The organism is Anaeromassilibacillus sp. An172 (assembly GCF_002160515.1).
GTDB classification, from domain to species: Bacteria; Bacillota; Clostridia; order Oscillospirales; family Acutalibacteraceae; genus Limousia; species Limousia pullorum.
In genome coordinates this window covers 1-57,671 of the sequence record NZ_NFKS01000001.1, presented here as the reverse complement: position 1 = coordinate 57,671, position 57,671 = coordinate 1, and the positions used below count along the sequence as shown (strand labels likewise).

Genomic DNA, 57,671 nt, shown 5'->3' with positions numbered 1-57,671 from the left:
ACAACTTCACCGTCAAGTTCAAATGTCAATTTTCCATACTGACCGCTGGTTGATGTATCTCCCATTGGAGTAATTCCGCCGTAGAGCTGAACGCCGGTTCCCTTGAAATGAATTGTGTAGCTTGCGCCGTCTGCCTTTGTTCTTGCAAATCCCAGATTCTGATACATTGCATTCTGTATATGCTCAACCCAGTTGCTGTTCTCATCAGCGTCAGCATTAAATCCAGAATTATCTGTTCCTATCTGCTTGCTTATTGTCAAAGCAGGAGTGTATTCAAATCTGTTTTCTTCATTTTCGTCTGTTACATTCTGATTGATATAAATCTGAACAGCCTTAGTTCCTGCATTGTATTCATTGAGGATATCTTCCGGAACCTCTCCTTTATATGTTACAGTTGCTCCGTCAATACCTGCCTGATTATTGTTAAGCTTTTCAATTTCAAGAGTATATACTCCCTGCTCCAAGCCGTCAAATATAAGGCTTGCACCTGAGCCGGTTTTCCATGTAATAACTTCACCGTTTTCATCTACAACTCTCGCTCTGATGTTGCTTGCCTGATCACTTCTGAGCTTGAGCTCTACTTTTGTTCCATAGAATTTGAATGTTGCCTTTGCGCCTGTCCAGTTGGAGAAGTGACCGTCATTTTCCAAAGGATAATATGTAACGGCTGACTTATTGGACTCTGTTTCACGGTAAGACCACAAAGAGTCATAATCAAAACAGAACAAACCGTCACCCATTGTGTTGTCGTTTACGGTAACTACATTCACCTTATTAGGGTCAACGATTTCCAAATTGCTGTCAACGCCATAAATTGCCGGTAAACCATTTGATGTAACCTCAAACTTTAAGGCTGTTGTCTTAACGAGTTCTTCTGAGTTAAATGTCCATGCACTATCTGCATGTGCCATATCTCCCAGAGATACCCACTGATTGTCACTATTTTTATAGTATACAGCGATTGATGTGATATTATTTCCCTTTTCAGTTATTGTAACCTCATAAAAACGGCTTTCATCGAAGCTGTTTTCAAGGCTGTATGTTTCAGCCTCTGCTGATGGCTGCCAATATGTTTCATTGTGATTATCAAATGCAAATGAAGCGTACATGCCTTCAGCTGCTGCCGGTGTTGATGTAGCTTTAGCGTCAAGCTTCCAGAAATAGAGATTTGCTTCGCCGCCGCCCAATACTATTGTAAACTGTCCGTTTTCATCAACAGCTACCTTTTTAAGTTCTCCGTTATTGTCCTTATCAACCTCATACAAGTCATAACCCATAAAGGACGGGTCAACTGTAATTGTGATTTCCTGACGGGTATTATCGGAAGAACCTGCCTCACGTGCTGTAATATTAAACTGATTGTAGCGTTCAGCCTGTCCTGCTACCAATCCATTCATTACCATAAATGCTTTTGGAGCTGTTGCACCTGCAAAGTACTCCGCTATCTCGCTTTCATAAAGACCTGGCAGTGTGTCAAAGTATCCCAAAAGAACATCTCCGGTCAAACCGTCATGTGTATCGGAAAGGCTTACCATTGACACATCCTTAAGACCATATTCCTTGTTTTTAAGCTGGCTTTCCTCTGCGTCAAAATTGCTGCGGTTAAAGCCGTCTGTTGATGCAGAATCATCTGCTCCCAGTTCTCCAACTTTTACCATAATCCAGTCACTGTTCAAACGTGTGAGCTGGTCATCTATGGCATGTACTCTGTCAATAATTTCTCCCCATTCCAAAAGTCCACGGGTAGGTGTTCCGTCTTCATCCCAGAAATATGAACGGTCAAACTGATATTCAACACGGAAGAAATTGAGCCATTTCATACCTGAAATCAAAGATGTATTTACAACCAAATTCTTATTTGACTGTGAATGGTTAAATGCAAATGCATCAAGATACTGACCAAACATTATAGGCTTGCTTCCTGTGCCGTCATTTCCGCCTGATGCAAGCTTGCGATAAAGATTCCATGTTGGAAGGTTCAGCAATTTGCGGGCTGCAGCTTTCTGAACATTCTCAGCAGAAAGGTTTATACTTGAAGGATTAGCCCAAGAACTGTCACCGTAATAGTCGTCCCATGTGAGCATGTCAGGTTCTGCTATTTCCATATATTCTCGGAGATTTGACTCATTCCACTGATTCGGGAACTGGTTTGTATGGAGAATAACTCCCGGATAATTTTCACGTGTCCAATCAAACCATTTTCCGAAAGCTTCAGCTTCACTTCTGCTGTAGTATCCCTCGTCACCGAAACAGAAGCTGATTGCATTATAAATATAATCCTTCATGGATTCCGGAATAAAGTCAGTAGGCTCACCGGCACTTGACATATTGTTGCCGCCAAAAGGAGCCTTTGCAATACCCCAAAGTGAATCAGGATTATAAAGCATATAATCTGAATTTCCAAAATCAGGGTCATAGAAAAGCGGACCGTCATAACCAAACTGCTCTGACTCTTCTACTGTAGGTGTTCCACGTCCGTATCCCTCACTTGGAGTCCAGCCAAGCATAGGTAAACCACGTTCTATAACTGTTGCCTGACCGCTTGCTATATACTGATGCTGTTCCTCATGCTCATAAGGGACATCTCCGCCCTCTGGTGCCGGCTGCTTTTCCGGAACATCAGCTGAATCTGTATATATCATAAACTGATACATACGGAGATTTTTGTTGGAATACTGCCAGTTTGTAACTTCAAATTTTATGTATCGGGTATCATAAGATACACCGAGTTCATATCTTACAACATTCTGATGATACTGTACACCTGTGCACATATTTCCCTTTGTTACAGGAGTTTCCCATTTCTGACCATCTGCGCTGACAGATATTTTGACTTTATTCTGTCCCAAGCCAAGATTTGAAGGACCGAAAGCTGCACGTATACGGCTTATACTGTACACATCACCGAGATCAACTGTGAAAAGAGTTGTTGGGGCTTTTGTTCCCTGTCCGTCAGGCAGCTTAGAAGCCTCTACTTCCCAGTAAGACTCACTTGTGTCTACATATGAACCATCAGCTTTACTGCTTTCTGGCAAAATAACAAGATAATCCTTTTTCAGAATTTCCATAAGCTTTGCCTGGTCGCCTACAGCTGTTTCAACTGAAAGATCATTCATTATCTTTTCATTGTTTACAATAGCTGTACGTCCACGATAGTCAGAATTAACCTTTATTACATTAACTGTGTAGGTCTTAGATTTGTCTCCCTGTGACACATTAACAACTATGTTATGTTCGCCAAGATCAGATACATCCATCTGTACATAGCCACTGCTGTTCAAGGATTCGCCATTAACAGTTACCTTAGCATCTTCAGATGATGCAAATGGATAAACCTGTATGGAGTTTACCGAATTATACGCTGTTCCTGTGTAACTTGTTACCTCTGGAGCAAATCCCGTGTCGTTTGGCTTAACACCGTCAGGATAAGCTTCTGTGGGAGTGAGCTCGTAAACCTTATCAATTATAAGGTTTTTAAGATACGGTTCTTCTCCGTTCGGTGTTTCAACTGCGGAAACCGCAACAGACGTTGCCGCCGTAACCAACAGCATCCACGCACACAACAGACTTATAATGCGTTTGCTAAATCCTTTAAAACACACTTTCTCCGTTGCTTTTCTTTGTATTTTCTTCATTTTGTGTCCTCCTTTTATTTGTTTTTTCACGCATACAAGCATATTAGCCAGATTTCCTTTTTTATTATAGTTTTTTGTAATTTTAAAAAACAAAAATATAATCAAAAAAATTCCAAATAATTGTACTTGTACCTTAAAAATATTATAACATTCTAATTTTTACAATTCAACATGAAAAACATTATATATGCAATACGCCAATCCAAAATATAAGTAATTTTTTTGTGTAATATGCAATACAATAATTTAATTATGTAAATTAAAAAAGCAGATACATGAACAATATCCATGTATCTGCTTTTATGTAGCTTATAAAAGTATCTTAATTTTCACTTTTTAATTTTTTAGGTTTATCTGTATTCTTTCTTCTTTTGGACAATTCCGCAACCGCTGTGTAAAGAACATCTGTTGAAGAATTCAAAGCTGTTTCGCAGGAGTCCTGAATTACTCCAACTACAAAGCCTGCTCCAACAACCTGCATTGCAATATCGTTTGGTATTCCGAAAAGACTGCATGCAAGGGGAACCAGCAGCAGTGAACCTCCGGCAACTCCGGAAGCTCCGCAGGCGCTTACAGCTGAAAGAATACTGAGTATAATCGCAGAGCCTATATCAACGTTTATTCCTAATGTATTTGCTGCAGCAAGTGTCAAAACTGAAATTGTAACAGCTGCGCCGCCCATATTTATTGTGGCGCCAAGTGGGATTGATACAGCGTATGTATCCTCGTCAAGTTCAAGCTCCTCGCACAGCTTCATATTTACAGGAATGTTTGCAGCAGAGCTTCTTGTAAAGAACGCTGTAATTCCGCTGTCCTTAAGACATTTGAAAACCAACGGATAAGGATTTTTTCTTATTCCTATAAATACAATTATGGGGTTTACCACCAAAGCGATAAAAGCCATAACACCAACCAACAAAGCTATGAGCTTTCCGTAATCTACAAGAGAACCTATTCCCTGAGTTGAAATGGTATTAAAAACCAGTCCCATAACACCGAAAGGAGCCAAACTGATTACCCATTTTACTATCTGTGAAAGGGCGTCGGCTATGTTCTCGATGGCATTCTTTGTACCCTGAGAAGCTTTCTTCAAAGCAATTCCCAAAAGCACTGCCCATGTCAGTATTCCAATGTAGTTTGCATTTACCAAGGCGTCAACGGGGTTTGATACTATGTTCATAAGCAAAGTCTTCAAAACCTCGTTAATTCCCCCCGGCGGAGCGACACTTGAGGCTGTTTCCCCAAGTTTTAGCTGTATCGGGAAAATAAAGCTTGCTATAACTGCGATGCTTCCCGCTATGAGGGTTCCAAGAATATAAAGGAAAATAATTCTCTTCATATTTGTCTTTTTGCCCTGCTTGTTTCTGGAAAGCGCACTCATAACCAAGAAAAGCACCAGAAGCGGCGCTACAGCTTTCAGTGCACCTACAAATAAATCTCCGAGAGTGGATAAAAAAGTAAGCTGAGGGAAAAACAGTCCTAAAAGTATACCGATAATCAAACCGACTATTATCCTCTTTACAAGACTTACTCTGTTCCACAAACCAATAATTTTTCTCATAAAGTTCCTCATTTCTATCAGTCGTAATTATTATTATACCATATTACAGACATATTTGAAACAGGTTTTTCGAGAAAATTTATACCATTTACTGTTTTTCTACAAATTATTTTATATTTTCCCTTTTAAGTCTTTCCAATATCTCCTTATCCGCCGGACAAAAATCATATTTTGACGCTTCCCATGGATAAACCCATTTTATATCATTGTGTTCCAGCTTTTTAGGCTCTCCGGAAACTATTACCGCCTTAAACAGTGTAAGCTCAATCTTTATATCCGGGTAATCGTGTACTAAGGAAGCATAAATTTCCTTAGGAAGAATTTCAACTGAAAGTTCCTCTAAACACTCTCTAATTAAGGCTTGTTCCTTGCTTTCACCTTTTTCTACTTTTCCTCCGGGAAACTCCCATAAAAGTCCTCTGTCTTTATTTTCAGGTCTTTGGCAAATCATGATTTTCTCAGTGCTCGGATCATATATCAATGCCGCCACAACCTGTATTGTTTTTCTTTCTGTCATTTCATCTCTTCCTTTATGGTTTTATCGCCACTTTCATAACTCCGTCTTTTTTATTCTCAAACAGCTCGTAGGCTTTTTCAATATCTTTTAAGCTGTAAGTGTGTGTAATAAGGGGTGTTGTGTCTATTTTACCCTGTTCTATTAAACTGAGTATTTCTTCACAGTCGCATCCGTCCACTCCGCCTGTTTTAAATGTAAGATTTTTACCGTACATATCAGGAAGCGGCAACACTTGAGGTTCATCATACAAAGCCACAATAATAACATTAGCGTTAGGTCTTGCACATTCCCATGCCATTTTAAATGTATCCTTTATTCCTGCAACCTCGAAAACCACATCAGCTCCTCCATGACTGCTGTTTTCAATAACTGTATCTTTAAGCTTGTCAGGAGTTACTGTTATAACCTGTGGATAGTTCTTTTTCATAAATTCTATTCTGCCGCTGTCATTTTCGCAAACAATGATTTTACCGGGATTTTTTAGCATTGCGCACAGCATAGTGCAAATTCCTGTAGGGCCTGCTCCGATAATCAGAACTGTGTCCTGAGGCTTAATATCCGCAATTCTTACCGCCCAAAATCCTGTAGCTAAAATATCTCCTGTAAAAAGTGCTTGCTCATCTGTTACATTATCGGGAATTTTTGTAAGGCCGGTATCGGCAAAAGGAACTCTCACATATTCTGCCTGTCCTCCGTCGATTCTACAGCCCAACGCCCATCCGCCGTTTTTATCGGTGCAATTGTTTACAAAACCGTTTTTACAGAAAAAACAATCTCCGCAGAATGTTTCAACATTCACAGCCACTCGGTCGCCTATTTTTAAGTTTTTAACCTGCGAGCCTAATTCCTCCACTATTCCAACCATTTCATGTCCCACGGTTATTCCTTTAACCGCTTTCGGAACAGAACCGTGTTTTATATGTATATCGCTGGAACAGATACTGCCCAATGTGACCTTTACTATTGCGTCACGGTCATTTAAAATTTTCGGAACCTGTTTTTCCTTTAATACAAATTTTCCGCTGTCTTCATATGTATAGGCAAGCATTGAAATCCTCTTTTCCATATAATAATTTTTTAACAAAATACCTTTGCGTTCCACCGTATTTTCTCTGATAACTCTGTATCCTTGCTTTTCAAAAAACGGCTTTGCAGTTATTGAGGCGTACACACTGATTTTTTCAGATTTTACAAATCCCTCTAAGGTTTTGCAAATCTTTTCTCCTATTCCTTTTCCCTGATAATCCTTATGAACATAAAGCCTGTCAAGATAACCGGTTTCATCAATATTTCCAAAACCTGCAATTATATTTTCACACACAGCAACTATAGATAAGCTATCCAAAAACACCTTATTCCATTTTTCAAAGTCAATATCCTTAGACGCCCATACGTCCAGCTGCTCTTCTGTGTAATCCCTTGCATTTACACTGTGAACCGTTTCATAAAAAAGCTTTGCAGTTTTCTCACAGTCTGTTGTCTTGTACCTTCTTATTTCTATATTCATAGCTTTCACCTATGTTATTTAAGCATAAAATCTGCCCATTTGCCTTTATATGAAGGCTCCTGCTGACTCCAGTATATAAGTCTTTCCACATAGTACATTATTCTGTTTTCCACAGCTTCTTTTGCGGTTTCTATTCCGTACTTTCTCACTATTGCGGTAAGCTCATACATAGGAAAACCCATAGCATGACCGGCTGTATGGACGACTGCGCATCCCTGTCCTACCGCATGACAAAGTGCTATATCTTCTAAAGAGTCTATTTCTTTAGCAAAACCATGGCAGTCAAGGATTTTTCTCTGAGCCTCTCTCATGCGTATTTCTCCAAAAGCCCAAAGTTTTGAGGCATTTAGTGCTTCTCTCGGCCTTGTTTCATCCGGATACTTTTCTTCCAAAACTCTTACGGCTTCTTCGGAAAGCTCAAGCGCCCACAAAGCCATTGTTCTGTGGTTTTGCTGTTCTATTAAAAATTTTAGTTCACTAAAACATTCGCTGTCCTTTGAAAACAAAATCTGATTTTTCCTTTTAAGCTTATTTTTTACTTCTTCCGTCCACTCCATATAATTCACCTTTAAAATAATATCACATAAATATAAAAAGTACAACTTATCAGTTTAAATGAACACCTGCTTTGTTGATATACTGTCATAAAATTCCTTGTCGTGCTCTACAAAAATAATCGTGGGTTTAAAATTTAAAAGTAAATTTTCTATTTGTATTCTTGATATAACATCAATATAATTCAGCGGTTCATCCCATACAAGAAAATGGGCTTTTTCACACAAGCTCTTGGCTATTAAAACTTTTTTCTTTTGACCTTGGCTAAAGCTCTCCAGATTTTTATTAAACTGTTCCCTTGAAAAATCAAGTTTTCTCAAAATCGCCATAAACAAACTTTCATCTATATTATTTTCAAAAGCAAAGTTTTTCAAATTTCCTCGTAAAAATGAAGTGTCCTGCGATACATACGATATTTTCAGTTGACTTCCCTTTATAAATGTGCCTTTATAAGAAATATTTCCAAAAGCTATAAGCTTTAAAAGAGTTGATTTACCGCTTCCGTTTTTTCCTAAAACAGCTACCCTGTCGCCTTTTTCCACGTTGAAAGTAATATTCCCGCACACTTTTGTATCTCCGTAATAAAGGCTTACATCTTTTAATGTCAATAGATTTTTGCTGTGGTATTCAAGCTGTTCTATTTTCAAATCCTCACTTTTTTCTATATTTTTCAAAAGCTTGGATTTTTCTTCAATAGCGTTTTCCATGTTCCTTTTTACAGCTTTTGAGCGCTTAGCCATTTTAGCGGCTTTATGACCAATAAATCCTCGATCAGGCCGCAGTCCGGAATTTTTGGTGCCGTATTTTGTATTTTCAACTTTATTTGACCAGGCTGATTTTTCTGCGGCACTTTCCGAAAAGCTTTTTATCTGTTTTTTCAGCCTATCATTTTCCGCAAGCTCCTTTAAATCACGTTTCTCCTTGTATTCATACCAGGAAGAAAAATTTCCCTTAAATATTTCGATATCACTTCTGTTAATCGAAAGAATATGGTCAACGCATCCGTCAAGAAATTTTCTGTCATGGGATACAAGTATAAATCCTTTCTTTCCTTTTAAATATCTGCTCACAGATTCTCTGCCTTTTAAGTCCAAGTGATTTGTAGGCTCATCAATAAGAAGAAAACTGTTTTCCTTAATAAACAAAACCGCAAGCATAAGCTTTGTCTGCTCTCCTTTTGAAAGCGTAGAGAAAGGTCGGTACAATATTTCACTGTCTGTTTCCAGCTTATTAAGCTCGTATTCAAGCTCCCAAAGCATGAAATCCGAGTATAAGCTTTCGGCAATCTCTATTCCATTAAGAGCTGTGTTTTCCACCTCAAAAGGAAAATATTCAAAATTCACAGAAGAATTTATTGTACCGGTATATTCATAGCTGCCCATCAAAAGTTTTAAGAAGGTAGTTTTTCCCCTTCCGTTTCTTCCCGTAAATCCTATTTTCCAATCAGTGTCTATTTGAAAACTAACATTTTCAAAAACATTATCAAAACTTCCGTCATAGGAAAAAGTGAGATTTTTTACATCAATCAGCGACATTCTTTGTCCTCCTTTAAAATAAAAATGGCTGCAAGGAAAAATAACCCTTGCAACCATAGAAAAACAAAGTATCCGAAGACTTTATTTAAAACAAAAAGTTGAAAAGGCATAATTTTCCTGCATAATAGATATTACAAAACAGCGGCTAAACCGCTTAAATCTGACATACCAAAAATCAGCAAGAAAAATTACGCATCTTTTCAACTCCAATCATCAATTTATGTATCGATTATACTACATACAAATTTAAAAATCAACTACGGCAACTATTCTATTTCAAAAGTAACCGTTGGATTTCCGGTGCCCACCGCTTCTTTTAAGCCTGTGGTGTCTGTTATATAACCAATTCTTGTATATGTATATGAGGTATTGTGTGATTCATAAAACAGAACCAAATAGTCCGACTGATACAGCATAATGTCGCCGGTGTTTATACTTCCCACGTTTTCCGGATTTGACTGAAAGCTTTCAGAAAATCTGTAATACTTTTCGTTTCCATTAAGCTCACTCATAGTGACTGTAAGAGGGAATTTACTTAACAACTGCTGTGCACAGGGAGAGTCATTGTATATTTTAGCGTTAAAAACACTTCCGTTAACTGTAACTTTAATATCAGTCATTGTTTCTTCATCCCCCTGTGTTTCAGTCTGTGTTGTTTCGAAGGTTTCATTTCCTGTTGGTTCCGTCATTTCTTCAGACTGAATTTCAGTCGTATGTTCTTCTGTCAAAACAATATCCGTTGTTAAAGATTCTTCCGTAAGATTATTATCGGAAACTGAGCAAGCTGACAAAATAACAATTAACAGGCTTAACAGCAAAATAAAAATCTTTTTCATATCAAACGCTCTTACCCATTTCATAGGCTTTTTTAAGAATTTCTTCATCTTTTTTGGCTTCTCCGGTTTCTGTAAGTCCTGTTCCTCTGATTACCCCGGCAAGGGTTGCTTTTTCAAAGCAGTCAACCCAACCCTGCACTCCTTTTACAGCTCCGTCCATTGCGCTTTCTTCATCCTCGGCAGAAGCCGCCAAAAGGTAAACATCACGGAATTTATAATCGCTTGGAAAAAGACAGTTCATTCTGTCAATAAGAGTTTTCATCTGTCCTGACATTTCATAATAATAAACCGGTGTTGCATAAACAACCACGTCTGCATTTTTTACCTTTTCAGCAATCTCATTTGCGTCATCTTTTATTACACACTCCTGTGTTAATTGGCAGGAAAGACAGCCAATACAAAAATCAATTTTCTTTCCTATTAAAGAAATAAATTCAACCTCATTGCCTGCATCCTTTGCACCTCTTTCAAACTCTCTGGCTATATAATCGGAATTGCTGTTTCTTCTCAAGCTTGTAGAAATAATAAGTACCTTTTTCATTTGTATCAACCTTTCTTAAAAAATCATTCGTCACACTTTTTTATAAACTTAGCAGGAACTCCGCCTACCACAGTATTTTTTTCAACATCCTTCGTCACCACTGCTCCGGCGGCTACTATTGCTCCGTCGCCTATTGTAACGCCGGACAAAATGGTGGAATTTGAACCTATCCAAACATTTTTTCCTATATGAATAGGCTTTGGTATCATATCATGCCTGGTCTCCGGATTCATATCGTGATTTAAGGTGGCAAGCACCACATTGTGCCCTATCAACGCTCCGTCGTCTATAAAAATGCCGCCCTGGTCTTGGAATTTACATCCCATATTTATAAACACATTTTTTCCTATTGTAATATTCTTTCCGCAGTCAGTATAAAAAGGCGGAAACATTGCAAAAGTTTCATCAACCGGTTTTCCTATAATCTCAGAAAAGATTTCTCTTATCTCCTGCGGATCATGGTAGCCGCTGTTAAGCTTTGCTGTAAGCTTTAAAGCCTCCTGAGATACACCGTGCATAAACTGATGTACAGGAGAACCGGCTTTAATATATTCTCCTGAATTTAATCTTGACAAATATTCCTTTAAATCCATATATCCCACCAAGCTTCCATAAATTATTTCTATAATATAATTATATTATGATTTTCAAAAATAGCAAATACTTATAAATTATACTTTACCATAGTTGACAGTTATGATAATAAAAAGTTATAATTTCCTCATAGAGGTGATAATATGGAACTTAGAGTGCTTAAATATTTTCTCGCTGTTGCAAGAGAAGAAAATATAACCGCCGCCGCAGAAAAGCTTCACATTACACAGCCCACACTTTCAAAACAGCTTATGGATTTAGAAGATGAGCTGGGCAAAAAGCTTTTTATTCGTGGTAAAAGAAAAATAACCCTCACCGAAGAAGGAGTATTTCTTAAAAAGCGTGCCGCTGAAATAGTAGAACTTGCAAATAAAACCGAGTCCGAAATAAAAATGCAGGATGATATTGTGGGCGGCGAAATCTACATAGGCGGAGGAGAAACCCAGTCTATGCATTTTATCGCCCAAACAATCAAAAGCCTCTCTATTAAATATCCTCAAATCAGATTTCACATGTTCAGCGGCAACGGAGAGGATATTGAGGAACGCCTTGATAAGGGTTTAATAGATTTCGGAGTATTTGTCGGCCTTACAGATTTAAAAAAATATAACTATTTAAAGCTTAAATCCTTCGATACATGGGGCTTACTTATGAGAAAGGACTGTCCTCTTGCCCAAAATAAAACTATCTCTCCCAAAGACATAGCTAAAATTCCTATACTTTGTTCAAGACAAGCTCTCATACAAAATGAACTTGCCGGCTGGCTGGGCTATTCTTTTGATAAACTCAATATAATCGGCACATATAATTTGATATACAACGCATCTGTAATGGTTGATGAAGGAATAGGCTGCGCTTTAGCCATAGATGGACTTATAAACACCACCGGAAACAGCCGACTGTGTTTCAGACCTTTGGAGCCTGAAATAAAAGCTGACACAATTATTGCCTGGAAAAAACACAAAGCCTTCTCAAAATCAGCAGAAAAATTTCTTGAGTATTTACAGGATGGACTCTCCGCAAAATAAAATAACGCCGAAATCACATTCTAACAAAGCTGTGATTTCGGCGTATTTAATTATTTTTTAGTCACTGCAATCCAGATTTCGCAGGTGTATTGGGGATTTTTTACGTCCGCTGACGGGTAAGCTTCTATTTCTATGCCGCAGGGCTGGTATTCACTTGCCGGAAAGAATTCTGTACAGATATATTTATATACCTTTTTAAATGCCTCCGGCATCACTCCAACGCACTGGAATACCACAAAGGTGTTTTCCGGAATTGTTACCACTTCAAAGCCTTCCTCTTTTGCGTCCGGCTCACAGTGGGTTCCTATTCCATAGGGGAAATCATATTTGCTGTTATCGTCAAAGCTTATTCCCAAAATGCAGTTTTTAAAAATGTTATTCTTGGAGATATGACCGCAGATTTTTTCTATTGTACCATCCTGAGTACACTCTTTCCAAAAATCCGCAATCTTCTCCGTTGTCATTTCCTCCTGCTTTTCAAAACGCTTTTTCTTTAAAAGTACATTAAAAGCCTCTTTTTTCTCAATTCTGTAATTCATAATAGAACCTCCGCTCAATGTTAGTTTTACGGAAAGGCGTGAAAAGGATTTTAGCGTTGCACCGCTTTTTACCTGATTGGGCATAACTCCGTGAAACTTGGTAAATGCACGGGAAAAGCTCTCGGGTGTGCTGTAGCCGTATTTCAGCGCAACATCAATTATCTTTGATTTTTGATTTGCAAGTTCCTCCCCTGCCAAAGACAAACGGCGGTTTCTCACATATTCCCCTACTGTATATCCGCATATAACAGAAAAAACTCTCTGAAAATGAAAACTTGATGAGTATGCGCACTTCCCAACCTCTTCATAGTCGATTTTGTCGGTTATATGTTCTTCGATGTAGTCAATAGCTCGCTGAATACCTGTAATCCAATCCATCTTTTCACTTCCTCTCCTGTGAGCCTATTATATATGTATAAGAAAAAAGTATCTTGACTTTCAATGCTGAGGTATGAAGGTATTACAGTTTGCCGTGGGTCTTTTTATAATAGAAAATGTAGGAGTAAACCGAGGGTATTCCAATCCATAAAGCTACAATTATACCTGTAAGGATTTCAAAATCTTCTACAATAAACATTCCTGCGAGATAAAGCAAAACCAACGGAAAAGCTAAGTACCCGATAATTCTGTGAGCCACTATCCAGGTTTCCTCGTCCATAACTGTCCATGGAAGCCTGAGTCCCGTATGTCTGCTGAAAGGCAGCTTAGGAGACATATTTCCGGTAAAAACTATTACAACTATAATGATGAAAGCCGCAAGATATTTTTGGTTTTCAACGGGAATTGATATTATTTCTGTATAGTCCAGCAATACGGCAGCTCCGCAGGCAATCAGCAGTCCTGTATTGAACAAGGTGACCTTTTTCAATGTTTTCATTTTGGGATTGCTTTCGGAAATGGACGGCGTCAGCTTACCCAGATTAAAATACAATATTAACATGCATGACACTGTGCATATAGCCAGAAGAACCATTGACAAAATGGTATTTCTAAATGCCAGTGATGCGAAAAGTCCTGCAAATTCGAGAGATACTATAATCAATCTTATTTTATTTTGTTTCATTGACTTTTTCATCTCCTCCGAAACTTAAAAGCTCCGATAACTTTATATACATTTCCTGCATTACAGACAGATTGAGAGAATAAATAATCTGATTTCCCTTTCGTTCTGAAGTGACAATCTCTGCGTGTTTTAGAACATCCAAATGTCTTGAAATTGATGGCTGAGATATATCAAAATGTTCAGCAATTTCTCCGGCATTCATGTTTTTCCATTTTAAAAGCTTTATTATCTCACGTCTGTATGGACTTGCCAAAGCATGAAAAAAATCTTCGCTCATGCTATCACCTCTCTTCTATTTTCTATTATAGCTAAATAGCTAATTACTGTCAATGCTAAATTCACAAAAAAAATACACCCCGAGAAAGTTTTCACTCTCTCGGGGTACGATTATACAAAATAATTCTTATTTGCTAATTACATATTAGTTTTCGATTGGCTCAAAATCTGCTGCGCCGTGTTTGCAAAGCGGGCAAATGAAATCCTCTGGAAGCTCGTCTCCCTCATATACATATCCGCAGATTTTGCATACAAAGCCTTTTTTGCCCTCTGTTTCTGGCTTTGGCTTAACGTTCTCAAGGTAATATGTATATGTCATTGTTTCCTTATCATTGATAACACGAGCCTCTGTTACACGGCAGATGAACATTCCGTGTGAGTCAAGGTCAATGTACTGCTCAACTTCCAAAGACATGAAAGCATTGATATAGTGAGGCAGGAAAACAAGGCCGTTATCTGAACGGTATGACTCCCAGTTTTCAAACTTATCTACGCTTCTGCCGCTGTGGAAGCCAAAGTTTTCAAATACCTTGAAAGGTGCTTCAACAGAAAGGCAGTTGAGGTTCATTTTACCTGTCTGCTTAATAACATGGTGTGAATAGTTAGCCTTATTTATTGTAACAGCTACACGGTTAGGAGAATCTGTAACCTGTGAAACAGCATTAACGATAAGTCCATTGTCCTTTCTGCCGTCATTTGATGTAACAACATAAAGACCGTAACCAATTTTGAAAAGTGCTGTCATGTCGTTCTTATTGGCTTTATCGTCTGATCTTGCGATATAGTCTTTGCAAAGCTCTTCTGCCATTGCTTCGAGCTGGTCAAGATTTTCCTTATTAACAGCAGACTTAATCTTAACTGTTGTATCAAGCCATGTGATGTCCTTGCTCTTCTCAAACTTGCCCTTCATAATCTTAGCGGCAAGAGGTGCCCATGAACCGTTTTCGATAAGACCGATTGTGCGCTTCTGGAAATTGCGCTCTGTAAGGTGGTCAATATACTCTCTCATGAACGGGAAGATTTCTGCGTTATATGTTGTTGTAGCCAAAACAAGTTTTCCGTATCTGAAAGCGTCTGCAACTGCAAGTGACATATCTGTTCTTGCCAAGTCGTGAACAACAACATTTGGACAGCCCTTTGTTCTGAGTTTTTCTGTAAGAATCTCAACAGCTTTCTTTGTATGACCATAAACAGATGTATAAGCGATTACTATACCGTCAGTTTCAACACTGTAAGATGACCATGTATCATAAAGTTTGAGGTAATGTCCAAGATTTTCTGTGAGAACCGGGCCGTGCAGCGGGCAGATTGTGGAAATCTCAAGACCTGCAGCCTTTTTAAGGAGAGCCTGTACCTGTGCGCCGTATTTGCCTACGATACCGATAAAGTAACGGCGTGACTCATCGTCCCAAGGCTCGTTAGTGTCCAAAGCACCGAATTTTCCGAAGCCGTCTGCTGAGAACAGTACTTTTTCTGTTACATCATATGTAACCATAACCTCTGGCCAGTGTACCATTGGAGCAAAAACAAAAGTGAGCACGTGTTTTCCAAGGGAAAGTGTGTCGCCCTCTTTTGCAATAATTCTCTCACCAGTGAGATTTTCAAAGAAGCAGTCCATCATTGCAAATGCTTTCTGAGTTGCAACAATAGTAGCCTCTGGATATGTTTCCATAAAGTTCATAATGTTAGCGGAATGGTCAGGCTCCATATGCTGAATAATAAGGTAATCAGGCTTGCGGCCTTCAAGTGCATCAGCAATGTTATCAAGCCATTCATGGGTAAAGCTCGCATCAACTGTATCCATTACTGCGATCTTATCGTCTTTAATAAGATAAGAATTGTACGACATACCGTTAGGCACTACATACTGACCCTCAAACAGGTCCACATCGTGGTCATTAACACCCACATACAAAATTTCATTAGTTATTTTCATAATCTTCTCTCCTGCCTTTTTATGATGTAATTCATAACGCCGTCAGTATTAAAACAGCACAGCGATTAAAAGAGTCCATTAAAATTGATCACACGAGAAACAGGATGTTTATTTCTCGCAATAATACAATTATAAATATACTATTTTAAAGCATAGTTGTCAACAGCCGTCCGCTAATTAAACTCAATTTAATCTTTTCTTTTTATTTTTTAATTTATTTTCTTTATTGCAGTAATTTCTGCCAGATTTGTATTATTGCTTTGTTATAAACACTTTTATGATTATTAAACATGAGCTTAAATTGTTTTATCGATATTGCTGTTATTTCCTTTTAATATAAATAAAATAAAAAAGAATAAATCTTGTAAATCTGAATAAAAAGTGACAAATTTCAAAAAAAAGTATGGAATAATGGCTGAAAATATGATATAATCTTTTTGATTAGACAGTAATTTCTGTTAATTATACTAAAAAACGATTGGAGGAGAACAGATGAAGAAAATACTGGCTTTATCGCTGTCGGTTTCTATGATAGTTTCTATGGCTGCAATTTCCGCATCCGCAGAAACCTATGACAGCAAACCACAAACAGCTGCCTCAGTAAGAATGAGTGCTGAACCTACAGAAAGAAGCACTAATTTTAATGAAGGCTGGCAATTTGCACTGGGTGAAAATACCGGAGCAGAAAAAATCGACTACGACGATTCCACATGGAGAACACTTGACCTTCCCCACGACTGGAGTATCGAATTTGATTTTGATTACGGCTCCCCTGCAACTTCCGAGTGCGGTTATCTTGACGGAGGTACCGGTTGGTACAGAAAAACTTTTGTTTTACCTGAGTCCATGGCAGGAAAACAAATTTCAATTGATTTCGGCGGAATTTATATGGACAGCACAGTCTATGTAAACGGCGCCTATGTTGGCAACTATCCTTACGGATATATGCCATTTAGCTATGACATTACAGACAAAGTAGTATGCGATGGAAAAACAGAAAACGTTATTGCTGTAAAAGTTGTGAACCAGCTTCAGTCAAGCCGTTGGTATTCCGGCAGCGGTATATACAGAGATGTACATTTGACAGTAACTGACAAGGTTCACGTTGACAGATACGGCACATACATTACAACACCAAATATTGAAACTGAGTATCAGAACGGCACAGGTACAGCTCATGTTGTTACTGACATAGTAAACGACACTGCTGATGCTGCAACAGTATCCGTTCGTTCCACGGTTGTAGATATGGACGGCAACGCAGTAAACGAACCGGCTACAACAGAAGCTATGGAAATAGCTGCCGGAAAAACCTCTTCTTTCACTCAGGACCTCACTGTTTCATCACCTAAGCTTTGGTCAGTTGACTCTCCAAACCTTTACCAGGTTAAAACAGAAGTTCTTGTAGGAGAAGATGTTGTCGATACATATTTCAGCCGTTTTGGTTTCAGATGGATAAAATTCACAACTGACAATGGATTCTATCTCAACGGAGAGTGGATTAAACTCAACGGTGTCTGCATGCACCATGACCAGGGCGCTTTGGGCGCAGTTGCAAACTATACTGCAATTGAACGTCAAATGCAGATAATGAAGGATATGGGTGTAAATGCAATCCGTGTAACCCACAATCCGGCAGATGACAAGCTTTTGGAAATCTGCGATAAGATGGGACTTATGGTAATCGAAGAAGCTTTCGACACATGGACAGGAAAGAAAACTTACGATTACGGTCGTTTCTTTAATCAGAAAGCTACACACCCTGACGCAGGAGCAAATATGACTTGGGCAGAATTTGACCTCAAGCAGATGATAAAGAGAGGAAGAAACTTCCCTTCAATCATTATGTGGTCACTTGGTAACGAAATCGGAAACACTACTTCCCAGTCCGGCTTGACAACTGCTCAAAATCTCCAGAAATGGGCTAAAGAGATGGACGACACCAGATATACAACTATCGGTGAGGACAAACTCAGAAGCAACATGAGTGACACAAGCAACAATCTCCAGCAGGGTTCATACATCCAGCAGGTATTCGATACCATTGATACAATGGGTCTTAACTACAGTGAGCACAGATACGATGCTTTCCACGAAGCATATCCTGACTATCTCATTTACGGTTCTGAAGTTGCATCAGCTACAAGCAGCCGTGGAGAGTACGCTCATCCTGATGTAATTCAGAAAGGTGACTCCGGTTCTCACCCTGAATACCAGCAGTCCTCCTATGATAACGACTGTGTTCCTTGGGGCAGAACAGCTCACGAAAGCCTTGTTTATCATCAGGACAGAAAATTCGTTGCCGGTGAATTCGTATGGACAGGTTTTGACTACATAGGCGAGCCTACTCCTTGGAACCAGAGCACAACAACACCGCCTAAGAGCTCTTATTTTGGTATTGTTGATACAGCTGGTTTTGCAAAAGACTCATATTATCTCTATCAGAGCCAGTGGACTTCTGTAGAGGATAATCCAATGGTTCATATTCTTCCTCACTGGAATTGGGAGGATGAAGCAAAACGTGCAAAGGTAACAGGCTCTGACGGAAAAATTCCTGTAAGAGTTTATACAAATGCAAGGTCCGTTGAACTTTACTTCAAGGAAGCAGGAAGCACAGAGGAAGGTTACGGCACACTGGTTGGCGAGAAGCAGTCATTTATAGCTGTTACACCTCATAAGGATGATCCTGACGCTATAGACAATAAGGATTACGAGTATCAGCGCACAGCTGACGGTGACCTCTGGCTTGAGTGGAGAATGGACTACAAGCCCGGCACACTTACAGCTGTTGCTTACGACAAAAACGGAGAACAGGTTGCTGTTGAAACAATAACAACCGCCTCTTCCCCAGCTTCTGTAAAACTTACAGCAGAAGATAAGGTTATCGCTGCTGACGGCACAGAGCTTTCTTACATTCAGGTTGACGTTGTTGACGAAAACGGAAACTTCGTTCCTACAGCCGACAACAACATTACATTCACAATCAGCGGCAACGGTAAAATCGTTGGTGTTGACAACGGAAACGCTGCAAGCCACGAGCGTTACAAGGATACAAACGGAACATGGCAGAGACAGGCTTTCAACGGCAAGGCTCTTGTTATCGTTCAGTCCACAAAGGATGCAGGTTCATTCACAATCAACGCAGCTTCTTCAGGTCTTAACGGCGATTCCACAACTGTATACACAACAGCTGAGGGCGTTAAACCTACAGATATCCTCGGTTACAACGTAAAGAACATTACAGCTATAGTTGGTGAAGAGATTGTTCTTCCTTCACAGGTTGAGGCTGTTTATGCTGACGGCGTAACAACAAAGATGATGGATGTTACTTGGGATGAAATTCCTGAAATTTCTGAAACAGGCATCACAGTTGTAAAGGGTACAGTTACAGAAACAGGCGCTGAAATTACAATTGAAATTACAGCTATAGGCGCTATTGGCATTTTGAACAGCACAATTGCAACAGCTGTAGGCGTAATTCCGGAAATGCCAAAAACTGTACAGGTTATTTTCTCAGACGGAAGCACAAAGTCTGCAAACGTAACATGGGATAAGGAAATCACAGCAGAAGACGTAGCTCAGACAGGTACTATTGAAATAAACGGTAAAGTTGCGGGCTATGAGGGACTTACTGCAAAGCTTACATTGAGAGTCAGCGACCAGTTTGTATTTGATACAAACGTTGCAAGAGGCGTTAATGTAGAATATTCTTACCAGCAGGGAACCGACCTTGCAAGCAAAACTGTTGACGGAAGCTATGACCTTAGCAGCAGATGGACAACATGGACAAGCAGCGGCTTCGGCAACAGCAACCCAAGTCATTACCTTATTTTCAACTTCAGTGAGAGCAAGTACATCGGTGCAGCAGGTGTATATTTCTACACAGACAGTGCTACTAAGCTCCCAAGCGAAGCTATAATCTACTATAAAGATGCAAACGGAGATTGGACTCCTGTAGAAAATCAGTCTATCGGTAAACTGGCTGATTTTAAAGCTTCAGCAATCAACAGATTTGAATTCACCCCTGTTAATACAACAGCATTGAAACTTGAACTTTATCCACAGAAGAGCGGAAACAATAACTATCCTGTTGGTGTTATTGAGTTTGAAGCATATGCAGCCGGAACTCAGGTTGACGTTGGAACAACTGCAAAGCTCACTTCCCTTTCTGTAAACGGTCAGGCTCTTGAGGGCTTCAATCCTGATACATATTCTTACACAATTCCGGTTGCTTATCCTTATGATATTCCGGAAATAACAGCAGAAGCCGGCGACAATGCAAATGTATTTGTTGTACCTGCAATGTCCATTGACAGAAACACAATCGTAAGAGTAGTTTCTGAGGACGGAAAAACAGAAAACAATTACACAATCGCATTCGAGAAAGAACCTATCAAACTTACAGGACTTACTCTTACTGTAGATCCAACAACCGCACCTGAAAATGCAACTCTTAAATATGAAATTAAGGCTGTATATGAGGATGGTTCACAGGCTGACGGAAACACAGTAAACGCAACAATCAATCAGGTATCTGCTGAAGGCGGCGAGATTTCTATAAACAATGCAGACAAAGAAATCTATGCAGTCAAGAAGGGTACAGTTACATTAGAAGCACAGTGTGAGTATCAGGGCAGCACATTCAAATCAGAACCTGTTACTATTACAATTACTGACAGCGAAATTGAAGTAGTTGTTGAATCTTACGAACCTGTAAACGTAACAACAAAGCTTAACCAGGCTCCTGTTCTTCCTGAGTATGTTGTTGCAAACGTAAAAGACAGCTTCCCAAGAAATGTAAAGGTTACATGGGATGAAATTGACCCGTCACTCTACGCTGATTACGGCACATTTAAGGTTCAGGGTACAGTTGAAGGTCAGACACTCCGTCCTGAGGCTGTTGTAACTGTAAAAGACATCACAACCTTTGACACATTGACACTCGCTACACAGAAGGGCGTAGTTCCTGCATTGCCTGCTACTGTAAACGCTTACTACAGCGACGGTACAAGCGTTAAGGCAAATGTTACTTGGAACTCCTATACATCTGAAGACTTCAACGTTGAGGACAATACAATTGTAACAGTTGAAGGTAAAGCAACAGTAAACGAGTCTGAATACACTGTTACAGCAAAGGTAAGAGTTACTGAAACAGACCTTACTCAGAGTGCTAACTACTATCAGACAAGAAACGGTTACGAACTCCCATTCGCAGTTGCTTCATTTACAAACGATGAAGCCGGTTCAACTGACAGAGTTGAAAAACTCAACGACGGAAGTATTTCCTTCGCTACATCAGATAACGAGGGCAAGAACATCTGGTGTAACTGGCAGAGAACTGCAAGAAGCGGTGACTGGGTCGGCGTTATCATGGCTCATGAAGGCGATGTTAAAGAGAACTATGTTGACACAATGAAGGTAGGCTTCTTTACAGAAGGCGACAGCGGAGCAACTCAGCTTCCAGAGTCTTACAAGATTGAGTACTACACAGGTCCTCTTGATTTCGAACTTCCAAGCAAATCTGCTAACGGCGTTAACAACCCAAGAGGTCACATTGCAAACATTGCTGACCATCCATTCAATGACGACGCTAACTGGACAGAAGTAACTTATGTAGGCGGAAAACCAGAAGCTAAGTCAGGTGAAATGACAACAATCACCTTTGAACCTGTTGAAACCTGCATCGTAAGAGTAAACATGAAGTGCAGAACAAATAAGTCAATCGGTGTTACTGAAATCGAGCTTTACGGTAAGGAAGTTGTAGAGAAGTCTACATATGAAATTACCAACGTAAAAGTTGGCGGAGCTGATTTCGCAGAGTTTGACCCATCAGTTACAGAATACAATATTTCTGTATCAGGAAAGGCTCCTGAGGTTACATTCGAGGCTACAAACAACGCTTCCGTAACAGTTGTTCCTGCAACTTCTGTTCCAGGAAAGACAGTTGTAAAGGTAGTAGCTGAGGACGGTTCAGTTGCATCTGAGAAGACATATACCTTCAACTTCACTTCCGACGGCGGTCAGGAATATGAAATCGGAGATGTAAACTGCGACCACAGAATTGATATCAACGACGCTACAATGATTCAGAACTATGTTTCAAGAAGATATGAGCAGACAGCAGGCTTCCATAAAGAGTATGCTGATGTAAGCAAAGACGGTAAAATCACTGTTATTGACGCAACTCTTATTCAGATTAAACTTATTAAAGGCTGATAATCGTTTTAAGTTGTTTGTTAACTAATTAAAATGACCCTTCCAACTGAACAATTAAATTCGGTTGGAAGGGTTTTATTTTCTGTATTTAAATTTTCATATTACAAAAGGCGCATGGTAAAAACCATACGCCTTTGTTTATTATAAAGTAATCTTAAGATAAATTACTTTGAAAGTCTTTCTTTCAAGCTGTTAAGCTGATCCTTGAGCTCTGCTGGGAGCTTGTCGCCAAACTTCTTGTAGAATTCCTCGATACCCTCAGCCTCTTTGAGCCACTTTGCGTTGTCAACATAGAGGATGTCTTCGAGAGTTTTCTTGTCCATATCAAGACCATCAAGGTTGATATCGTCTGCATGTGGAACATAACCGATTGCAGTTTCAACTGCATCTGCCTTGCCCTCGCAACGGTCGATAATCCACTCGAGTACACGGAAGTTATCGCCGAATCCTGGCCAGAGGAAGTTGCCCTCGTCGTCAAGACGGAACCAGTTTACGTTGAAGATCTTTGGAGCCTTATCGCCGAGGATTTCGCCCATCTCGATCCAGTGCTTGAAGTAGTCGCCCATGTGATAACCGCAGAATGGGAGCATAGCCATTGGGTCACGACGAACAACACCTACTGCGCCTGTTGCAGCTGCTGTTGTCTCGGAAGCCATGATTGAACCTACGAATACACCGTTGTTCCAGTCTCTTGACTGATATACGAGCGGAGTTGTCTGAGCACGTCTGCCGCCGAAGATGATAGCAGAAATCGGAACGCCTGCTGTTGAGTCAAACTCTGGGCTGATGCATGGGCAGTTCTTTGCAGGTGCTGTGAAACGGCTGTTTGGATGTGCGCCCTTCTCTGTAGCGGTCTTGCCGTTCCATGGCTCGCCCTTCCAGTTTACAGCGTTCTCTGGTGGATTCTTGTCAAGGCCTTCCCACCAAACTGTATTGTCATCAAGGTTATGAACAACGTTTGTAAAGATTGTGCCCTTCTGAGTTGAAGCAAGAGCATTTGGGTTTGACTTTTTGTTTGTACCAGGAGCAACGCCGAAGAAGCCGTTTTCTGGGTTGATTGCATAAAGTCTGCCGTCTGGGCCCTTTCTCATCCATGCAATATCGTCGCCAACTGTCCATACCTTGTAGCCTCTTGAAGTATAGCCCTCTGGTGGAATGAGCATAGCCAGGTTGGTCTTACCGCAAGCTGATGGGAATGCAGCGGATACATACTTAACTTCGCCCTGTGGGTTCTCAATTCCGAGGATGAGCATGTGCTCTGCCATCCACTGATTGTTCTTACCGAGGTAAGAAGCAATTCTCAAAGCGAAGCACTTCTTGCCGAGGAGAACGTTTCCGCCGTAACCTGAGTTAACGCTGATGATGTAGTTGTCCTCTGGGAAGTGGCAGATATATCTCTTCTCTGCGTCGATGTCGCAGCGTGAGTGAAGTCCTTTAACCCAGTCTTCGCTGTCGCCGAGAACGTCAAGAACAGCCTGACCAACACGGGTCATGATAGCCATGTTGAGTACAACATAGATAGAATCTGTTACTTCAATACCGATCTGTGCGAGAGGTGAACCGATTGGGCCCATTGAATAAGGGATGATGTACATTGTTCTGCCCTTATAGCTGCCTCTTGCGATATCAAAAAGCATTTTGTATGCTTCCTGAGGGTCTTTCCAGTTGTTTGTAGGACCTGCATCCTCTTCTTTTCTTGAGCAGATGAATGTTCTGTCCTCAACACGAGCTACGTCGTTCACAGCAGTTCTGTGAAGGTAGCAGCCTGGAAGTTTCTCCTCGTTAAGTTTAATAAGCTCGCCTGTTGAACAAGCCTGTGCACGGAGTGACTCGAGCTGCTCTTCGCTGCCGTCAATCCATACTACCTCATCAGGTGTCAAGAGGGCTTTCATTTCATCAAGCCAAGCCAAAACTGATTTGTTGTTTGTCATTGTTTTGTTTCCCCTTTCGAGAGTTTACCTTTAAATGGTAAAAAGTATATATAAATTTTGTTTTTATACCTTAAACATTATATCACATTGTCAAATCTTTATCAATCAATATAATGGTCGAATTATGCTGACTTTACTTCCGTTTTTTTAGTAGCAATAGATAAAAATCATTAAAAATATGTGAAATTCGCCTTATCACAAAAGACAAAATGCACGTTTTAATTTTAAATCCTGCATTTTCAAGGGTTGAACCTTTGTAAATATTTCCTTTTCATATCATCTTTACAAATGGTTATTTTTGATAATAGAAAAGAAATATTAGTTACAATTATCAGTATCTACCGAAACATTAACCCTATTAACGTGTGTATTAAACAAAATATTATCTGTAATCTATAGGAAGTGTAGCCACTGCGTTAAGACTTAGATTTGCAATATTTTTATCTAAATATTCATAATATCCCTGAGAGCCAACCATTGCCCCGTTATCTCCGCAGAGCTTTTTATCGGGCATATAAAGAGCAAAACCGTTCTTTTTGCAGTCTTCTTCCAGTCTTCTTCTGAGCAGTGAGTTTGCAGAAACTCCTCCTGCTGTCACCAATGTTTTAACATTAAAGTCTTTTGCCGCTTTAATAAAGTTTGTGGCAAGACAGTCAACAACTGCATATCTGAAAGACGCTGACAAGTCCTCTACAGGAAGTGTCTCCCCTTTTTGTGAAGCATTGTGTATTAAGTTTATTATGGCTGTTTTAAGTCCGGAAAAACTGAAATCATAGGGACAACCGTCTACTGTCGGCCTTGGAAGCTTGTAAGCTAAAGGATTGCCGTTTTCAGCTACTCTATCCATTGCAATTCCGCCCGGATATGGCATTCCCATTGTTCTTGCCGCCTTGTCGAAAGCCTCTCCTGCGGCATCGTCACGGGTTCTGCCTATTATCTTCATCTTTGTATAGTCCTCAACCATGACAATGTGGCTGTGTCCCCCTGAAACAACCAGACAAAGAAAGGGCGGCTTCAAATCCTGATGGGATATGTAGTTTGAAGCTATATGAGATCTCAAATGATGTACCGGAACAAGTGGCTTGCCTGTTGCGAAAGATAGTCCTTTTGCAAAGTTTACGCCTACAAGCAGTGCGCCTATAAGTCCCGGGGCATGTGTCACCGCAATGGCTTCTATATCATCCATTGTCACACCGGCTTGATTTAGCGCCTCTGCTGTAACCCCCTCAATAGCTTCAACGTGACGTCTTGAGGCTATTTCAGGCACAACTCCACCGTAAAGTCTGTGTTCTTCTACCTGTGTTGCCACCACCGATGACAACACTTTTCTGCCATCCTCAACAACGGCAACCGCTGTTTCATCGCAGGATGACTCTATTGCAAGTATTTTCATATTACACTTCCTCTCATTTTGCGCCTTAGTATTTGTTAAAAATTTAACATCATAAGCAAGGCGTCTTCCGTCGGCTTTGAATAATAATTTTTTCTTGTACCCACTTTTTCAAAACCATATTTTTCATACAAAGCAATAGCCGGCGCATTTGAAGCTCTTACTTCCAAATTTATAAATGCAATATTTCTATTCTTAGCTTCATCTATAAAAGAGTCCATAAGCTTTTTGGCTATTCCTTTGTTTCGATATTTTTCTTTGACAGCTATAGAGGTCAAAATTCCCTCGTCTAAAACCGTTTCAAGACAGATATGACCCACTATTTCGCCGCTTTCCAAATCCTTTGCCACAAAAAAACAGTTGTTTTCATTTTTAAAAGTGTCCGTTATATTTTTAAGTGACCAAGGAGTTGAAAAAATTTCTTTTTCAATATCTGCAATTTCCTGTAAATTACAGGCTTTTGCCTTTTCAATAACTATATTCATATATCAAAGCTTTTCCAAAAGGTCTGTGAGAACGGAAACTATCTCGTCACGGCAAGCTCTGTAGAAATTTAGATCACTGCCGAACGGGTCTGTTATTCCGCCCTTTTCCCTTGACATTACAAAAATTTTATTCTGAGGAACTCCCATGCTCATCAGGATATCTGCGTGGTACATTGAAACCACACAGAACAGGTCAACTTCTTTTAAATCTACACCGTATATACCCTGTGATTTATGTCTGCTTATATCCACACCGATTTCCTTACAGGCTTCAATGGCATATTTTGAAGCACCGTATCCGGAGGAAGCGGCAGTTCCTGCACTGCTGCACTTTATGTCATAGCCTTTTTCTGCACAGAGCTTTTTAAAAATTCCCTCAGCCATTGCGCTGCGGCAGCTGTTGCCGGTGCAGATAAAAACTACATTCTTAATATTTGTCTTTCTTTCTGCCATATTTACCATCACCTTTTTACTTTTGGCAGTTTTATGCTTTCTTAAAAAATTCAGTATTTGCAAGTTATCAGCCCTTTGCGTCATACCATGTTTTTCCCATAGCCGCATCGGCTATAAGGGGCACGGAAAGGCTTACTGCGTTTTCCATTTCTTCTTTCAAAATTGCGCTGACCTTTTCCTTTTCTTCTTCAGGAGCTTCAACAATTAGTTCATCGTGAACCTGCAAAATAAGCTTTGCTTTCAATCCCTCATCCTGAAGTCTATTGTCAACCTTTATCATGGCAATTTTGATTATATCCGCCGCTGTTCCCTGTATAGGCATATTTCTGGCAACTCTTTCACCGAAAGCTCTTGTTATATGGTTGCCTGTTTTAAGCTCAGGAAGATATCTGCGTCTGCCGAAAACTGTTTCAACATAGCCGTCCTCTTTCGCCTTTTCAGTTACATCATGCATATATTTATCAATGCCGCTGTAGTGGCTGAGATATGCTTTAATATAGTTAGAAGCTTCTTTTGTAGTAACACCTATATCCTTTGAAAGTGAAAAAGCACCTATTCCGTAAACTATTCCGAAGTTTACCGCTTTGGCTCTGCTTCTCATTATTGGAGTTACAAAATCTCTGGGCATATTGAAAACCTGTGAGGCTGTAGCTGTATGAATATCCTCGTTGTCCTTAAACGCCTGCATCATGTTTTCATCTTTTGAAATATCTGCAAGAACTCTCAGTTCAATCTGGGAATAGTCGGCATCCACAAGGACACAGCCCTCTTTGGCACAGAAAAATCTTCTTAATTCCCTGCCTATCTCAGTTCTAACAGGAATATTCTGGAGGTTTGGTTCTGTTGAACTTATTCTTCCTGTTCTGGTCTCGGTCTGATTGAAGTTTGTGTGTATTCTTCCGTCATCGCCGATAACCTTTAAAAGTCCGTCACAGTAAGTTGATTTAAGCTTTGCCAGTGTTCTGTATTTTAAAATCATATCTATTACAGGGTGGTATTTTCTCAAATCCTCCAAAACATCAGCGTTGGTGCTGTAGCCGCTCTTTGTTTTTTTCTTTGCGGGAAGTCCCAGCTTTTCAAAGAGCGCAACGCCCAACTGTTTTGGCGAGTTTATATTGAACTCATATCCAACCTCTTCGTAAATCTGATTCTGAATGGAAAGAACTTCTTCATTTATAACTCTGCCGTAATTCTCTATTCCTTCTTTGTCCACGGCAAAGCCCACGTTTTCCATCTTTGCCAAAACCCTTGACAAAGGAAGCTCGATTTCATACATAAGCTTTTCCTGATTTTTGTCTGAAATCTCATATTTCAGTTTTTCATATAAATCAGGCAATGTTCCGTTTTCACATACAAACTGCAAAACGCCCTCTTCTGCATCAACCTGAGCAGGCTCAACCTTATATTCCTCGCACAGTCTGATGACTGAATAGTCTGTTGATGAGGGATTTAAGAGATACGCCGCCAATGTTATATCAAATATAATATTATTTTTATCTATTCCGTTTTTATCAAGGAAAGAATAAATCTCTTTACTGCTGTAGGCTACTATTTTATTTTCAAGCTGTGAGAAATCGGAAAGCTTTTCCACAGAAAGTCTGTACACCTCTTTACCGTTACATGCATATATGCACTCCGGAGATGTTTTGCTTTCTTTTATATATGTTATAAAAATATCCTTTTCATCTTTGCCGAAAACATTTTTAACATCGATATCCTCGGACAAGCAATCGCTAAAGGTTAATTTTTCCTTTTCTTTCTTTTTCTCTTCCTTTTTTACTCCGCTGTTTCTCAAGCCCATTTTTTCGATAAGCGAGAAAAGCTCCAAGTCAGCCATAAAATCTGCGGCTTTCTCGTCATCGCCTCCGGAAACGCTGTAATCTGCAAGGTTTTTGTCTATCGGTGCTTCTCTGTTTATCTCGCCCAGCATTCTTGACAAAATTGCGTTATCCTTGCCGGCTTCCAGTTTTTTTCTTACTCCGTCCTTAATATCAAGCTCATCAAGGTGCTCATATATATATTCAACGGTTTTGTATTTTTTAATAAGGTCGCCGGCGCCTTTCGGGCCTATTCCTGCAACTCCAGGGATATTGTCGGATGTATCGCCCTGAATTGCCTTTATCTCAATAAGCTCACGGGGAGAAACTCCATAGTCCTCCATTATTTTTTCCTTATCATAAATAATAGCAGTAGCTGTTCCCTGCTTTGTTGCGGCAAGGCGCACTGTGGTAAGGTCAGATACAAGCTGCAAGCTGTCACGGTCACCTGTTGCTATAATACATTCCCAGCCCTCTTTCTCACATTCTGCGGAAAGAGTACCCAAAATATCGTCGGCTTCATAGCCTTCACAGGTTACAAGCTTATATCCAAGCAGTGTGAGCAAATCTTTCAGGGGCTGAAGCTGAGAAGCAAGCTCCTGGGGCATTCCCTTTCTCTGGGCTTTATATCCTGAATACGCCTTGTGTCTGAAAGTTGGCGCTTTAAGGTCAAAGGCTATAGCAACACAATCAGGCGCTGTGTCGTTTTTTATTTTATTGAGCATTGTCAAAAAGCCGTATATTGCGTTTGTAAAACGTCCGTCCTTTGTTGTAAGAGGTCTTACGCCGTAAAAAGCTCTGTTGAGAATACTGTTTCCGTCAACTGCAAGTAATTTCATAATTTATACATCACATCCGTTATTTTTCCGTCTTTTACAAAAAGTCTGGGAACTCTTTTGCCGATTATACATATAACCTCGTAATTTATTGTTTCCGACCAGCGTGCAAGGTCGTCTGCTGTAGGCTCTCCCTTTGAGCCGTCACCGAACACAATAACCTTATCGCCTATACTAACATCCTCAATACCGCTTACATCAAGCATTGTCTGGTCCATACAAATTCTGCCTATTATTTTTGCCTTTTTGCCGTTTACCAGCATATATCCCTCTTCGCCGTATTTTCTTATGTATCCGTCGGCGTAGCCTATGGGAACTGTGGCAATCTTCATCTTTTTATCTGCTGTAAATGTTCTTCCATAGCTTACGGTTGCTCCTGCTTCTATTTCCTTTACATATGAAATGCAGGTCACAAGCTTCATAACAGGTTTTATATCCAAAGCGTCTTTAAGCTTTGAAGACGGAGAAAGTCCGTAAAGAATAATACCGGCTCTCACCATATCCATATCAAACATTGGATAATCCTCAATAGCTCCGCTGTTTGCGCAATGTCTTATTTCAAAGTTTATACCTCTGTCCTCAAGGCTTTTTACTGTATGTACAAAGTTATCATACTGCTTTAATGTAAACTCTTTGCCCTCTTCTCTTTCATCGGAAACTGCAAAGTGGGTAAATATGCCCTCGGTTACAAGGTTTGGCAGAGTCGCCGCCTGATAAGCTTCTTCTATGCTTTTTTCATCTCTTGGGAAGCTCTGGCACATAAAGCCTATTCTGCTCATGCCTGTATCTATTTTTAAATGTATCTTACATTCAACTCCATATTTAACACACTGCTCGGACAGCTTTTGAGCATACTTTGTGCCGTATACCGCCTGTGAGAAATTATTCTCCGCAAGCTCCTTTGCACACATTGACGGAGTATAACCCAAAATAAGTATAGGAAGGCTTATTCCGTATTTTCTAAGCTCCTTTCCCTCGTCCATATTTGAAACAGCAAGGAAATCTGCGCCCAGCTGTTCATACATAACCGCAAGCTCCACAGCTCCGTGTCCGTAAGCGTCAGCTTTTACAACACAGCAAACCTTTTTGCCCTGAGCCGCTTTTTTAATTGTTTTAAAATTATGTATGGCTCTGTCCATATCTATTTCTGTCCATGTTCTTTTAACGAAATTCATATACACACCTCTTGCAATAATGATGAATAACAATTTATATATATGTATACATCCGCATTTGCATAATTATCTAATTATATTATATAACCATTCTTTGGGTAAATCAATAAGATTTTGGCATATTGGCTTTTTTAATCCTTTTAAGACTTTTATTTCATCATTTTTTCAGATTTATTTCCTTTTTTCTTCATATACAATTAAAAAACATTTGCAATTATACCAGTTTTTTGATAAAATGTGATTATGTGTTTTTCCGAAAACAAATATTTTTAAGGAGAGAGATGTTTAATGGATAAGATTATTATCTTAATCGCATTTGCCGTCTATATGGTAGTTATGATTGTCATCGGCGCTGTCTATGTAAAAAACACAAAGACAAACGAAGACTACTTCCTCGGCGGCAGAAATCTCGGCAGCTGGACTGCGGCCCTTTCCGCACAGGCTTCCGACATGAGCGGTTGGCTCTTGATGGGTCTTCCCGGCGCCGTTTACATTGCAGGAACCGGCGAAATCTGGATAGCTATAGGACTTTTGATTGGTACGGTTTTAAACTGGTATTTGGTTTCCGGCAGACTTCGCCGCTACACAATCAAAGCTAACAACGCTTTGACAATCCCAGGATACTTTGAAAACCGTTTCCACGATAAAACCGGTATTCTCCAGGTTGTATCATCTGTAATTATCACTATTTTCTTTACAGTTTACACGGCATCCGCTTTCAGCTCAGGCGCAAAGCTCTTTGCAACTGTTTTTTCCGACGGCTCAACAGATGGATTTAACAGCACATATATCTATGGTCTTGTTGTTGCCGCTGTTGTTATTCTTGTTTACACATTTATGGGCGGATTTAAGGCTGTATGTGCTACCGACCTGGTTCAGGGCTTCATGATGCTTATCGCAATCCTTGCTGTTCCGATTTTGGCTTACGGCATGCTTACATACAACACAGGTTTCCACGATGCACTTGTTGCAAACGGTGTTGAAAATCCTGAGAATTATCTCAACTTCATGAAAAATGCTGACGGCTCACCTGTAAGCGTGGTTTCCATTATTTCAAACCTTGGCTGGGCTTTGGGTTACTTCGGTATGCCTCACATTCTTGTAAGATTTATGGCTATCAAAAGCGAAGCTGAAGTTAAAAAATCAAGAACAATCGCTATTGTTTGGATTATCCTTTCACTTGGCGCTGCATGTATGATAGGTCTTGTAGCAAGAGGATTCTTGACCACACAGCTTGATGCTTCAACACAGGAAACAGTATTCATCAAGCTTATTCAGCAGCTGTTCTCAAACAATTATCTGCTTCTCTTTATCGGCGGTGTATTCCTCTGCGGTATTCTTGCAGCTGTTATGTCTACAGCTGACAGCCAGCTTCTCGTTACTGCTTCCGCAGTTTCAGAAGACCTTTACAGAGGCACAATCAACAAAAATGCAAGCGACAAAAAATCCCTTGCAGTGGGCAGAGCTGCTGTTGTAGTTGTTGCAATAGTTGCCGCATTTATTGCCCTTGACCCTAACAGCAGTATCATGGGACTTGTTTCAAATGCATGGGCAGGCTTTGGTGCCGCTTTCGGTCCTGTTATTATCTTCTCACTGTTCTGGAGACGTTCAAATTTGCAGGGAGCTGTAAGCGCAATGGCAATCGGTGCTCTTACAATTATCGTTTGGGATTACATTCCATTTATAAACGGTCAGACTTTGGGCGATGCTACAGGACTTTATTCTCTGGTTGTAGGGTTTATTTTAGCTTCCGCAGCTATGATTATAGTTTCCCTTGCAACAAAAGCTCCCGGAAAAGAAATTACAGACGAGTTTGACGCTGTAAAATCCGGAAATGTTGAAGGCTGCTAAATTATTATAATAGTTTTATATTCAATATCATTATTTCACCTGTATTTCCCCGGAAATGCAGGTGGTTTTCATTTGACTGATTTTTCACAGTATTTTCATATTAAATCTTATTTCATTCTTCTGGGGAAACACAAATGTATTTTACCGTGCTATAATGTATACAATTTCGATTTTCGGGTCTTTGGGATTTTCACACTTTAACACTACATATTGTGACAATTTATTTTTATAGGCACATTTTGTAGAGAAAAAAGTTTGGTACTATTTTAAAAACACATGCTTTTTGATAATTAAAAATCGTCAATTTTACCAAATTTACCAAACCGTTAAAATCCCCATTGACTAACGGCAATATATGGGCTATACTTAACAAGCTGGCTTTTTTTAATACTACATATTGTGTTAAAAATAAATCTCAACCACAAATTATGGTTGAGGTTTTCTAAAAATAAAAATATAGAGAGGAAGCGGAAAAATGATAAAAACAATCATAAAAAGGGATGGCAGATCCGTTCCCTTCGATATAGAAAAGATATCGCAGGCCATTTACAAGGCAGCTCAGGCAATCGGCGGCAATGACTACGAGGCGGCTAAGGACCTGGCTGTTCAGGTATGTGATTATCTTGAAAATACGGAACATCAGACAGAACCTACTGTTGAGCATGTACAGGATACAGTTGAAAAGGTTCTTATTGAAAACGGTCACGCAAGAACAGCTAAGGAGTACATCCTCTATCGTTCTGAAAGAACCAGAATCAGAGAGATGAACACAAAGCTCATGAAAATCTATGAGGATTTGACATTTAAGCCTGCTGAGGACAATGATATAAAGCGTGAAAACGCAAATATCGACGGCGATACAGCAATGGGAACTATGCTCAAATACGGTTCTGAGGGCGCTAAGCAGTTCTATGAGATGTATATTTTAAATCCAAAGCACGCAAAGGCTCACAGAAACGGAGATATTCACATCCACGATTTGGATTTCCTCACACTCACCACAACATGCTGTCAGATTGACCTTATAAAGCTTTTCGACGGCGGTTTCTGCACAGGCCACGGCTATCTCCGTGAGCCAAACGACATTGCATCCTACTCCGCTCTTGCATGTATTGCAATTCAGTCAAACCAGAACGACCAGCACGGCGGTCAGAGTATTCCAAACTTTGATTACGGCATGGCTAAGGGCGTTGCAAAAACATACAGAAGAATTTACAGACAGAACCTTGCACGTGCAATTGAATTGCTCTGTGACGACGATGACGCTATAAACACAGGCAAGGCAATCTGCGACAAGGCTGAGGAAATCAGCGGACAGTGGCCAAAGCTTGAGGACGGCAAAGCATACATGGATGAAGAAATAAAGATTTTAACAGACATGTACGGCGAAAAGCTTGCAGGAAAGCTTCAGAGATTTGCATTCAGACACGCTGAAAAAGAAACAGACAGAGCTTGCTATCAGGCTATGGAGGCTCTTGTACACAACCTCAACACAATGCACAGCCGTGCAGGTGCTCAGATACCTTTTAGCTCTTTGAACTACGGCACAGACACCTCTCCTGAGGGCAGAATGGTTATGAAAAACGTACTGCTTGCCACAGAAGCAGGCCTCGGAAACGGCGAAACACCTATCTTCCCTATACACATTTTCAAGGTTAAGGAAGGCGTAAACTTCAACCCGGGCGATCCTAACTACGATTTGTTTAAGCTTGCATGCAGAGTTTCCGCAAAGCGTCTTTTCCCGAACTTCTCTTTCCTTGACGCACCTTTCAACCTCCAGTACTACAAAGAGGGACATCCGGAAACAGAGTGCGCATACATGGGATGCCGTACAAGAGTTATTGCAAACCACTATGACCCATCAAGAGAAATCGTAAACGGCAGAGGAAATCTCAGCTTTACTTCTATCAACCTGCCAAGACTTGCTATCCTTGCAAATAAAAATGTTGATTTCTTCTTTGAGCAGCTGGACAACATGATTGACCTTGTTATCGACCAGCTTCTTGCAAGATTTGAAATTCAGTGTCAGAAGCTCGTTAAAAACTATCCTTTCCTTATGGGACAAGGCGTTTGGATAGACAGCGAAAAGCTTAACCCTAATGACTCAGTTCGTGAGGTTTTGAAACACGGAACACTCACCTGCGGCTTTATCGGACTTGCAGAGTGCCTTAAGGCCCTTACTGGAAAGCACCACGGCGAAAGCATGGAATCTCAGCGTCTTGGCCTTGAAATTGTAGGCTACATGCGCAAGAGAATGAACCAGGCAAGCGAGCAGTACAACCTGAACTTCTCCCTTATCGCAACACCTGCCGAGGGACTTTCAGGCAGATTTGTAAGAATAGACAAAGAGCGTTTCGGTGTTATTCCGGGAGTTACAGACAGAGATTACTATACAAACTCTTTCCACGTACCTGTATATTACAACATCTCAGCTTTTGAGAAAATCAGGATTGAAGCACCGTATCACAATCTGACAAACGGCGGTCACATCTCATACATTGAGCTTGACGGTGACCCAACTGAAAACCTTGAGGCTTTCGAGCAGGTTATCAGATACATGAAGAAATGTGGTATCGGTTACGGTTCAATAAACCACCCAGTAGACCGTGACCCTGTTTGCGGACACACAGGTATTATCGGCGAATCCTGTCCTCACTGCGGCAGAAAAGAAGGCGACAGCGGCATCGGATTTGAGAGAATAAGAAGAATTACAGGTTACCTTGTAGGAACTGTTGACCGCTTCAACAACGCTAAAAAAGCCGAGGTTCACGACAGAGTTAAACACAGCCTCGGAACCTGCGAATGTGCTGAGGAGATCGGCTGATTATGGAAAAACAGCACACCTTAAGACTTGCAGGAGTTATAAGAGAATCCATAGTGGATGGCCCGGGAATAAGAATGACAGTTTTTGTTCAGGGCTGTCCCCATCACTGCAAAGGCTGTCACAATGCAAAAACCTGGGATTTTGAAGGCGGCTACGACGCACAGCCTGAAAGACTTATCGAAGAGGCAAAAAAAGACCCTCTTTTGAAAGGTCTTACCTTTTCAGGCGGCGAGCCTTTCTGTCAGGCAGAAGCTTTGAGCTACCTTGGAAAGCTTGCCCACGAAGCCGGATTCGATGTTTTCACCTACACAGGCTACACCTTTGAAGAGCTTTTAGAGGGTTCAAAAGAAAATCCCCAGTGGATGGAGCTTTTAAAGGAATGTGACTACCTTGTAGACGGTCCTTTCATATTAGAACAAAAAAATATTCTGCTTCGTTTCAGGGGAAGCAAAAATCAGAGAATTCTGGAAGTTAAAAAATCCCTTGCAGCGGGAAAAGCGGTTATTTCCGAAGAATACAATAAATGACAATCAACAGGCTGCATTTTGCGGCCTGTTTTTTTATAAAAAGATTTTAAATAACATACTAATTATGTTATAATAAGTTAAACAGCAAGTCAAAAGGGGTGTTATCTTTGTCGTACTTCATAACAATGCTTATAATAGGGATTTTAATAATTCTGCTGGGTTATTTAATCGGATTTAAAGGCAAAATTCAGCTTATTCACTCTTACCATTATAAAAATGTTAAGGACAAGGATAAGAAAGCCTACACAAGAATTATGGGTTTCGGAACGGGAGTTATCGGGGCATTTATAACAATAGGCGCATTTTTATATCTGGGCTTTGGTACTGCCGGAGCTTCTTCCGCCATACTCCCCGGACTTATATTGGGTTTCGGAATAATTGTTTACGCCCAGTATAAATACAACGGCGGTATATTTTGATTTTTGTAGGTTTCTTTTGATAATTGTTACAAAAACAAACCTTAAAATGAATTTAAGTTATATATGAAAATCCCTTGACTTAAATATACTTTAAATGTAGAATAATACAAGTGTAAAATAAAAGACAAAGGGATTGAGAATATTGGCAGCATCATATGTTTTGAGAATACTTAAAGGCGCAAGCTTTTCAAGAATGTCTAAGGTCATCGACAAGGTCAAGGAAAAAAGCGGCAAAAACAAGGTTTCCATTTTCTTTGACATGGTCAACTGCTCCATAAGATACGGCGCAGGCTACTATGACTATCTTCTTTCAGAATACTACAACATGAACGGCGCTGAAAGAAAAACATATATGACACGTGTAAAAAATAAAAATCTTATTATGAGCCTTAACGACCAGAACTACTCATATATCTTCGACCAGAAAAATGTTTTCGATGAGAAGTTTAAGGATTTTTTGGGCAGAGAGGTTTTGGACATTGCTAAAATAGATTTTGAAAGATTTAAAAAGTTTGTTGAGGGCAAGGAAAGCTTTTTTGCAAAACCATACATAGGCGAAAGCGGTAAAGGCATCGAAAAGCTCCATGTAGCTGACTTTAAATCTGTTGAAGAGCTTTATAAGTACGTTACAAACAAAGAGAAAAACTTCGGCGTTATTGAAGAGGTTATTGTTCAGCATCCGGACGCTGCAAGAATTTATCCCCCGTCACTTAACTGTCTGAGAATTGTTACCCTTGTAAAGGACAATGTTCCGCATCTTGTTTATGCCGTATTCAAGACAGGCAACAACGGAAATGTGGTTGATAACCTTGAAAGCGGCGGTCTTGCTGCAAAATTCGATATGGAAAAAGGCGAAATCTGCGGTCAGGGTCACATGTCCTCAATGGAAAAATACGACGTTCATCCATATACCGGTATTCCTTTTAAGGGCTACAAGCTCCCATATCTCAAGGAGATTAAGGAAATGGTATTTAAAGCCGCTTTGGTTGTACCTGAGATTAAGTATGTGGGCTGGGACGTATGCATAACAGAAAACGGCCCTGCAATCATCGAGGGCAACGACTACCCGGGTTACGACTTCCCTCAGTACTACGATGACGGTACTCCGAGAGTAGGTCTTTTGAAAAGAATTCAGGAAATACTGCCTGATTTTAAATAAGTTTTTTGATTCACCACCTGTTAATTTTTTCAGGTGGTGTTTTATAATGTGAAAGGACAACTATGGATATATTTTATTCTGAAAAGGGATTGACCTTTGAAAATTTTATAAAATACCCGAAAATAAGTATTGAAGAAAATTCTTTTACTTTTATAACAGGTAAAAGCGGATGCGGAAAAAGCTCATATTTAAAAATGCTTAATTTCACCGCTTTGCCCTCAGATGGTAAAATTTATTTCTGCGGTAAAGATTTAACAGAACTTTCCCCCATCGATTACAGACGTCAGGTAATGCTGGCACCTCAGCAGGTATTTCTCACTGAGGGAAATATTCGTGATAATTTTGATTTCTATTACGGCATGAGAGAAAAAGAACCTCTTTCCAATGTAGAAATAGCTGAAGCTCTAAAAGTTTGCTGCGCAGATTTTCCACTTACAGCAGATTGCAGTCTACTTTCCGGCGGAGAACGCCAGAGAGTTTTTCTTTCGATTTTTGTTTCCTGTATGCCTAAGGTTTTGCTGCTTGACGAGCCTACCGCCGCTCTTGATGAAAAGACCTCCAACGAATTATTTACAAGTCTTAAAAAGTACTGCCGTGAACACAGCATAACTGTTGTGTGTGTTTGTCACAACTTGGAGCTTGCGGAAAAATACGGCGACAGCATAATAAGATTGGGGGAATAAAATTGAAAGACATTGTGGAACTTCAAATCTGGCAGTTCGCCCTTATATATCTTCTTTTAATACTTGTCATAATTATAATGAAAAAATGCAGGATAAATCAGACAAAGCTTTTGATTATGGCAAGTGTAAAGATGACTGTTCAGCTGGTACTGTCGGGATTTATCCTTACGTATATCTTTGAACATCCTCATCCACTGTTTGTTGTGGCTTATCTCGTTATAATGCTTTCCTTTTCAATACACAGAGTTATTTCCACAAACAAGGGATTAAACAGAAAGTTTAAAATTGTAATAGGTGCGTCAATGACCTTTTCTGGTCTGTTTGTTCTTGTATTCTTTATCTGCGCAGTTGTGGGAGAAAATATATTCAATCCCCAATACGTGATACCTATTTCCGGCATGATAATAGGAAACACAATGACCGGCGTTTCTCTTGGCGTAAAAACTTTCCGTGAAAGCTTAGAGGGACAAAAAGCAAAAATCAACGCTTTACTGTGCTTTGGCGCAAAGCCTGAAAAAATTCTTTTTCCTTTTGTAAAGCAGTCCCTTGAAACAGCTATGCTTCCCACAATAAACTCTATGATAGGTATGGGAATTGTTTCTCTTCCGGGAATGATGACCGGTCAGATATTATCAGGAACACTACCCACTACGGCTATACTTTATCAGATAGCCATAATGATTGCTATCTGCACAGTTGTTACAGCCGCAAGCTTCGGCTCCTTATATTTCGGCTACAAAACCCTATACAATCACAAAACCCAAATAATATAAGAAAATCCGATAACCTGATTTTTTATCAAAGGTTATCGGATTTTTTATATATCTCTCTTTTTAAGTTTAAGCATAATCGATATAGCTATTGCCGCAAGCAGGAAGATAATTAAAAGCGGTATCAGATTTTTAATGGAAAAGCCGCTGTTCAGCATAAGATTATAACCCCATGAGGCAGGAAAAAACTTGCCTATGATTTTCAAAGCATATGGCAGTAAATCTGACGAAAACATTATTCCCGACAGCATTATTGACGGCAGAAAAACTATCTGGGAAATCATTGTAAGCTTACTTTGATTTTTTACAAGCAAACCAAGCACACAACCTACCGTGACAGACACCGCAAGAAAAATTGCCAAAGATAGAAAATACAAATTCGGTTTATCTGGAACAAAGCTTTCAAATATAAAGGGCGATGATATGTAGATAATCAAACTCATAGCATACAGGTGTATAAACGATGATAATGCCATTGAAACCAAACCGAAATATACAGGCGCTCCGTTTGCCTGATACACTTTTTTCATATCTCCGCCGTACACCTCCGTCACCGACTGAGGAAGTCCTATAAACGCTCCCATGGAAATCCCCATCACTGTCATTGACTGTACAATACTTTCCCTCATTTGTGGCATCAGCGATGTAAAAATTCCTCCCATAAGCAAATAAAACAGCAAAGGAACCATATAACAGGTTATAAGCATAGTTTTGCTTCTTATATCAAGTTTTAACTGCAATCCTATACCATACAAAATTCCGTTCACGGTTGATTCCCCCTTGAAATATTTATAAGGTGCTCTTCCAGAGTTCCTCTCTCTACTTTTATATCCCTTATTTCAGAATTTTTAATTTCACATTTTCTTAGGATTTCATACATTGTCTTTCTGATATCTTCACATCGGTATGTTTCTTCTCCATTTTCTGTCCTTATCCGCACAGTGTAAAGCTTTCCCATCTTGTCCGAAAGTTCAGATACTGTCCCTAAAAATGACATTTTTCCTTTACTTAAAATTCCTATTCTGCTGCTCAGCGTTTCAACTTCTGCCATATCGTGGCTGGCTAAAACTATGGTTTTTCCTTTATCTCGCAGTTTTCGTATTTCATCATGGAGAGCGGCTCTCCCCTCAACATCAAGTCCGGCTGTGGGTTCATCGAGAAAAATAACGTCGGGATTTCCCACAAGACTTAACGCCAAGTGCAGACGTCTTTTCTGTCCTGTTGACAATTTATAATACGGAGTTTTATAAAATTCATCAACGCCCAGTGACTTTACCATTTCTCTGTCTATATCTGTTTTGTTCCACTTTGAAAAAAGCTTTAATGCTTCAAAAGGCTTAATAAAGGACGGCAAGGAGGATGACTGAAGCTGTATTCCTTTTTTGCCCATAACACTTATTTTACCGCTGTCATATTTTCTAAGGCCCTCTATACACTCCAAAGCTGTGGTTTTTCCGGCTCCGTTTATTCCCAGCAGTGCAAAGATTTCTCCTTTTTCCACTGTAAAACTTATACCATTTAAAACATCTTTTTTCCCGTAACTCTTTGTTAAGTCCATAACTTCAACAATGCTATTCATTCCCGCACCCCTCAAAAGGATTTATCCCGGAGTTTAAAAAATATATTTCCAAAGACTTTCCTATAAATTCGTTTACTCTTTTCTGTCTTTCTATAAACTCCTCACTGCCGTCAATTTTTCCTACTGACATAAGCTTCGGAAGCATATCCATATTTCCGCCTGTAAATTTAGAAACAATCTCCCAAAATCTTTTTGCAGCATCCAGAGCCTCTTTGCTTTCAGGATTTACTCCCCCATCTATAAGCTTTATTATCTCATCGTTAATTTTATTAAAATCATCCATAAAGCATTTACCGCTTTTCTGGTCGAAATTTTTTCTGATATGCTCCATCATATCATCGTCAAAATGCTTTATGAGCCAGTAATATTGGTTGTTCATTTGAAGATTTACAATTATATCCGCATATTTTTTGAAATCAACTTTGTTCATTTGAATAACTTCTTCTTTGAGAAGTTCAATTTCTCTTAAGGATTCCGTCAACACTTTTATCCTGTTTTTTATGTCCTCAGCCTGACTTGTAAGGGCATTTATCACCTCATCCGGCGTATCCAAAGGAAACAACCTCTTTTTTATATCATCAAGTGAAAATCCCAAGGATTTCAAGGATAATATCTGATGAATTTTTATAAGGTCTTTTTCAGTATACAGCCTTCTTCCGCCCTCGCTTTGTGCTGAGGGTGAAACTATTCCTTCCTTATCATAATACTGCAATGTGCGCACGGACACACCCATTTTCTTTGCAGCTTCTCCCACTGTCATATAGCCTTCGGGTATTGCCCTGTATTTTTCCATAGAGCTCACTCCAAATAAATTATTTTCTGCGCTTATTATAACTCATTACGCTGCGTCATAAGCAAGACTTTTTTATAAAAAACAGCGGCAAAATTACCGCTGTCCGTAAAATAGGTATTACTTTTTATTCTTTTTTGTTACATACAAAGCTATGATATTGACCACCGGAAAAATCACTCCGGCAACCACAAAAATTATCCAGCTTTGTCTCCAGTTATTGGTTACAAAACTATAGCCAAGATATGCCGCCACAATAAGAAGCCAATACACAGTTGAGACTATTTCGCTTTTTTTAACACTTTCTTTTTTTATTACGGTGTAGTCCTCTTCCTGCAAAAGCTTTTTATAGCTTTCCCATACTATACCCACACGCACAAACAAGATAACCCCTATACCTGCCAAAGCCATAAGCAATGCCAGCATGGAAAGAATAAGCACCTGATTTTCATCATCAATCATAATTCCGATAAACAACGGTATTACAGAGAAAATACATATACAGGTTCCTATTATATTGTTTTTACTGTAATAGCTTTTAAAACCGCTTCTCTCTTTTCTTACCCATTGGCGCAGCTCTTCGGAAGTTTCAAAAACATCTTTTTGCAGGTAAAGGTAATCAGAGGTTTTTGTTCCGGCGTAAATGAAAATTGTACAGGCAATACCTGCAATCAACAGAAAAACTATAACACCGATACCTCCTGCAAAATTCTCCGAAAACTTTCCTTCTTCCGATAAACCTCCCATTATCAATAGGCATATTGGCGAAAGAATACAGAGATAAACCGCAAAAGCTATCCAGTCGGCTGTCTTTTTCTTAATCTCAATGAAGCCTTTTGCCTCTTCAAGTGTTACCTGTCTTATATCCTTTCGTTCGGGTTTTTGAACCTGAACTATATAATCCTCTGTTTCTGTAGGCTCATTAAAAGTTTCATTGTTTTCTTCTTTTAACAGATAGTCTGTCGTGACGCCGAAAAGATTTGATATCTTTACAAGTTTATCAATATCCGGAACAGACTGTGCGCTTTCCCATTTTGAAACCGCCTGTCTTGTGACATCCATTTTTTCAGCAAAAGTTTCCTGCGACCATCCCTGTTGTTTTCTCAAGGCGGCTATTTTTTCTGCCAGTGTCATAGTCTTTCATCCCCCGTTAAGAAAATTGTTTTTTAACTGATTGAATTATACAGGATTCAACGGTTGCATACAACCAACTACCTCTATTTTTTTGTCAACTGACAGTTGCGTTTTTATTTTTATGGCTTTTAGAGAATATTACACGTGAAAACATAATTAAAATCCGGCAGTCCTGCTTTTTTATAGCAAAACTGCCGGATAAGTTTTAATGTTTTAAAATCAATGTTTAAGGAAATACTCCATCATTGTGAAGCCTTTTTCGATATAGTTGCCTGTGGCTCTCGCATTGGCTTCTGTAAATGTTTTAACTCCGCTGTCCTTTTCATCTTTACTTGAGTAAATGAGATAAGGAACAGGATTTGAAGAATGTGTCTTTATTGACAATGGTGTTGGATGGTCAGGACATACAAGCACTGCAAAATCCTCGCCGCTGTTTTTAAGGTAATCAACTACCGGACTTAAAATCAGGCTGTCAATAAGCTCAATAGCTTTTATCTTATTCTGGGCTTCTCCCCTATGTCCGCACTCGTCCGGAGCTTCAACGTGGATATATACAAAATCCTGACCGTTCTTAAACTCCTCAATAGCTGCGTCCTTTTTGCCCTCAAAGTTTGTATCTATGTAACCTGTGGCTCCCTCAACATCAACGCTTCTCATGCCTGCGCAGATTGCAATACCTTTGAGAAGGTCAACTGCTGAAATCATGCTTCCGTTCTTGCCAAACTTTGATTTAAAGCTGTCAAGGGCAGGTTTTGTTCCCTCGCCCCAAAGCCAAATTGAATTTGCCGGGCGCTTTCCCCTTTTAATTCTATCAAGGTTTACAGGATGGTCTTTAAGCAAATCATAGCTTTTTACCATAAGGTCATAAAGCTTATCTACACTTCTGCCTGTTGGAATATACTCTGTGATTTTTCTGTCTGTGATATCGTGAGGAGGTGTCAAGGTTCCCGGCTGTGGGTCGCCTTTGCTCCACACAAGGCAATGTCTATAGGAAACGCCCGGGTAGAATTTGAACTCATCGTTTCCAAGCTTTTCCTGAATATATTCAATGAGGATTTTTGCTTCTGCTGATGATATATCGTCAGAGCAGTAGTCAACCATTGTTTTGTCCTCATAATTAGGCTCGTCGGAAAGAGTTACAAGGTTACATCTCAAGGTTACGTCATCGGGCTTTAAGTCAATTCCGATACTTGCAGCCTCAAGAGGGGAACGTCCGCTGTAGTATTTTGCAGGCTCATATCCTAAAACAGAAAGGTTTGCAACATCACTGCCCGGCTTTAATCCTTCTGCAACTGTCTTTACTGTGCCGACCTCGCCTTTTGATGCAAGATAGTCCATGCAATCCTTTTTTGCAAGCTCCATAGGAGTTTTATTGTCAAGTGACGGAAACGGCTCGTCTGCCATTCCGTCGCAAAGCATTACAAGATATTTCATTTTATATTACCTCTGGTAAAATCAATTTTTTTCAAGTTCGCCCTGACTTGCGGCTTTAAGATAAGCATTGATAAATCCGTCTATATCGCCGTCCATAACAGCGTTGATATTTCCGGTTTCAAAGCCTGTTCTATGGTCTTTAACCAATGTGTATGGCATAAATACATAGCTTCGTATCTGGCTGCCCCAGGTGATTTCCTTCTGAACACCCTTGATATCCTCGATTTTCTCAAGGTGTTCTCTCTCTTTAATTTCCATAAGCTTTGACATAAGCATTTTCATAGCCACGTCTCGGTTCTGGTACTGGCTTCTCTCAACCTGGCTGGCAACTACTATACCTGTTGGAATATGTGTAAGTCTTACCGCTGAGGAGGTCTTGTTAACCTTCTGGCCGCCGGCGCCGCTGGCACGGTAAACGTCCATCTTGATATCCTCAGGAGCAATATCTATTTTGATATCGTCGTCGATTTCCGGCATAACCTCAAGGGATGAAAAGCTTGTATGACGTCTGCCTGCGCTGTCAAAAGGAGATACACGAACCAGTCTGTGAACGCCTGCTTCGCTTTTAAGATAGCCGTAAGCGTTCTCGCCCTCTATAAGCAAAACAGCACTTTTAAGTCCGGCTTCGTCGCCGTCAAGATAGTCGATTTCCTTAACCTTGAAATCATGTGCCGCTGCCCAGCGTGTATACATTCTGTAAAGCATCTGAGCCCAGTCCTGAGCCTCTGTTCCGCCTGAACCGGCGTGGAAAGTAAGAATTGCATTATTTTTATCATATTCTCCGGTAAGCAGTGTTTTAAGACGCTGCTTTTCAAGATTCTTCTTTACCTCTTCAAGCTCGGCTTTAGCTTCATCCAAAAGGGAAAGGTCCTCTTCCTCATTTCCCAGCTCGATAAGTGTCATTGTATCATCATAGGAAGCTTTAAGCTTTTCAAATTCTTCTACCTTTGTTTTGAGATTGCTTGTTCTTTGGAGTATTTTCTGGGATTTTTCCATGTCGTCCCAAAAACCCGGCTCTGCAGCTCTGTGCTCAAGCTGTTCAATCTCTGACATAATTGATTTAAGACCCAAAGCATCTGCCAAGTCGTCTATCTCGGGCTTCAAGCCCTCAAGTTCAAGTTTTAATTCTTCAAATTGCAGCATTCTGATACCTCATTATTCAATAAATTAAAAAACGATTACATTTTATTATATCCTACTTTCCTTAAAATGTAAAGCATTAAACTATCTTAAAAGAATGTGAAAAACATTGTTTTTTTAATTGATTTTTGATATAATACCTAATAACAATTAAACTAACTGGTAAAGAAAGGTGATTCAATGGATTATATAGGTGAAAAATGTCCTGTTTGCGGCAAAAATTTTCATGCCGATGACGATGTTGTCGTTTGTCCTATATGCGGAACTCCTCATCACAGGGAATGTTATGAAAACCTCGGTCACTGCTTTAACGAAGATAAACACGCCGAAGGGTTTTCTTTCGATAATTCAGTGAACGGTGAAACAAATAATTCGGGCGGCGAATTTATCATATGCAAAAAGTGCGGTAAACATAATCCCAAGGGTACTTTCTTCTGCGGAAACTGCGGTGAACCTTTAAGCGAAAATGCACAGAAAGTTTCCGGTGAACAGAACAACCCTTACGGCAATAACCCATACGGTAACAATCCATACGGCGGACAGCAGCCGGGCGGATTTGGCGGTATGCCGCCTTTCGGTATGCCTCCTATGGGAGCAACTCCTTTTGACCCGCTGGGCGGTATGAACCCAGATGAGGTTATCGACCAAGGAGTAACCGTAGGCGAAACCGCAAAGTATGTTAAAACAAACAGCTTCTATTTTTTAAATGTATTTAAAAACATAAAGGCAATGGGAAGGTCAAGATTTAGTTTTGCCGCTTTCCTGTTCTCAGGCGGTTATCTTCTTTACAGAAAGATGTACAAAATAGGCGCTGTTATTTGCTCCATAAATCTTCTGCTTATTTTGGCTTCCACCATTATCAGCTATTCTGACGCATATATAAATGTTTTGGGTCAGCTGGGTATTCTTTCTTCATCAACTCAGTCAAATATAATTTATTATACACAGAGCGTATTTCAGCTCCCCTTTGACCAGATGATGATTTTCTTAGCGCCTATGATTCTGTCCATTATAAACTTTATTATAAACATTATTGTGGGATTTAACGCTAACAAGCTTTATTACAAGCACTGTATGAAGAATATCAGCAAAATTAAAAAGGAAAGCAGTTCTGCTGACGATTCAAATGCAAAATTGCAGACAATGGGCGGCGTAAACACCCCTATCGCTTTCACTTTGCTTATTGTTTTGTTCCTGATAAACACTATACCTTATATAATGCTCTTATAAATGAAAAGTACCGGATTATCAAAACCGGTACTTTTATTTTTATATTTTAAAGCTTAACCGGAATCGGTTCATGGTTTTTATAGACGTAATAACAGTCAAATCCGGCTTTAAGGGCAATCTCTCTTGCCTTTTCCATATATGCTCCCAATGCATCAACCTTGTGAGCATCGCTTCCGAAGGTGAGATACTTGCCGCCCAAAGCTTTGTATCTGTTTACAAGCTCAAAATCAGGCTGGGGAGCTTTTACCGCAGAACGGCATCCGCCCACATTTATTTCCAAAGCTTTTTTATTTTTAATCAAATTCAAAAATATCTCGTCTATCTTTTCACTGTATGGAGTCAGGTCCGGCATTTCACCCATCTGTGCATACATATATCTTACAGGATATGTCAGGTGCGCCAGGCTGTCAAAACCATCCCAGCAGGAAATATCCATAAGCTGTGAAAAATATTTTTCAAGATAATCTTTTATATTTTCCGGGGTATACTTTAGATAATAAAAATCCTCCATTCCCTCAAGACTGTGAAGGGAAGCCAATATAAAATCTGTATGAGATTTACCGAGGATTTCGTCCCTGAGCGCCGGATTTGAAAGGGGCTGTCCCATTTCAACACCGGTGTAAACCTTTATTTTTCCCTTAAATTCCTGTGACGCCTGCTTGCTTGCTTCAAAAGACAGAGGGATATTTTTCATCATATCGCCGTATTCGGTCTTATCTGTGTGCAGACATTCCACCTCACAGTGGTCGGTTATTGTGACGGAGGTTATACCTTTTTCCTCAGCACTTTTGCAAAGCTCCCTTACGGAACACTCGCCGTCAAATGAATACTTTGAATGTACGTGACTATCGCATATTATCATATAAAAACCTCCTTTTTCGGTTATTTTAACACAAGGAAAAGCTTTATTCAATATATTATTTTTATTGAAATCATATTCTTTTTTAAGGATTTAACACAATAAGTTGTGTTTTTTCAACGATAAAGACCTTTATGCAACAATTTATGGCGGTTTAACCTTTACAATGCGCCATATAATATAGTATAATAAAAGCGTTAATTTTTAAAACCGCAGATGTAATCGCTGCTAAGGTCACAGGAGGAACATGATGAAAGCTATTGTAACCGTAATCGGAAAAGACGAAATCGGAATTCTCAGCAAAGTATCCAGCGCCTGCGCTAACGTTCATGCCAACATTCTCGAAGTTACTCAGAGTGTTTTGCAGGACGTTTTTGCTATGATAATGCTCATTGAAATCGACAGCTCAAAAATTATGCTGTCTGAGGTTCAGAAAGAGCTTGAAAAAGCAGGAAATTCCATGGGTATGAAAGTTCATGTTATGCATGAAGACATATTTAACAGTATGCACAAAATATAAAAAAACTATTAACGAGGGATTTTTATGCTTGAAACCAAAGACATTCTTGATACTATAAATATGATTGACAACGAAAATCTCGATGTGCGTACAATCACAATGGGAATTTCGCTTTTGGACTGTATTGACGAAAATATTGACAAGGCCTGTGACAAGGTTTACGACAAAATCTGCCGCTACGCCCAGGACTTGGTTAAAACCGGCGAGGATATCAGCAACGAATACGGTATCCCGATAATCAACAAGAGAATTTCTGTTACACCTATCGGCATGATTGCCGCTCCATGTCAGAGCAGAAGAGTAGTAAAGTTTGCTTACGCCCTTGACAGAGCTGCTCAGACTTTGGGTATAAACTTCATAGGAGGTTATTCCGCTCTTGTTCACAAGGGTTTTGCAGCCGGCGACTATGCTCTTATCGAGAGTATTCCTGAGGCTTTAGCTACCACCGAGAGAGTTTGCTCCTCTGTAAACGTAGGTTCCACTAAAGCCGGAATCAACATGGACGCAGTTAAGAAAATGGGCTATGCAGTAAAGAAGTGCGCAGAGCTTACAGCTGATAAGGACTGCATCGGCGCTGCAAAGCTTGTAGTATTCTGCAACGCACCTGAGGACAACCCATTTATGGCAGGCGCATTCCACGGCGTCGGAGAGGCTGACTGTGTTATCAACGTAGGTGTATCAGGCCCTGGCGTTGTAAGAGCTGTCCTTGCAAAGGAAGGAAAAGGCAAGGATATTTCACAAATTGCAGAAATGATTAAGAAAACAGCTTTTAAAATCACAAGAATGGGTCAGCTTGTTGCTCAGGAAGCTTCAAAGCGTCTTTGCGTACCTTTCGGCATTGTTGACCTTTCCTTGGCTCCTACACCTGCTGTAGGCGACAGTGTTGCCCATATTCTTGAGGAAATGGGTCTTGAGGTTTGCGGATGCCACGGAACAACAGCTGCCCTTGCAATTCTCAACGACGCTGTTAAAAAAGGCGGCGTTATGGCTTCATCACATGTAGGCGGACTCAGCGGCGCATTTATCCCTGTAACAGAGGACGCCGGAATGATTTCAGCCGCAAGATGCGGAGCTTTGGATATTACAAAGCTTGAGGCAATGACCGCAGTATGCTCTGTTGGTCTTGACATGATAGTTGTACCTGGTGATACAACACCTGAGGTTATCTCTGCTATTATTGCCGATGAGGCTGCAATAGGCATGGTAAACTCAAAAACAACAGCAGTAAGACTTATCCCGGCTATCGGCAAAAAGGGCGGCGAAGAGCTTAACTTCGGCGGACTTTTGGGTATGGGCCCTGTAATGCCATTGAGAGCCGGTTCTCCTGCTGAATTTGTAAACAGAGGCGGCAGAATCCCTGCTCCACTTCAGTCTTTGAAAAACTAACCACTAACCGAACAGGCGTTTTTAACGTTTGTTCGGTTTTTTTATAAAAAAAATTATACCATTTTTACAAAATTAGGTTATGTGTATCGGATCATACCTAAGAACAACTTGAAATTCTCCCGATGTAGTTTTATAATATAGTGTTAGAAATAAAAATGGAGGTGAAGTTATGCAGGACATCATCAGAAAAATAGTCGAAATGGATGAAGAAGCAAGGCGATTGAAAGAGCAGGCTGAAAAAGAAAAGCTTGAATCTGAAAAGTCTATTGCCGAAACAAAACAAAAAGTTCACGATGAATTTATCGAGAGAGCTAAGACCAGAGCCGCCAAAACTACCGAGGCTGAAAGAGCTGCTCTTGACAAATCGTGGCAGGAAACTAAGCTTATTCATCAAGAAATTGAAAAAAATCTGAAAAGTCAATATATCCAGAACAAGGATAAATGGATTGATGAGATTGTCAAAAGGGCAAAGCTTACTTCATGAAAGTTGTATTTTTTAAACAACAAGAAGGAGGTGCACAATAAATGACAATAATAGATTCTTCCGGTGCAATTCCGGCGAAAGCCAGAGCCAAATACGGCAGACGACTTACATCGGAGGATTATAATAACCTGATTCACTGCAAAACAGTTGCAGAAGTTGCGAATTATCTTAAGAGCAACACCTACTACAACGATGTTCTTTCTCAGTTGAATGAACACAATATCCACAGAGGTCAGGTTGAGCTTTTGTTAAAGCAAAAATTGTTTTACGATTTTGACGAGCTGTGCAGATACGAGTCACGGTCGGGAAACGGTTTTTCAAAGTTTATTGTAATGAGATATGAAATAAATCAGCTTATCCAGTATCTTATTCTCTTAAACACCGGAAAAAGCCGTGAGTATATCTTCTCTCTCCCAAGTTACTTTGACAACTACACAGACATCAAGCTTTCACAGCTGGCAGCCTGTAAGGACTACAGCGCTTTTTTGGAAACAATCTCTCACACGCCTTATTACGGCGTGCTGAAAGAATTTGCTCCTAAAGACGGCAAAACCTTAAACCTTGCCGCTATTGAAAACAGCCTGTATCGTTATATGTACGACCAGCTTTACACTGCAATTGGAAAGCATAACCCCAAGTCCGAACGAAACGAGATAAAAAAGCTTTTTGACATGATAATTGATTTTTCCAATATCGGTAAAATCTACAGACTTAAAAAGTCCTATAAAATGAAGGGAAGCGCCATTGAATCTTATCTCCTTCCCTACGGCACTGTTACAAAAGAACAAAGAGAAGCTCTTTGCAGCTGTGACATGTCGGAGTTTTTCAATCTTCTTGGAGATATGCACCAATTCAGAAATGTCATGAAAAACAACAATCACGATATGTCGAGAATACCCATGGAGGCAAGATACAAACTGTGCAGAAATAAAATTTATTTCTCCCAAAACCCAGGTGTTGTAATGATTGCCTATATGTATATTGTCGGCATAGAGGTATCAAATATTATCACCATTGTCGAATCCGTGAGATACTCTGTAGCTCCGGAGGTTATCGAAGAGATGATAATTCATTGATAGATTGATGTAAATAAAGAAGTAAAATATGAGAGGTGATTATTTTGGCTGTTGCCCAGATTAAATCCATCGGAATTATCGGGCTCCTCAAGGATTTTGATAAAGCAGCGGAAATTTGCGGAAAATCCGAAATTTTTCAGCCGGAAGAAGTCAGCAAATTTTATTCCGAAACGGATAAGTTTGTTCCTGTTTCTATCAAGAATAATTTTTCCGCTCCCCTTGAAAAGCTGAAAAATCTTTTTGATGAAATCGGTTTTGAACCTGAGCTTGATTTTATTGACGAAGAACACATCAAAAAAGCTGAGCTGCTCAAGCAGTCGGCAGAGGTTGTGGACAGTCTTTCTTCAATCATTGCTCAGCGTGACAAAATCAAAGAGGATATTTCCGACTGTAAAAGCACCATCGAACAGACAAGCCACTTTTTAGGACTGGATTTGGAGTTTGAAAAAATCGCTGCCTGTGAATACATCAAGGTAAATTTCGGACGACTTCCCCTTGACAGCTATAAAAAGCTTGTAAATTACGAGGATAACCCCTATGTTGCTTTCTTCCCCTGCACTTCTGACGACGCCTATTGCTGGGGCGTTTATGTAGCTCCTATTGAGGAAAGCGACGAAGTTGACAGAATCTTTTCCGGTCTTTATTTTGAACACAATGCTTTGGGTGAGTTTAAAGGACTTCCTGAGGATTTCTATAAAGAACAACAGAAAAGACTTGCAGAGCTTGAAAAAGAACTCGAGAATTCCAATCTTAAAATAGAAGAATTTAAAAGATTTAACAGAACTACTCTTAACAAAATTTACACCCATCTGGAACAGGAAAATCTCTACTGTACAATAAAACTTAAAGCTATGAGATACAATCAAAGCTTTATTATCACCGGCTGGGTTCCAAACGACAAGGCAGACATGCTTCAAAAACAGCTTGAGGCTTTGGAAAGCGTTGAGGTTACAACAGACGAAGGAAAAAATATGCTGAAAAGCCAGCCTCCTGTTAAACTGAAAAACTGCTTCTTCTCAAGACCATTTGAGTATTACACAGAAATGTACGGTCTGCCAAATTACAACGAAATTGACCCTACCACATTTATCGCTATAACCTACACGGTTTTATTCGGTATAATGTTCGGCGATGTGGGTCACGGCATTATTTTGCTACTTGCCGCAATCTTTATGTGGAAAAAGCGTCACATGCCTATCGGAAAGCTTTTGATACCCTGCGCCGTTTCCTCAACTATTTTCGGTGCTGTATTCGGAAGCGTATTCGGATTTGAACATGTTTTAGACCCGATGTACAGAGCGCTGTTTGGTTTTGAAGAAAAGCCTATTGAGGTTATGGCTTCATCAACCACAAACTACATTATATACAGCGCCGTAGGTATAGGAATGTTCCTGCTCATTATCGCAATGTGCCTGAACATTTACTCTTCTGTAAAACGAAAAGCCATAGGCGAAGCGATTTTCGGAATTAACGGACTTGCAGGACTTGTGTTCTACGGTTCCGCAGTTGCAGGACTTGTATGCCAGATGTTCCTGGGAATCCCGATAATGACTCCTGTATACGTTGTTTTGCTTATTGTTCTTCCACTTATTCTTGTTTTCCTCAGAGAGCCTCTTTCAAAGCTTGTTGAGGGCGACAAAAACTGGAAGCCTGAAAAATGGGGCGGTTTCATAGTTGACAACATATTTGAGATGTTTGAGGTTCTCTTAAGCTATGTAACCAACACAATGAGCTTTTTGCGTGTAGGCGCATTCGTTTTGGTTCACGCCGGTATGATGCAGGTTGTATTCGTACTTGCTGAAATGATTGGCGGAACAGGTTATGTTATCACAGTAATCATCGGTAACATAATCGTTTTGGGACTTGAGGCACTCTTGGTTGCAATTCAGGTTCTTCGTTTGGAATACTACGAAATGTTCAGCCGCTTCTATATCGGAGAAGGCAGAGCATATACTCCCCTTAAACTTAAAAAGGCGGAAAGATAAAATACTATAATAATTTTAATTATAAAATATTCGGAGGTTTTTACCATGACAGCTTTTGATTTTGTAATGTTGGCAATTCCTGTTGCTTTTCTTATCCTTTCAGTATTTCTCTGTGTTAAGGCTTTTGAAAAAGGAAAAAGCCCAAAGAAAACAGTTTACACTCAGATAGCTTCTTTCGTTGCAGTTTTTGCAGTTTGCCTTTTGTTCCCTACAGTTGCAGGCGCAGCTGAAGTAGCAACTACAGGCGCAGTTTCCGGCGGCGACTTCGGTATGGGTCTTATCGGCGCAGGTATTGCAACAGGTCTTTCCTGCATCGGCGGCGGTATCGCTGTTGGCGGCGCTGCTCCTGCTGCTATCGGCGCAACAAGTGAAGATTCCAAGAACTTCGGTAAGTCAATCATCTTCGTTGCTCTCGGTGAAGGATGCGCACTTTACGGTATGCTTATTTCTATTATGATTCTTTCAAAGTTGGGATAATTATGAAGTTTTTCTTGATTAGTGACAATGTAGATACTAAAATGGGACTTCGCCTTGCCGGTATTGACGGCGTGGTTATTCACAGTGACAGCGAGGTTAAGGACGAGCTTATGAAAGCTATGGACAACCCGGAAATCGCAGTAATCCTTATGACGGAACGTCTTGTTTCTTTATGTCCGGATTTGATTTACGATTTGAAGCTTAACAGACGTCAGCCCCTTATCGTTGAAATTCCAGACCGTCACGGAAACGGAAGAACCAAAGACAGTATTACAAAGTATGTTCAGGATGCCATCGGTGTTAAACTATAATCTGCGGACTGCGGCAGTATAATCGGCAGTTAAACACTTTTATTACAAAGAGGTATTGCAATGAATGACGCCATGATTACTAATAACTTCCTGAACGCAATACACAAGTATGCGGAGAAGCAAAAGGAAGAAATTAAAAACGATATAGAAAAAAGAAAAGCGGAAGAACTCAGGCAGGTTGAGGACGAAAGCCTTAAGGAAGCATTTGAGCTTATTCAGGCACAGGTTGCCCGTGAAAAGCTCAACATGACCAGCGAACTTGCTAAACGTGAACAGGACAGCCGCAAGCACATTTACAGTATGCGCCAGCAGATGACCGAAGAAATTTTCACAAACGCCGCTTTAAAGCTTAAAGAATATGCCAAAACCGAAGAGTACGGCAAGGCTCTTTTAAAGAGCGCAGAAAAAATGGCTGAGATGTTTAAGGACAACCCTGTTGTGCTTTACATGTCACCAAATGATAAAAAGTATTACGACCAGGCAGCCGGAAAGTTCTCCGGAAAGGCTGAGGTCAAAGAGGACAGAACCATTGAAATAGGCGGTCTTAAATGCCGCTGTGACAATGCAAAAGCTATTGCCGATGACACAATGGACACTGCCCTTATGAACCAAAGAGAATGGTTCACAGAAAATTCTAACTTGAAGGTGGTGCTGTAATATGGAGAATAACGTAATCTACGGAATTAACGGTCCTGTTGTTACTGTTAAGAACGCCACCTGTTTTTCCATGATGGAAATGGTTTACGTCGGTGAAGAAAAGCTTGTTGGTGAAATTATCGGAATTAAGGACGATTTTACCACCGTACAGGTTTACGAGGAAACTACAGGTCTTAAGCCCGGCGACCCGGTTGTGGGCACAGGCGCTCCTATGAACGTGCTTTTGGGACCTGGTATTATCGACAACATTTTTGACGGTATCGAGCGTCCTTTGAAGGAAATCGAAAGAGAGTCCGGTTCCTTTATCAAAAGAGGTTCTTCCGTATCCTCTCTTGACCCAAACAAAAAATGGAATGTAACCCTCAAAGTAAGACTTGGAGATAAGTTAAACGGCGGCGATATCTATGCCACATTGCCTGAAACTCCAATCATCGAACACAGACTTATGGTTCCTCCTACAATAAACGGAACTGTTGTTGAGATTGCTCCTGACGGAGAGTACAAAATTTTCGATACAATCGCAAAGCTCAGAGATGAAAACGGCGATGTTCACGAGCTTACACTCTGCCAGAAATGGCCAATCAGAACTCCAAGACCTGTTAAGGAAAAGCTTCCGGCAAGCGTTCCTCTTATCACAGGACAGAGAGTTATGGATACATTGTTCCCTGTTTCTAAGGGCGGCACTGCTGCTCTTCCAGGCGGATTCGGCACAGGTAAAACAATGGCTCAGCACCAGCTTGCAAAATGGTGCGACGCAGATATAATCATCTACGTTGGATGCGGTGAAAGAGGAAACGAAATGAGCCAGGTTCTCGACGAGTTCAGCGAGCTTATCGACCCTAAGTCAAATCGTCCTATGACCGACAGAACAGTGCTTATTGCAAACACATCAAACATGCCTGTTGCAGCCCGTGAAGCTTCAATTTACACAGGCGTTACCCTTGCTGAGTATTACAGAGATATGGGTTACCATGTTGCAATGATGGCTGACTCCACCTCCCGTTGGGCTGAGGCTCTCCGTGAGATTTCCGGACGTTTGGAAGAAATGCCTGCCGAAGAGGGCTTCCCTGCATATCTTCCTTCAAGACTTTCAGAGTTCTATGAAAGAGCAGGACGTGCCGATGTTCTCTGCGGAGCAGAGGGTTCAGTAACACTTATCGGCGCTGTTTCTCCTCAGGGTTCCGACTTCAGTGAGCCTGTTACTCAGAACACAAAGCGTTTTACCAGATGCTTCTGGGCATTGGACAAGTCCCTTGCATATGCAAGACATTATCCGGCTATCAACTGGATGGACAGCTACAGCGAATATTTCACTGACCTTGACCCATGGTTTGAAAAGAATCTGGGCAAAGATTTTATCAAATACAGAAACAAAATTTCTTATCTTCTCCAGGAAGAAAGCAGACTTATGGAAATCGTAAAGCTCATAGGTTCTGACGTTCTCCCTGACGACCAAAAGCTTGTAATTGAAACCTGCCGTGTTATCAGAGTTGGATTCTTACAGCAGAACTCCTTCCACCCTGAGGACACTTATGTACCGCTTGAAAAGCAGAAGCTTATGATGAAAACTATTCTTCATCTCCACAAGCAGTCTCAGAAGCTCATAGCAAAGGCTATCCCGATTTCACAGATAATCGGTCTCGGTCTTTTTGACAAGCTTACAAAGATGAAATACGATATTCCAAACAACAGACTTGATATGTTTGACGAGTACATCAAAGAGATTGACGAGAAATTAAATTCTATTGAATAAGGAGGAAAACAACATGGTTATAGATTATGTAGGCGTTAAGGAAATTAACGGTTCTCTCCTTGTTATGGACGGTATCAAAGGCGTATCCTTTGAAGAGATTGTAGACATCAGACTTGACAACGGCACTGTAAGACAAGGCAGAGTTGTTCAGATAGACGGCGAAAGAATCGTTGTTCAGGTTTTTGAGGGAACAAAGTCCATCGGTCTTACCGGTACAAGAGCAAGACTTACAGGCAGACCTATGGAGATGCCCCTTTCCCCTGAAATAATCGGAAGAGTTTTAAACGGCGCAGGTAAGCCTATCGACGGCTTGGGCGATATTTTCCCTGTTAAGCGTGCCAACATCAACGGAACTCCTATAAACCCTGTATCAAGAGTTTATCCGAAAAACTACATCAACACAGGTATCTCAACTATTGATACCCTTATGACACTTATCAGAGGTCAGAAGCTTCCTATCTTCTCCGGCTCAGGTATGAAGCACAACGAGCTTGCAGTTCAGATAGTTAGACAGGCAAAGATAAGCGGTGCTAACAATAAAAACTTCGGCGTTGTATTCGCAGCAATGGGTGTTAAAAACGACGTTGCGGAGTACTTCAGAAGAAGCTTTGAGGAAAGCGGCGTTTTGCAGAGAGTTGTAATGCTTCTGAACCTTTCAAATGACCCTATTATCGAAAGAACTCTTACCCCAAGATGCGCACTTACAATTGCTGAGTATCTTGCTTTTGAGCTTGACATGCATATCCTTGTTATTATGACAGATATGACTTCTTACGCCGAGGCTCTGCGTGAGTTCAGCTCCTCAAAGGGTGAAATTCCTGGAAGAAAGGGTTATCCTGGTTATCTTTATTCCGACCTTGCTTCTCTTTACGAGAGAGCCGGTATGATTAAAGGCCACAGCGGTTCTGTTACTCAGATACCGATTCTCACAATGCCTAACGACGACATTACACACCCTGTTCCTGACCTTACAGGTTACATCACAGAAGGTCAGATAGTTCTCGACAGAAGCTTGCAGGGCCAGGGTCTTTATCCTCCGGTAAGCGTTCTTCCTTCCCTTTCAAGACTTATGAAGGACGGTATCGGTGAGGGCTACACACGTGCCGACCACTCTCCTCTTGCAAACCAGCTTTTCGCTTCCTATGCAAAGGTTATCGACGCACGTTCCTTGGCTTCCGTTATCGGTGAAGAAGAGCTTTCACCTATCGATAAAAAGTATCTCCAGTTCGGTAAGCTTTTCGAGGAGCAGTTTGTAAATCAGGGTGATGAAAACCGTTCAATCGAACAGAGCCTTGATTTAGGCTGGAAGCTTTTGTCAACACTTCCGAGAACAGAGCTTGACCGTGTGGACGACGAGCTTCTGGATAAATATTATGTTTCTCAAGAGGTATAATTATGGCTATGCAGGCAGTTCCCACCAAGGGAAATTTAATGAATACCAAAAAGTCCTTAGCTCTTGCAAAAATCGGTTTTGATTTGCTTGATAAAAAGAGAAACATTCTCATAAGAGAAATGATGAGTCTTATTGACAAGGCAAATGAAATTCAGGGAAAAATCGACGACACCTATGCCGAGGCTTATTTAAAACTCCAAAAGGCAAATATCCTTATGGGTTTCTGTGATGAAATAAGCCAGACGGTTCCCCTGGACAACAGCATTAAGCTAAATTACAGAAGCGTAATGGGTGTTGAAATTCCGATTGTCACAATTGATGATACAAAACCGGAAAACTTTCAGCTGGATTACGGTCTTTACACAACCACTGACGCTTTGGACGAAGCTCATTTAAAATTTGTAGAGGTTAAAAACCTTACGGTTTTACTTGCCGAAATCGAAAACAGCGTTTACAGACTTGCAGACGCCATTAAAAAGACTCAGAAACGTGCAAACGCTCTTAAAAATATAATGATTCCCCGCTTTGAGGAAACCATAAAATTTATAACCGACGCTCTGGACGAAAAAGACAGAGAGGAATTTTCAAGACTTAAGGTTATTAAAAGAACAAAAAGCAAACAGTAAAATTTATTTTTCTGTTTTATGCACATTAAAAAGGACGAGTAAAAAGGGACACTTCACATAAGGAAGTGTCCCTTCAGCTTGTCCAAAAACCCTGAATTTCTATCTGAAATTCAGGGTTTTTGCGTTTATCAAGCAACCAACACTTTGATAAAAAAGAAGGAGGAATTGGGGTTTAGCC

At 40.2% G+C, this 57,671-nt stretch carries 47 protein-coding genes and 1 pseudogene (1 of these 48 running past the window's edge); 21 read left to right on the top strand and 27 right to left on the bottom strand.

Annotated elements, in window-relative coordinates; genetic code table 11:
* The 9 genes from B5F08_RS00235 to B5F08_RS00195 form a co-directional block, all read right to left on the bottom strand.
* A protein-coding gene (locus B5F08_RS00235; protein ID WP_158096166.1) for a discoidin domain-containing protein crosses the window boundary here: on the bottom strand, window positions 1–3,635 show its 5' portion. 565 nt of this gene lie to the left of the window's left edge; only the first 3,635 of its 4,200 coding nucleotides appear in the window; its start codon is at window positions 3,633–3,635; its stop codon lies beyond the left edge, outside the window.
* Window positions 3,636–3,957: 322 nt separating this feature from the next.
* Window positions 3,958–5,196, bottom strand: a complete 1,239-nt coding sequence (gene sstT, locus B5F08_RS00230) for a serine/threonine transporter SstT (RefSeq protein ID WP_087375847.1) — start codon at window positions 5,194–5,196, stop codon at window positions 3,958–3,960.
* A gap of 106 nt (window positions 5,197–5,302) precedes the next feature.
* Window positions 5,303–5,713, bottom strand: a complete 411-nt coding sequence (locus tag B5F08_RS00225) for a (deoxy)nucleoside triphosphate pyrophosphohydrolase (RefSeq protein WP_087375846.1) — start codon at window positions 5,711–5,713, stop codon at window positions 5,303–5,305.
* Window positions 5,714–5,726: 13 nt separating this feature from the next.
* Window positions 5,727–7,220 carry a GNAT family N-acetyltransferase gene (locus B5F08_RS00220; RefSeq protein ID WP_087375845.1) on the bottom strand — a complete coding sequence of 498 codons (1,494 nt, stop codon included), beginning with the start codon at window positions 7,218–7,220 and terminating at the stop codon, window positions 5,727–5,729.
* A gap of 14 nt (window positions 7,221–7,234) precedes the next feature.
* Window positions 7,235–7,777, bottom strand: coding sequence for a putative immunity protein (locus B5F08_RS00215; RefSeq protein ID WP_087375844.1), 543 nt, complete (start codon window positions 7,775–7,777; stop codon window positions 7,235–7,237).
* Between the two features lie 54 nt (window positions 7,778–7,831).
* Complete coding sequence (gene abc-f, locus B5F08_RS00210) at window positions 7,832–9,310, bottom strand: ribosomal protection-like ABC-F family protein (protein ID WP_087375843.1); 1,479 nt, start codon at window positions 9,308–9,310, stop codon at window positions 7,832–7,834.
* A 266-nt stretch (window positions 9,311–9,576) separates the two neighbouring features.
* Entirely contained in the window at window positions 9,577–10,194 is a 618-nt protein-coding gene (locus B5F08_RS13445; RefSeq protein WP_242968150.1) for a cyclophilin-like fold protein, read from the bottom strand.
* Entirely contained in the window at window positions 10,148–10,687 is a 540-nt protein-coding gene (locus B5F08_RS00200; RefSeq protein WP_087375842.1) for a flavodoxin family protein, read from the bottom strand. The genes B5F08_RS13445 and B5F08_RS00200 overlap by 47 nt, the downstream gene beginning before the upstream one ends.
* 23 nt (window positions 10,688–10,710) lie before the next feature.
* Entirely contained in the window at window positions 10,711–11,280 is a 570-nt protein-coding gene (locus tag B5F08_RS00195) for a sugar O-acetyltransferase (protein WP_204245139.1), read from the bottom strand.
* 144 nt (window positions 11,281–11,424) lie between these two features.
* On the opposite strand from B5F08_RS00195, the gene B5F08_RS00190 reads away from it, so the two are divergent.
* Complete coding sequence (locus B5F08_RS00190) at window positions 11,425–12,309, top strand: LysR family transcriptional regulator (RefSeq protein WP_087375840.1); 885 nt, start codon at window positions 11,425–11,427, stop codon at window positions 12,307–12,309.
* A gap of 50 nt (window positions 12,310–12,359) precedes the next feature.
* Here B5F08_RS00190 and B5F08_RS00185 read toward each other — a convergent pair whose 3' ends face one another.
* The 5 genes and pseudogenes from B5F08_RS00185 to B5F08_RS13700 all read right to left on the bottom strand — a co-directional run.
* The gene (locus B5F08_RS00185) at window positions 12,360–13,226 is read right to left on the bottom strand and encodes an AraC family transcriptional regulator (RefSeq protein ID WP_087375839.1); all 867 of its coding nucleotides are present in this window, start codon (window positions 13,224–13,226) and stop codon (window positions 12,360–12,362) included.
* A gap of 82 nt (window positions 13,227–13,308) precedes the next feature.
* Window positions 13,309–13,911: an SdpI family protein gene (locus tag B5F08_RS00180; protein ID WP_158096165.1), complete on the bottom strand. Its 603-nt coding sequence runs from the start codon at window positions 13,909–13,911 to the stop codon at window positions 13,309–13,311.
* Complete coding sequence (locus B5F08_RS00175; protein WP_087375837.1) at window positions 13,898–14,188, bottom strand: autorepressor SdpR family transcription factor; 291 nt, start codon at window positions 14,186–14,188, stop codon at window positions 13,898–13,900. Before B5F08_RS00175 ends, B5F08_RS00180 begins: the two co-directional genes overlap by 14 nt.
* Window positions 14,189–14,332: 144 nt before the next feature.
* Complete coding sequence (locus B5F08_RS13705) at window positions 14,333–14,932, bottom strand: flavin reductase (protein ID WP_442856044.1); 600 nt, start codon at window positions 14,930–14,932, stop codon at window positions 14,333–14,335.
* Between the two features lie 42 nt (window positions 14,933–14,974).
* Window positions 14,975–16,123, bottom strand: a pseudogene (locus tag B5F08_RS13700) (FprA family A-type flavoprotein); the annotation flags it as partial.
* Window positions 16,124–16,615: 492 nt separating this feature from the next.
* Between B5F08_RS13700 and B5F08_RS00165 the strand changes: the two are divergent.
* Window positions 16,616–22,339: an Ig-like domain-containing protein gene (locus B5F08_RS00165; RefSeq protein WP_087375835.1), complete on the top strand. Its 5,724-nt coding sequence runs from the start codon at window positions 16,616–16,618 to the stop codon at window positions 22,337–22,339.
* Between the two features lie 164 nt (window positions 22,340–22,503).
* Here B5F08_RS00165 and B5F08_RS00160 read toward each other — a convergent pair whose 3' ends face one another.
* The 6 genes from B5F08_RS00160 to alr all read right to left on the bottom strand — a co-directional run bounded on the left by B5F08_RS00160 (window position 22,504) and on the right by alr (window position 30,426).
* Complete coding sequence (locus tag B5F08_RS00160; protein WP_087375834.1) at window positions 22,504–24,270, bottom strand: phosphoenolpyruvate carboxykinase (GTP); 1,767 nt, start codon at window positions 24,268–24,270, stop codon at window positions 22,504–22,506.
* A gap of 382 nt (window positions 24,271–24,652) precedes the next feature.
* Complete coding sequence (tsaD, locus tag B5F08_RS00155) at window positions 24,653–25,663, bottom strand: tRNA (adenosine(37)-N6)-threonylcarbamoyltransferase complex transferase subunit TsaD (protein ID WP_087375833.1); 1,011 nt, start codon at window positions 25,661–25,663, stop codon at window positions 24,653–24,655.
* Window positions 25,664–25,698: 35 nt separating this feature from the next.
* Entirely contained in the window at window positions 25,699–26,145 is a 447-nt protein-coding gene (gene rimI / locus B5F08_RS00150; RefSeq protein WP_087375832.1) for a ribosomal protein S18-alanine N-acetyltransferase, read from the bottom strand.
* Window positions 26,146–26,148: 3 nt separating this feature from the next.
* Entirely contained in the window at window positions 26,149–26,598 is a 450-nt protein-coding gene (locus tag B5F08_RS00145; RefSeq protein WP_158096164.1) for an arsenate reductase/protein-tyrosine-phosphatase family protein, read from the bottom strand.
* 67 nt (window positions 26,599–26,665) lie between these two features.
* Window positions 26,666–29,254: a DNA polymerase I gene (polA, locus tag B5F08_RS00140; protein WP_204245138.1), complete on the bottom strand. Its 2,589-nt coding sequence runs from the start codon at window positions 29,252–29,254 to the stop codon at window positions 26,666–26,668.
* A complete protein-coding gene (gene alr / locus B5F08_RS00135) occupies window positions 29,251–30,426 on the bottom strand; it encodes an alanine racemase (RefSeq protein WP_087375829.1) in 1,176 nt (391 codons plus the stop codon). The genes polA and alr overlap by 4 nt, the downstream gene beginning before the upstream one ends.
* Window positions 30,427–30,714: 288 nt before the next feature.
* Between alr and putP the strand changes: the two genes are divergently transcribed.
* From putP to B5F08_RS00100, 7 genes are all read left to right on the top strand, one after another.
* Window positions 30,715–32,277, top strand: coding sequence for a sodium/proline symporter PutP (gene putP, locus B5F08_RS00130; RefSeq protein WP_087375828.1), 1,563 nt, complete (start codon window positions 30,715–30,717; stop codon window positions 32,275–32,277).
* Window positions 32,278–32,752: 475 nt separating this feature from the next.
* Window positions 32,753–35,101, top strand: coding sequence for an anaerobic ribonucleoside triphosphate reductase (locus B5F08_RS00125; protein WP_087375827.1), 2,349 nt, complete (start codon window positions 32,753–32,755; stop codon window positions 35,099–35,101).
* Window positions 35,102–35,103: 2 nt separating this feature from the next.
* Entirely contained in the window at window positions 35,104–35,628 is a 525-nt protein-coding gene (nrdG, locus tag B5F08_RS00120; RefSeq protein ID WP_087375826.1) for an anaerobic ribonucleoside-triphosphate reductase activating protein, read from the top strand.
* 107 nt (window positions 35,629–35,735) lie between these two features.
* Entirely contained in the window at window positions 35,736–36,047 is a 312-nt protein-coding gene (locus B5F08_RS00115; protein ID WP_087375825.1) for a DUF3784 domain-containing protein, read from the top strand.
* Between the two features lie 142 nt (window positions 36,048–36,189).
* Entirely contained in the window at window positions 36,190–37,206 is a 1,017-nt protein-coding gene (locus B5F08_RS00110; RefSeq protein WP_087375824.1) for a sugar-transfer associated ATP-grasp domain-containing protein, read from the top strand.
* Window positions 37,207–37,268: 62 nt separating this feature from the next.
* Window positions 37,269–37,889 carry an ABC transporter ATP-binding protein gene (locus B5F08_RS00105; RefSeq protein ID WP_087375823.1) on the top strand — a complete coding sequence of 207 codons (621 nt, stop codon included), beginning with the start codon at window positions 37,269–37,271 and terminating at the stop codon, window positions 37,887–37,889.
* 2 nt (window positions 37,890–37,891) lie between these two features.
* Window positions 37,892–38,662 (top strand): ABC transporter permease, encoded by a 771-nt coding sequence (locus B5F08_RS00100; RefSeq protein WP_087375822.1) that lies wholly within the window; start codon window positions 37,892–37,894, stop codon window positions 38,660–38,662.
* A 44-nt stretch (window positions 38,663–38,706) separates the two neighbouring features.
* Here the strand turns inward: B5F08_RS00100 and B5F08_RS00095 are convergent, their stop codons facing one another.
* From B5F08_RS00095 to prfB, 6 genes are all read right to left on the bottom strand, one after another.
* Window positions 38,707–39,426, bottom strand: a complete 720-nt coding sequence (locus tag B5F08_RS00095) for an ABC transporter permease (protein ID WP_087375821.1) — start codon at window positions 39,424–39,426, stop codon at window positions 38,707–38,709.
* Window positions 39,423–40,238, bottom strand: a complete 816-nt coding sequence (locus B5F08_RS00090; RefSeq protein WP_087375820.1) for an ABC transporter ATP-binding protein — start codon at window positions 40,236–40,238, stop codon at window positions 39,423–39,425. The genes B5F08_RS00095 and B5F08_RS00090 overlap by 4 nt, the downstream gene beginning before the upstream one ends.
* Entirely contained in the window at window positions 40,231–41,031 is an 801-nt protein-coding gene (locus B5F08_RS00085) for a MerR family transcriptional regulator (protein ID WP_087375819.1), read from the bottom strand. The genes B5F08_RS00090 and B5F08_RS00085 overlap by 8 nt, the downstream gene beginning before the upstream one ends.
* Before the next feature lie 117 nt (window positions 41,032–41,148).
* Window positions 41,149–42,162, bottom strand: coding sequence for a helix-turn-helix domain-containing protein (locus B5F08_RS00080; RefSeq protein ID WP_087375818.1), 1,014 nt, complete (start codon window positions 42,160–42,162; stop codon window positions 41,149–41,151).
* A 219-nt stretch (window positions 42,163–42,381) separates the two neighbouring features.
* Window positions 42,382–43,596 carry a cofactor-independent phosphoglycerate mutase gene (locus B5F08_RS00075; protein ID WP_087375817.1) on the bottom strand — a complete coding sequence of 405 codons (1,215 nt, stop codon included), beginning with the start codon at window positions 43,594–43,596 and terminating at the stop codon, window positions 42,382–42,384.
* A gap of 21 nt (window positions 43,597–43,617) precedes the next feature.
* Window positions 43,618–44,739: a peptide chain release factor 2 gene (prfB, locus tag B5F08_RS00070; RefSeq protein WP_087375816.1), complete on the bottom strand. Its 1,122-nt coding sequence runs from the start codon at window positions 44,737–44,739 to the stop codon at window positions 43,618–43,620.
* 177 nt (window positions 44,740–44,916) lie between these two features.
* Between prfB and B5F08_RS00065 the strand changes: the two genes are divergently transcribed.
* A complete protein-coding gene (locus B5F08_RS00065; protein WP_087375815.1) occupies window positions 44,917–45,966 on the top strand; it encodes an RING finger protein in 1,050 nt (349 codons plus the stop codon).
* 46 nt (window positions 45,967–46,012) lie between these two features.
* Here B5F08_RS00065 and B5F08_RS00060 read toward each other — a convergent pair whose 3' ends face one another.
* The gene (locus B5F08_RS00060) at window positions 46,013–46,828 is read right to left on the bottom strand and encodes a histidinol-phosphatase HisJ family protein (RefSeq protein ID WP_087375814.1); all 816 of its coding nucleotides are present in this window, start codon (window positions 46,826–46,828) and stop codon (window positions 46,013–46,015) included.
* Between the two features lie 247 nt (window positions 46,829–47,075).
* On the opposite strand from B5F08_RS00060, the gene B5F08_RS00055 reads away from it, so the two are divergent.
* From B5F08_RS00055 to B5F08_RS00005, 11 genes are all read left to right on the top strand, one after another.
* Window positions 47,076–47,345 carry an ACT domain-containing protein gene (locus B5F08_RS00055; RefSeq protein WP_087375813.1) on the top strand — a complete coding sequence of 90 codons (270 nt, stop codon included), beginning with the start codon at window positions 47,076–47,078 and terminating at the stop codon, window positions 47,343–47,345.
* A gap of 24 nt (window positions 47,346–47,369) precedes the next feature.
* Complete coding sequence (locus B5F08_RS00050) at window positions 47,370–48,731, top strand: PFL family protein (protein WP_087375812.1); 1,362 nt, start codon at window positions 47,370–47,372, stop codon at window positions 48,729–48,731.
* Window positions 48,732–48,900: 169 nt separating this feature from the next.
* Window positions 48,901–49,215 carry a hypothetical protein gene (locus B5F08_RS00045; protein WP_087375811.1) on the top strand — a complete coding sequence of 105 codons (315 nt, stop codon included), beginning with the start codon at window positions 48,901–48,903 and terminating at the stop codon, window positions 49,213–49,215.
* Window positions 49,216–49,256: 41 nt separating this feature from the next.
* On the top strand, window positions 49,257–50,291 hold the full coding sequence (locus B5F08_RS00040) for a V0D/AC39 family V-type ATPase subunit (RefSeq protein ID WP_087375810.1): 1,035 nt from the start codon (window positions 49,257–49,259) through the stop codon (window positions 50,289–50,291).
* Between the two features lie 44 nt (window positions 50,292–50,335).
* A complete protein-coding gene (locus B5F08_RS00035; RefSeq protein WP_158096163.1) occupies window positions 50,336–52,276 on the top strand; it encodes a V-type ATP synthase subunit I in 1,941 nt (646 codons plus the stop codon).
* A 45-nt stretch (window positions 52,277–52,321) separates the two neighbouring features.
* Window positions 52,322–52,753 (top strand): ATP synthase subunit C, encoded by a 432-nt coding sequence (locus B5F08_RS00030; RefSeq protein WP_087375808.1) that lies wholly within the window; start codon window positions 52,322–52,324, stop codon window positions 52,751–52,753.
* Window positions 52,754–52,755: 2 nt separating this feature from the next.
* Window positions 52,756–53,064, top strand: coding sequence for a V-type ATP synthase subunit F (locus B5F08_RS00025; protein ID WP_087375807.1), 309 nt, complete (start codon window positions 52,756–52,758; stop codon window positions 53,062–53,064).
* Window positions 53,065–53,124: 60 nt separating this feature from the next.
* Window positions 53,125–53,721 carry a V-type ATP synthase subunit E gene (locus B5F08_RS00020; protein WP_087375806.1) on the top strand — a complete coding sequence of 199 codons (597 nt, stop codon included), beginning with the start codon at window positions 53,125–53,127 and terminating at the stop codon, window positions 53,719–53,721.
* Between the two features lies 1 nt (window position 53,722).
* A complete protein-coding gene (locus tag B5F08_RS00015; protein WP_087375805.1) occupies window positions 53,723–55,474 on the top strand; it encodes a V-type ATP synthase subunit A in 1,752 nt (583 codons plus the stop codon).
* A 13-nt stretch (window positions 55,475–55,487) separates the two neighbouring features.
* Window positions 55,488–56,867 (top strand): V-type ATP synthase subunit B, encoded by a 1,380-nt coding sequence (locus tag B5F08_RS00010; RefSeq protein WP_087375804.1) that lies wholly within the window; start codon window positions 55,488–55,490, stop codon window positions 56,865–56,867.
* A 2-nt stretch (window positions 56,868–56,869) separates the two neighbouring features.
* On the top strand, window positions 56,870–57,493 hold the full coding sequence (locus B5F08_RS00005; protein WP_087375803.1) for a V-type ATP synthase subunit D: 624 nt from the start codon (window positions 56,870–56,872) through the stop codon (window positions 57,491–57,493).
* Window positions 57,494–57,671 lie beyond the last annotated feature (178 nt).

What these genes read in the sequence shown, in the direction of transcription:
- B5F08_RS00085 (WP_087375819.1), bottom strand. Translation starts at nt 41,031, where the DNA reads ATGGAAAAATACAGGGCAATACCCGAAGGCTATATGACAGTGGGAGAA.
- B5F08_RS00200 (WP_087375842.1), bottom strand. Translation starts at nt 10,687, where the DNA reads ATGAAAAAGGTACTTATTATTTCTACAAGCTTGAGAAGAAACAGCAAT.
- B5F08_RS00005 (WP_087375803.1), top strand. Translation starts at nt 56,870, where the DNA reads ATGGCTATGCAGGCAGTTCCCACCAAGGGAAATTTAATGAATACCAAA.
- B5F08_RS13445 (WP_242968150.1), bottom strand. Translation starts at nt 10,194, where the DNA reads ATGAAGAAATTCTTAAAAAAGCCTATGAAATGGGTAAGAGCGTTTGAT.
- B5F08_RS00190 (WP_087375840.1), top strand. Translation starts at nt 11,425, where the DNA reads ATGGAACTTAGAGTGCTTAAATATTTTCTCGCTGTTGCAAGAGAAGAA.
- nrdG (WP_087375826.1), top strand. Translation starts at nt 35,104, where the DNA reads ATGGAAAAACAGCACACCTTAAGACTTGCAGGAGTTATAAGAGAATCC.
- B5F08_RS00160 (WP_087375834.1), bottom strand. Translation starts at nt 24,270, where the DNA reads ATGACAAACAACAAATCAGTTTTGGCTTGGCTTGATGAAATGAAAGCC.
- prfB (WP_087375816.1), bottom strand. Translation starts at nt 44,739, where the DNA reads ATGCTGCAATTTGAAGAATTAAAACTTGAACTTGAGGGCTTGAAGCCC.
- alr (WP_087375829.1), bottom strand. Translation starts at nt 30,426, where the DNA reads ATGAATTTCGTTAAAAGAACATGGACAGAAATAGATATGGACAGAGCC.
- tsaD (WP_087375833.1), bottom strand. Translation starts at nt 25,663, where the DNA reads ATGAAAATACTTGCAATAGAGTCATCCTGCGATGAAACAGCGGTTGCC.
- B5F08_RS00075 (WP_087375817.1), bottom strand. Translation starts at nt 43,596, where the DNA reads ATGAAATATCTTGTAATGCTTTGCGACGGAATGGCAGACGAGCCGTTT.
- B5F08_RS00050 (WP_087375812.1), top strand. Translation starts at nt 47,370, where the DNA reads ATGCTTGAAACCAAAGACATTCTTGATACTATAAATATGATTGACAAC.
- B5F08_RS00010 (WP_087375804.1), top strand. Translation starts at nt 55,488, where the DNA reads ATGGTTATAGATTATGTAGGCGTTAAGGAAATTAACGGTTCTCTCCTT.
- B5F08_RS00040 (WP_087375810.1), top strand. Translation starts at nt 49,257, where the DNA reads ATGACAATAATAGATTCTTCCGGTGCAATTCCGGCGAAAGCCAGAGCC.
- B5F08_RS00220 (WP_087375845.1), bottom strand. Translation starts at nt 7,220, where the DNA reads ATGAATATAGAAATAAGAAGGTACAAGACAACAGACTGTGAGAAAACT.
- B5F08_RS00175 (WP_087375837.1), bottom strand. Translation starts at nt 14,188, where the DNA reads ATGAGCGAAGATTTTTTTCATGCTTTGGCAAGTCCATACAGACGTGAG.
- B5F08_RS00020 (WP_087375806.1), top strand. Translation starts at nt 53,125, where the DNA reads ATGAATGACGCCATGATTACTAATAACTTCCTGAACGCAATACACAAG.
- B5F08_RS00225 (WP_087375846.1), bottom strand. Translation starts at nt 5,713, where the DNA reads ATGACAGAAAGAAAAACAATACAGGTTGTGGCGGCATTGATATATGAT.
- putP (WP_087375828.1), top strand. Translation starts at nt 30,715, where the DNA reads ATGGATAAGATTATTATCTTAATCGCATTTGCCGTCTATATGGTAGTT.
- B5F08_RS13705 (WP_442856044.1), bottom strand. Translation starts at nt 14,932, where the DNA reads ATGACAGCACTTTTCAAAATTGGTTACGGTCTTTATGTTGTTACATCA.
- B5F08_RS00060 (WP_087375814.1), bottom strand. Translation starts at nt 46,828, where the DNA reads ATGATAATATGCGATAGTCACGTACATTCAAAGTATTCATTTGACGGC.
- B5F08_RS00215 (WP_087375844.1), bottom strand. Translation starts at nt 7,777, where the DNA reads ATGGAGTGGACGGAAGAAGTAAAAAATAAGCTTAAAAGGAAAAATCAG.
- B5F08_RS00145 (WP_158096164.1), bottom strand. Translation starts at nt 26,598, where the DNA reads ATGGCAGAAAGAAAGACAAATATTAAGAATGTAGTTTTTATCTGCACC.
- B5F08_RS00195 (WP_204245139.1), bottom strand. Translation starts at nt 11,280, where the DNA reads ATGGATTTAAAGGAATATTTGTCAAGATTAAATTCAGGAGAATATATT.
- B5F08_RS00080 (WP_087375818.1), bottom strand. Translation starts at nt 42,162, where the DNA reads ATGACACTGGCAGAAAAAATAGCCGCCTTGAGAAAACAACAGGGATGG.
- B5F08_RS00045 (WP_087375811.1), top strand. Translation starts at nt 48,901, where the DNA reads ATGCAGGACATCATCAGAAAAATAGTCGAAATGGATGAAGAAGCAAGG.
- B5F08_RS00065 (WP_087375815.1), top strand. Translation starts at nt 44,917, where the DNA reads ATGGATTATATAGGTGAAAAATGTCCTGTTTGCGGCAAAAATTTTCAT.
- B5F08_RS00105 (WP_087375823.1), top strand. Translation starts at nt 37,269, where the DNA reads ATGGATATATTTTATTCTGAAAAGGGATTGACCTTTGAAAATTTTATA.
- rimI (WP_087375832.1), bottom strand. Translation starts at nt 26,145, where the DNA reads ATGAATATAGTTATTGAAAAGGCAAAAGCCTGTAATTTACAGGAAATT.
- B5F08_RS00090 (WP_087375820.1), bottom strand. Translation starts at nt 40,238, where the DNA reads ATGAATAGCATTGTTGAAGTTATGGACTTAACAAAGAGTTACGGGAAA.
- B5F08_RS00025 (WP_087375807.1), top strand. Translation starts at nt 52,756, where the DNA reads ATGAAGTTTTTCTTGATTAGTGACAATGTAGATACTAAAATGGGACTT.
- B5F08_RS00055 (WP_087375813.1), top strand. Translation starts at nt 47,076, where the DNA reads ATGAAAGCTATTGTAACCGTAATCGGAAAAGACGAAATCGGAATTCTC.
- sstT (WP_087375847.1), bottom strand. Translation starts at nt 5,196, where the DNA reads ATGAGAAAAATTATTGGTTTGTGGAACAGAGTAAGTCTTGTAAAGAGG.
- B5F08_RS00185 (WP_087375839.1), bottom strand. Translation starts at nt 13,226, where the DNA reads ATGGATTGGATTACAGGTATTCAGCGAGCTATTGACTACATCGAAGAA.
- B5F08_RS00165 (WP_087375835.1), top strand. Translation starts at nt 16,616, where the DNA reads ATGAAGAAAATACTGGCTTTATCGCTGTCGGTTTCTATGATAGTTTCT.
- B5F08_RS00015 (WP_087375805.1), top strand. Translation starts at nt 53,723, where the DNA reads ATGGAGAATAACGTAATCTACGGAATTAACGGTCCTGTTGTTACTGTT.
- B5F08_RS00125 (WP_087375827.1), top strand. Translation starts at nt 32,753, where the DNA reads ATGATAAAAACAATCATAAAAAGGGATGGCAGATCCGTTCCCTTCGAT.
- B5F08_RS00030 (WP_087375808.1), top strand. Translation starts at nt 52,322, where the DNA reads ATGACAGCTTTTGATTTTGTAATGTTGGCAATTCCTGTTGCTTTTCTT.
- abc-f (WP_087375843.1), bottom strand. Translation starts at nt 9,310, where the DNA reads ATGTCGCTGATTGATGTAAAAAATCTCACTTTTTCCTATGACGGAAGT.
- polA (WP_204245138.1), bottom strand. Translation starts at nt 29,254, where the DNA reads ATGAAATTACTTGCAGTTGACGGAAACAGTATTCTCAACAGAGCTTTT.
- B5F08_RS00180 (WP_158096165.1), bottom strand. Translation starts at nt 13,911, where the DNA reads ATGAAACAAAATAAAATAAGATTGATTATAGTATCTCTCGAATTTGCA.